The 52,485-nt window shown below is 59.9% G+C and carries 39 protein-coding genes; 24 read left to right on the top strand and 15 right to left on the bottom strand.

Annotated features, from left to right (window positions below; all coding sequences use genetic code 11):
* Window positions 1-279 precede the first annotated feature (279 nt).
* Window positions 280-2,172: a penicillin-binding protein 2 gene (mrdA, locus tag V6F91_RS27030; RefSeq protein ID WP_332769887.1), complete on the top strand. Its 1,893-nt coding sequence runs from the start codon at window positions 280-282 to the stop codon at window positions 2,170-2,172.
* A 100-nt stretch (window positions 2,173-2,272) separates the two neighbouring features.
* Here the strand turns inward: mrdA and V6F91_RS27025 are convergent, their stop codons facing one another.
* Window positions 2,273-2,677: a lysozyme inhibitor LprI family protein gene (locus tag V6F91_RS27025; RefSeq protein WP_332769886.1), complete on the bottom strand. Its 405-nt coding sequence runs from the start codon at window positions 2,675-2,677 to the stop codon at window positions 2,273-2,275.
* A 58-nt stretch (window positions 2,678-2,735) separates the two neighbouring features.
* A complete protein-coding gene (locus tag V6F91_RS27020) occupies window positions 2,736-3,656 on the bottom strand; it encodes an ADP-ribosylglycohydrolase family protein (RefSeq protein WP_332769884.1) in 921 nt (306 codons plus the stop codon).
* A 194-nt stretch (window positions 3,657-3,850) separates the two neighbouring features.
* Between V6F91_RS27020 and V6F91_RS27015 the strand changes: the two genes are divergently transcribed.
* Window positions 3,851-4,339 (top strand): SRPBCC family protein, encoded by a 489-nt coding sequence (locus V6F91_RS27015; protein ID WP_332769882.1) that lies wholly within the window; start codon window positions 3,851-3,853, stop codon window positions 4,337-4,339.
* A 287-nt stretch (window positions 4,340-4,626) separates the two neighbouring features.
* Here V6F91_RS27015 and acnA read toward each other — a convergent pair whose 3' ends face one another.
* On the bottom strand, window positions 4,627-7,368 hold the full coding sequence (acnA, locus tag V6F91_RS27010) for an aconitate hydratase AcnA (RefSeq protein ID WP_332769880.1): 2,742 nt from the start codon (window positions 7,366-7,368) through the stop codon (window positions 4,627-4,629).
* 222 nt (window positions 7,369-7,590) lie between these two features.
* Here acnA and rlmM point away from each other — a divergent pair, with 222 nt between their 5' ends.
* Together rlmM and tusA are read left to right on the top strand one after the other, a co-directional pair.
* Window positions 7,591-8,664 carry a 23S rRNA (cytidine(2498)-2'-O)-methyltransferase RlmM gene (gene rlmM, locus V6F91_RS27005; RefSeq protein ID WP_332769878.1) on the top strand — a complete coding sequence of 358 codons (1,074 nt, stop codon included), beginning with the start codon at window positions 7,591-7,593 and terminating at the stop codon, window positions 8,662-8,664.
* 186 nt (window positions 8,665-8,850) lie between these two features.
* Window positions 8,851-9,102, top strand: a complete 252-nt coding sequence (gene tusA, locus V6F91_RS27000; protein WP_332769876.1) for a sulfurtransferase TusA — start codon at window positions 8,851-8,853, stop codon at window positions 9,100-9,102.
* A gap of 76 nt (window positions 9,103-9,178) precedes the next feature.
* Here the strand turns inward: tusA and V6F91_RS26995 are convergent, their stop codons facing one another.
* On the bottom strand, window positions 9,179-10,588 hold the full coding sequence (locus V6F91_RS26995) for an MATE family efflux transporter (protein WP_332769874.1): 1,410 nt from the start codon (window positions 10,586-10,588) through the stop codon (window positions 9,179-9,181).
* A 158-nt stretch (window positions 10,589-10,746) separates the two neighbouring features.
* Here V6F91_RS26995 and pdxB point away from each other — a divergent pair, with 158 nt between their 5' ends.
* Window positions 10,747-11,889, top strand: coding sequence for a 4-phosphoerythronate dehydrogenase PdxB (pdxB, locus tag V6F91_RS26990; RefSeq protein ID WP_332769872.1), 1,143 nt, complete (start codon window positions 10,747-10,749; stop codon window positions 11,887-11,889).
* A 90-nt stretch (window positions 11,890-11,979) separates the two neighbouring features.
* Here the strand turns inward: pdxB and V6F91_RS26985 are convergent, their stop codons facing one another.
* Window positions 11,980-12,159 (bottom strand): PA1571 family protein, encoded by a 180-nt coding sequence (locus V6F91_RS26985; RefSeq protein ID WP_332769870.1) that lies wholly within the window; start codon window positions 12,157-12,159, stop codon window positions 11,980-11,982.
* A gap of 259 nt (window positions 12,160-12,418) precedes the next feature.
* On the opposite strand from V6F91_RS26985, the gene V6F91_RS26980 reads away from it, so the two are divergent.
* Window positions 12,419-14,212 (top strand): ABC transporter transmembrane domain-containing protein, encoded by a 1,794-nt coding sequence (locus V6F91_RS26980; protein ID WP_332769868.1) that lies wholly within the window; start codon window positions 12,419-12,421, stop codon window positions 14,210-14,212.
* A gap of 82 nt (window positions 14,213-14,294) precedes the next feature.
* Here V6F91_RS26980 and V6F91_RS26975 read toward each other — a convergent pair whose 3' ends face one another.
* Window positions 14,295-16,223, bottom strand: a complete 1,929-nt coding sequence (locus V6F91_RS26975; RefSeq protein WP_332769866.1) for a transglycosylase SLT domain-containing protein — start codon at window positions 16,221-16,223, stop codon at window positions 14,295-14,297.
* 214 nt (window positions 16,224-16,437) lie between these two features.
* Between V6F91_RS26975 and V6F91_RS26970 the strand changes: the two genes are divergently transcribed.
* The gene (locus V6F91_RS26970; RefSeq protein ID WP_208940392.1) at window positions 16,438-18,360 is read left to right on the top strand and encodes an ATP-binding cassette domain-containing protein; all 1,923 of its coding nucleotides are present in this window, start codon (window positions 16,438-16,440) and stop codon (window positions 18,358-18,360) included.
* Between the two features lie 86 nt (window positions 18,361-18,446).
* On the opposite strand, the gene V6F91_RS26965 is transcribed toward V6F91_RS26970, so the two are convergent.
* Window positions 18,447-18,884, bottom strand: coding sequence for a universal stress protein (locus V6F91_RS26965; RefSeq protein ID WP_093099866.1), 438 nt, complete (start codon window positions 18,882-18,884; stop codon window positions 18,447-18,449).
* 102 nt (window positions 18,885-18,986) lie between these two features.
* Between V6F91_RS26965 and V6F91_RS26960 the strand changes: the two genes are divergently transcribed.
* The 7 genes from V6F91_RS26960 to V6F91_RS26930 all read left to right on the top strand — a co-directional run bounded on the left by V6F91_RS26960 (window position 18,987) and on the right by V6F91_RS26930 (window position 27,391).
* Window positions 18,987-19,424 (top strand): hypothetical protein, encoded by a 438-nt coding sequence (locus V6F91_RS26960; RefSeq protein ID WP_332769862.1) that lies wholly within the window; start codon window positions 18,987-18,989, stop codon window positions 19,422-19,424.
* A 527-nt stretch (window positions 19,425-19,951) separates the two neighbouring features.
* Window positions 19,952-22,099, top strand: coding sequence for a fatty acid oxidation complex subunit alpha FadB (gene fadB, locus V6F91_RS26955; protein ID WP_332769860.1), 2,148 nt, complete (start codon window positions 19,952-19,954; stop codon window positions 22,097-22,099).
* A gap of 29 nt (window positions 22,100-22,128) precedes the next feature.
* The gene (fadA, locus tag V6F91_RS26950) at window positions 22,129-23,304 is read left to right on the top strand and encodes an acetyl-CoA C-acyltransferase FadA (RefSeq protein ID WP_007910465.1); all 1,176 of its coding nucleotides are present in this window, start codon (window positions 22,129-22,131) and stop codon (window positions 23,302-23,304) included.
* A 93-nt stretch (window positions 23,305-23,397) separates the two neighbouring features.
* On the top strand, window positions 23,398-23,634 hold the full coding sequence (locus tag V6F91_RS26945; protein ID WP_093099868.1) for a DUF1653 domain-containing protein: 237 nt from the start codon (window positions 23,398-23,400) through the stop codon (window positions 23,632-23,634).
* Window positions 23,635-23,748: 114 nt separating this feature from the next.
* A complete protein-coding gene (topA, locus tag V6F91_RS26940; RefSeq protein WP_332769856.1) occupies window positions 23,749-26,382 on the top strand; it encodes a type I DNA topoisomerase in 2,634 nt (877 codons plus the stop codon).
* Window positions 26,383-26,526: 144 nt separating this feature from the next.
* Window positions 26,527-27,051: a DUF6586 family protein gene (locus tag V6F91_RS26935; RefSeq protein WP_332769854.1), complete on the top strand. Its 525-nt coding sequence runs from the start codon at window positions 26,527-26,529 to the stop codon at window positions 27,049-27,051.
* A gap of 106 nt (window positions 27,052-27,157) precedes the next feature.
* Window positions 27,158-27,391, top strand: a complete 234-nt coding sequence (locus tag V6F91_RS26930) for a hypothetical protein (protein WP_003226592.1) — start codon at window positions 27,158-27,160, stop codon at window positions 27,389-27,391.
* A 97-nt stretch (window positions 27,392-27,488) separates the two neighbouring features.
* Here V6F91_RS26930 and sulA read toward each other — a convergent pair whose 3' ends face one another.
* Window positions 27,489-27,962, bottom strand: coding sequence for an SOS-induced cell division inhibitor SulA (sulA, locus tag V6F91_RS26925; RefSeq protein WP_332769852.1), 474 nt, complete (start codon window positions 27,960-27,962; stop codon window positions 27,489-27,491).
* An 11-nt stretch (window positions 27,963-27,973) separates the two neighbouring features.
* Window positions 27,974-28,582 carry a transcriptional repressor LexA gene (lexA, locus tag V6F91_RS26920; RefSeq protein WP_090284744.1) on the bottom strand — a complete coding sequence of 203 codons (609 nt, stop codon included), beginning with the start codon at window positions 28,580-28,582 and terminating at the stop codon, window positions 27,974-27,976.
* Between the two features lie 229 nt (window positions 28,583-28,811).
* Between lexA and V6F91_RS26915 the strand changes: the two genes are divergently transcribed.
* From V6F91_RS26915 to V6F91_RS26900, 4 genes are all read left to right on the top strand, one after another.
* Window positions 28,812-29,519, top strand: coding sequence for a TetR/AcrR family transcriptional regulator (locus V6F91_RS26915; RefSeq protein WP_007910473.1), 708 nt, complete (start codon window positions 28,812-28,814; stop codon window positions 29,517-29,519).
* Between the two features lie 158 nt (window positions 29,520-29,677).
* Window positions 29,678-30,688: a beta-N-acetylhexosaminidase gene (gene nagZ / locus V6F91_RS26910; protein ID WP_332769848.1), complete on the top strand. Its 1,011-nt coding sequence runs from the start codon at window positions 29,678-29,680 to the stop codon at window positions 30,686-30,688.
* An 11-nt stretch (window positions 30,689-30,699) separates the two neighbouring features.
* A complete protein-coding gene (locus V6F91_RS26905; protein ID WP_332769846.1) occupies window positions 30,700-31,437 on the top strand; it encodes an S-methyl-5'-thioinosine phosphorylase in 738 nt (245 codons plus the stop codon).
* A 9-nt stretch (window positions 31,438-31,446) separates the two neighbouring features.
* Window positions 31,447-34,737, top strand: a complete 3,291-nt coding sequence (locus V6F91_RS26900) for an SNF2-related protein (RefSeq protein ID WP_332769844.1) — start codon at window positions 31,447-31,449, stop codon at window positions 34,735-34,737.
* Window positions 34,738-34,866: 129 nt separating this feature from the next.
* On the opposite strand, the gene V6F91_RS26895 is transcribed toward V6F91_RS26900, so the two are convergent.
* From V6F91_RS26895 to mfd, 3 genes are read right to left on the bottom strand one after another with little or no spacing between them, the layout of a single operon-like run.
* Window positions 34,867-37,557, bottom strand: a complete 2,691-nt coding sequence (locus tag V6F91_RS26895) for a DEAD/DEAH box helicase (RefSeq protein ID WP_332769842.1) — start codon at window positions 37,555-37,557, stop codon at window positions 34,867-34,869.
* A gap of 11 nt (window positions 37,558-37,568) precedes the next feature.
* The gene (locus tag V6F91_RS26890; RefSeq protein WP_332769840.1) at window positions 37,569-38,135 is read right to left on the bottom strand and encodes a CsiV family protein; all 567 of its coding nucleotides are present in this window, start codon (window positions 38,133-38,135) and stop codon (window positions 37,569-37,571) included.
* Window positions 38,136-38,144: 9 nt separating this feature from the next.
* Window positions 38,145-41,594 (bottom strand): transcription-repair coupling factor, encoded by a 3,450-nt coding sequence (gene mfd / locus V6F91_RS26885; protein ID WP_332769837.1) that lies wholly within the window; start codon window positions 41,592-41,594, stop codon window positions 38,145-38,147.
* Between the two features lie 354 nt (window positions 41,595-41,948).
* Between mfd and V6F91_RS26880 the strand changes: the two genes are divergently transcribed.
* The gene (locus V6F91_RS26880) at window positions 41,949-43,412 is read left to right on the top strand and encodes a glyceraldehyde-3-phosphate dehydrogenase (RefSeq protein ID WP_332769835.1); all 1,464 of its coding nucleotides are present in this window, start codon (window positions 41,949-41,951) and stop codon (window positions 43,410-43,412) included.
* A 168-nt stretch (window positions 43,413-43,580) separates the two neighbouring features.
* On the opposite strand, the gene V6F91_RS26875 is transcribed toward V6F91_RS26880, so the two are convergent.
* The gene (locus V6F91_RS26875; RefSeq protein WP_332769833.1) at window positions 43,581-44,882 is read right to left on the bottom strand and encodes an MFS transporter; all 1,302 of its coding nucleotides are present in this window, start codon (window positions 44,880-44,882) and stop codon (window positions 43,581-43,583) included.
* 75 nt (window positions 44,883-44,957) lie between these two features.
* Here V6F91_RS26875 and V6F91_RS26870 point away from each other — a divergent pair, with 75 nt between their 5' ends.
* Together V6F91_RS26870 and sthA are read left to right on the top strand one after the other, a co-directional pair.
* A complete protein-coding gene (locus V6F91_RS26870; protein ID WP_332769831.1) occupies window positions 44,958-46,004 on the top strand; it encodes an FAD:protein FMN transferase in 1,047 nt (348 codons plus the stop codon).
* Window positions 46,005-46,205: 201 nt separating this feature from the next.
* Complete coding sequence (sthA, locus tag V6F91_RS26865) at window positions 46,206-47,600, top strand: Si-specific NAD(P)(+) transhydrogenase (RefSeq protein ID WP_090284726.1); 1,395 nt, start codon at window positions 46,206-46,208, stop codon at window positions 47,598-47,600.
* Between the two features lie 42 nt (window positions 47,601-47,642).
* Here sthA and V6F91_RS26860 read toward each other — a convergent pair whose 3' ends face one another.
* Both V6F91_RS26860 and V6F91_RS26855 read right to left on the bottom strand, forming a co-directional pair.
* Window positions 47,643-48,365 carry a glycerophosphodiester phosphodiesterase gene (locus tag V6F91_RS26860; RefSeq protein WP_332769828.1) on the bottom strand — a complete coding sequence of 241 codons (723 nt, stop codon included), beginning with the start codon at window positions 48,363-48,365 and terminating at the stop codon, window positions 47,643-47,645.
* 14 nt (window positions 48,366-48,379) lie between these two features.
* Complete coding sequence (locus V6F91_RS26855) at window positions 48,380-48,961, bottom strand: PilZ domain-containing protein (protein ID WP_332769826.1); 582 nt, start codon at window positions 48,959-48,961, stop codon at window positions 48,380-48,382.
* Window positions 48,962-49,055: 94 nt separating this feature from the next.
* On the opposite strand from V6F91_RS26855, the gene V6F91_RS26850 reads away from it, so the two are divergent.
* The 3 genes from V6F91_RS26850 (at window position 49,056) to V6F91_RS26840 (ending at window position 52,303) form a co-directional block, all read left to right on the top strand.
* Window positions 49,056-50,306 (top strand): lipoprotein-releasing ABC transporter permease subunit, encoded by a 1,251-nt coding sequence (locus tag V6F91_RS26850; RefSeq protein WP_258448542.1) that lies wholly within the window; start codon window positions 49,056-49,058, stop codon window positions 50,304-50,306.
* Window positions 50,299-50,997, top strand: a complete 699-nt coding sequence (gene lolD, locus V6F91_RS26845; protein ID WP_093099885.1) for a lipoprotein-releasing ABC transporter ATP-binding protein LolD — start codon at window positions 50,299-50,301, stop codon at window positions 50,995-50,997. Before V6F91_RS26850 ends, lolD begins: the two co-directional genes overlap by 8 nt.
* A 61-nt stretch (window positions 50,998-51,058) precedes the next feature.
* Window positions 51,059-52,303, top strand: a complete 1,245-nt coding sequence (locus tag V6F91_RS26840; RefSeq protein ID WP_332769821.1) for a lipoprotein-releasing ABC transporter permease subunit — start codon at window positions 51,059-51,061, stop codon at window positions 52,301-52,303.
* Window positions 52,304-52,485: the final 182 nt, after the last annotated feature.

Genomic DNA, 52,485 nt, shown 5'->3' with positions numbered 1-52,485 from the left:
AGTGAAACGATGCATCGCCGATGGTAGTGTGGGGTTTCCCCATGTGAGAGTAGGTCATCGTCAAGATTAAATTCCGAAACCCCAATTGCGAAAGCAGTTGGGGTTTTGTTTTGCCTGCGAGAAAGTTTCGCCGTTGCATCGATCCGCTCCAACCACCGTTATTAAATAAAACCTCCTGAAGAGATAGGGCATTTTTTGGTATGGTGCAGCTCGTTTTTTACGGACTGATGCCATGCCCATGGATCGGCAATCATTCATGTTAAAGAGTTGCTGTAGAAAATGCCTGAAGCCATTCCGATCAAGGACCACGAAAAAGAGACGCGTCTGGTCAACAAACGGTTGATTGCCTGCGCCTTGTTCGTCTTTGCCATCAGTTGCGCCTTGGTCGTGCGCCTGTACATCCTGCAAGTAGTGGAGTTCGACTACCACTCGACCATCTCTGAAAACAACCGAGTCCACGTCTTGCCAATCCCACCGACGCGCGGCCTGATCTACGACCGCAACGGCGTGGTGCTTGCCGATAACCGTCCCAGCTTCAACCTGACGATCACCCGTGAACGCGCCAGCGACGTCGATCAAGAGCTGGACGAGGTCATCAACCTCCTGCAATTGCCCGCGGAGGATCGTGCGGTTTTCGACAAAGCGATGAAGCAGTCCCGTCACCCCTTTACCCCGGTGACACTATTTTACGAGCTGACCGAAGAGCAAATCGCCGTATTGGCCGTCAACGAGTTTCGTCTGCCAGGCATTGATGTCGAGCCGCAATTTGTTCGCGACTATCCGCTCGGGGCGCATTTTGCCCATTCGATCGGCTATGTCGGCCGGATCAACGAAAAAGAAGCCAAAACGCTGGATTCGGTCGAGTACCGCGGCACTCAATCCATCGGTAAGACCGGCATCGAGCGATTCTACGAAGCGCAGTTACATGGGCATGTCGGTTACGAGGAAGTGGAAACTAACGCTCAGGGCCGGGTACTTCGGGTACTTAAGCACACCGATCCGGTGCCGGGTAAAAACATCGTGCTCAGCCTCGACGTCAAACTGCAGGAAGCGGCAGAGGCCGCGCTGGGTGATCGCCGCGGCTCAGTGGTAGCGCTCGATCCTTCGACCGGTGAAGTATTGGCCATGGTCAGTAATCCGAGCTTCGACCCGAACCTGTTCGTCACCGGCATCAGCTCCAAAGAATACTCGGCGCTGCGCGACTCAATCGACCGACCGCTATTCAACCGGGTATTGCGCGGGCTTTACGCGCCGGGATCGACGATCAAGCCGGAAGTGGCCATTGCTGGCCTCGACGCCGGTGTCGTGACCCCGCAGACCCGCGTCTTCGACCCCGGTTACTACCAACTCCCCGATTTCGATCACAAATATCGTAACTGGAACCACAGCGGCGACGGCTGGGTGGACATGGACGCCGCGATCATGCGCTCCAACGATACTTACTTCTATGATCTGGCCCACAAGCTCGGCATCGATCGTCTGCACGATTACATGGCGATGTTCGGTCTTGGCGAGAAAGTCTCGCTGGACATGTTTGAAGAGTCACCTGGCCTCATGCCATCGCAAGCGTGGAAGCGCGCCACCCGGCGCCAGGCCTGGTTCCCGGGGGAAACCGTGATTCTCGGCATCGGTCAGGGCTACATGCAGGTAACGCCGCTGCAACTGGCTCAGGCCACGGCATTGATCGCCAATAAAGGGGTGTGGAACCGTCCGCATCTGGCCAAGACGGTCGATGGCGTCGCGCCGGTTGATGAGCATCCGATGCCGAATATCCTGCTCAAGGACCCGCGCGATTGGGAGCAGGTCAACCACGGTATGCAAATGGTGATGCACGATGCCCGAGGCATCGCCCGCGCGGCTGCGGCAGGCGCGCAATACCGCATCGCTGGCAAGAGTGGTACGGCGCAAGTCGTGGCGATCAAGCAGGGCGAGCGATACAACCGCGAGAAAACCCTTGAGCGCCATCGTGACAACGCGTTGTTTGTCGGTTTCGCCCCTGCGGAGCATCCGAAGATCGCCATTTCGGTAATGATCGAAAACGGCGAGGCCGGCGGTCGTGTTGCCGGTCCCGTGGTGCGGCAGATCATGGACGCCTGGCTGCTCGATCAGGACGGTCATCTCAAGCCGCAGTACGCAGCGCCAAGCAAGGCACCGGGAGATCCGCACGTTTGATCGTTCAGTGGTCGGTATCTGGCTGACAGCTTCGCGGGCAGGCTCGCTCCCACAGTGCAAGCATTTCAACTGGGGAGCGGGTCTGTGGTTCAGAGCTGTGTCAGGCGCCCGGTACCGGACAGCTCATGTCACCTTCTTCGCACTTCAGATACTGCTTCAGCGCTTCAACCCGCGTTTTCGTCATGCTGGTCATGCAGTTGCTGTAAATCAAAGGATAGACGCTCCCTCCTGCGACGCCCGATGCGGAGAACTTGCACTCGGTATCGCGAAACCCGATCCACGCCCGCTGCGCACTGACCAGCAGTTTTTTGCCATCAGCATTGTCCTTCAAACGTGCGGTGATCTGCTGATACACCGTGTTCAGTTCCTTGTCCGCCGCTTTTAAATCCTGCCCGGCGCACTGATTCATCGTCGCCTGGTCGCTGGCATTTGCGCAGTCAACGGCGGCATCGACGAGCGGGGAGAAAAGAAACGGCGACAGGATCAAAAGCAGACGTGGGAACATGGTCAAATCTCGCTGTAGCGAACGTCAAGTGGCAAGCAGTGTAGCGGTTGCGCCGCGTTTATTCAGTCGGATGCATTCGGGAAGCTGCGAGCAAACGGTCGGCTATAACCGCAATCTCTGCACCGTCGTGCAATGTAGCGAGCCAATGCGCAGGAATGCCCTGTACGCCGTAATGGGCGCCGGCCAACTGACCGGTGATTGCCGCAGTGGTATCGGCATCATCGCCCAGGTTGGCCGCTTGCAGTATCGCCGCTGCGAAGCTGTCCGTACGCTGAAAGCACCACAGCGCCGCTTCCAAAGACTGCACGCTGTAGCCGCTGCCTGTGATATCCGCCTCGGACAAACTGAGGTAATCGCCACGGGCAATGGCCGCTACCTTGGGCTGCGAGAAGCTGGCGGATGACAGCCGGCGCAGCTCTGCTTTGCTTGCGCCTGCAAGTGCGTTAGCGATCAGGCCGGCCAACAGTTGGCAGCACTCGACGGCTTCCGGGGCGGCGTGGGTCGTTCGTGAACTGTCAGCAGCAAATGTTTGTATCTGCTGGACATCGGGAAAATAGAACAGCACCACCGGAGCCAGGCGCATCAGCGAACCGTTACCAGCGCTGTATGGGTCGGTCGAGCCGGCAAAGGGGTCGGCGGTTTGCTGATACTTTGCCAGCGCCTGGCTGACGGTCGTGCCGATATCGAAACACTCACCGGTTGAGCTGAGATAACCCCATTGCCACCAATTGAGGTAACGGCCCATCTGATCAACCGCGTCGAATCCATTTTTGATCAGCAGGCTTTCCGCCAGACACAACGCCATCGAGGTGTCATCGGTCCATTGCCCGGGTTCGAGGTGGAAGGGGCCACCACCGACCATGTCGGTCAACGGTTGGAATGATCCCCGTGGTTTGAACTCAACCGTAGTACCGACGGCGTCGCCGCACGCCAGACCGAGCAGGGCGCCGCGATAACGATCGGCAAGGGATGGCAGCATGACGCAATCCTTTTTCATTCATGTCGCTGGCAAAGGTACCAGCTTCGCTGCGAAACGGGCTCGGCATCCATCGTGTCACCGGCAAAAAAACGCAGCAGGATGTTTCCTTTTACAAATGACTTGCACCGCTTTGATACAACTTCACATTGGACATGTGGTCATACAAGCCTAGTGTTCAGAACAGGAGGTGACGTATGAAGCCAGTACCCAATAGTTTCGAACGCAAAATCACGCTCAAGGCGCCGCGTTCGCATGTCTGGCGTGCCTTGGTCGACGCCGAGGCGTTTGGCCAGTGGTTTGGCGTGGCGCTGGAGGGCCGTCGGTTCATCGCCGGAGAATGGACGCAAGGGCAGGTCACTTATCCGGGTTATGAACATGTTTTATGGAATGTGCTGATCGAGCGGGTCGAGCCGCAGCAGTTGTTTTCGTTTCGCTGGCATCCGTATGCGGTCAATCCGAAGATCGACTACTCCCAAGAGCCGACGACGCTGGTGAAATTCGAGCTGGCCGATTTCGAACAGGGCACGCTGCTGAAGGTTTCCGAATCCGGATTTGCCCATATTCCCGATATTCGCCAGAAAGAGGCGTACTATATGGACAGTCGTGGCTGGGAAGAGCAACTGAGCAGACTTGAGCATTTCCTCGCTGAAAGCGCCAAGGCCCGTGAAAGCGGTGGTGCCTGACACAACTAGGGGTTTTCGGAAGGGCTTCTATGGCGAATGTCTTACACGCTCTGGTAGCTTTTACGACTATTACCGATTGGATCCACTGAGTAATCTACACACATCAACTGAGACACAGGGAGTGTTTCAGGATCAAGGACGATCGACCATTGCAAGGATCGCTGCCGACAGGGAGTCGATAATGGTCTTGGGAAAAACCCGCTTCGGCGGGTTTTTTTTCGCCTGCAAAAAAGTGTCACGCTCAAAGGGGAAACACCGCCAAATGGCGGTGTTTCTGTTTCAGCAGATTACGAAGCTATCAACTGTCGCAATACGTAATGCAGGATCCCGCCAGCCTTGAAGTATTCCACCTCATTCAAGGTGTCGATGCGGCACAGCACCTCAATCTTGTCGAGGCGCCCATCCTCATGAGTGATCACCAGCGGCAGATTCATCCGTGGCGTCAGCTCGACACCGGTGAGTCCCTGGATTTCAAAGGTTTCCTTGCCGGTCAGATTGAGGCTCTTGCGATTCTGATCTAGCTTGAATTGCAACGGCAGCACGCCCATGCCCACCAGGTTGGAGCGGTGGATGCGCTCGAAGCTTTCCGCAATCACCGCTTTGACGCCGAGCAGGTTGGTGCCTTTGGCCGCCCAGTCGCGACTGGAACCGGTGCCGTACTCCTGACCGGCAATCACCACCAGCGGCGTACCCGACGCCTGGTATTTCATGGCCGCGTCGTAGATCGCCAGTTTCTCACCGGTCGGGATGTAGATGGTGTTGCCGCCTTCCTCGCCGCCAAGCATTTCGTTGCGGATACGGATGTTGGCAAACGTGCCGCGCATCATCACTTCGTGGTTGCCGCGCCGCGAGCCGTAGGAGTTGAAGTCACGCGGCTCCACGCCTTTCTCGCGCAGGTAACGTCCGGCAGGGCTGTCAGTCTTGATGTTGCCGGCGGGGGAGATGTGGTCGGTGGTCACCGAATCGCCGAGCAGTGCCAATACGCGCGCACCTTTGATGTCCTCTATCTGCGGCAGCGGCCCGGAGATATCGTCGAAGAACGGCGGATGTTGAATGTAGGTCGAGTCGTCCTGCCACACGTACGTCGCCGCTTGCGGTACTTCGATGGCTTGCCACTGCTCGTCGCCGGCGAACACCTCGGCATATTCCTTGTGAAACATGGCGGTGTTGACCTGATTCACCGCGTCGGCGATTTCCTGGCTGCTCGGCCAGATATCGCGCAAATACACCGGATTGCCCTGTTGGTCTTCGCCCAGTGGCTCGCTGCTGATGTCGCTGCGCACGCTGCCAGCCAGTGCATAGGCGACGACCAGCGGCGGCGAGGCCAGCCAGTTGGTTTTCACCAGCGGATGCACGCGCCCTTCGAAGTTGCGGTTGCCGGACAATACCGAGGCTACGCTGAGATCGGCTTTCTGGATGGCTTTCTCGATCGGCTCCGGCAGTGGCCCGGAGTTGCCGATGCAGGTGGTGCAGCCGTAGCCGACCAGGGAAAACCCGAGCTGATCAAGGTATTGCGTCAAACCAGCGGCCTTGTAGTAGTCGGTGACCACTTTCGAACCCGGCGCCAGCGAACTTTTCACCCATGGCTTGCGAGTCAGGCCTTTCTCCACCGCTTTTTTTGCCAGCAACCCGGCAGCCATCATCACGCTCGGGTTGGAGGTGTTGGTGCACGAAGTGATCGCTGCGATGACCACTGCGCCATTTTTCAGCCGATAGGTGTGGCCCTCATATTCGTAATCCGCTTCACCGACCAGATCGGCATTGCCCACCGCAACACCACCGCCACCCTCGCTCTCCAGGCGACCTTCTTCCTTGCTGGTGGGCTTGAACTGCAAATCGAGAAAATCGCTGAACGCCTGCGCGACATTCGGTAGCGACACGCGGTCCTGCGGACGTTTCGGGCCGGCGAGACTGGCTTCGACGCTGCCCATGTCCAGCGCCAGGCTATCAGTGAACAGCGGTTCCTGACCGGGCAGACGCCACAGGCCCTGCGCCTTGGTGTACGCCTCGACCAGTTTGACCACGGCCGGTGGCCGCCCGGACAGGCGCAGATAGTCCAGTGTGACCTCGTCGACCGGGAAGAATCCGCACGTCGCCCCATATTCCGGGGCCATGTTGGCGATGGTCGCGCGGTCGGCCAGCGGCAGGTCGGCGAGGCCATCACCGTAAAATTCAACAAATTTGCCCACCACGCCTTTCTTGCGCAGCATCTGCGTGACCGTCAGCACCAGGTCAGTGGCGGTGATGCCTTCCTTGAGCCTGCCGGTCAGTTTGAAACCGATCACTTCCGGAATCAGCATTGACACCGGTTGCCCGAGCATTGCCGCTTCCGCTTCGATCCCGCCAACGCCCCAGCCGAGTACGCCGAGGCCGTTGATCATGGTGGTGTGCGAATCAGTGCCGACCAACGTATCGGGGAAGGCATAGGTGCGCCCGTCTTCGTCCTTGGTCCACACCGTACGCCCGAGGTATTCGAGGTTGACCTGGTGACAGATCCCGGTCCCTGGCGGCACCACGCTGAAATTATCGAAAGCGCTCTGGCCCCAGCGCAGAAAGGCATAGCGCTCGCCGTTGCGCTGCATTTCGATATCGACGTTCTGTTCGAACGCGCTGGCCGAGGCGAATTTGTCGACCATCACCGAGTGGTCGATCACCAGATCCACCGGCGACAACGGATTGATCCGCTGCGGATCGCCGCCGGCCTTGGCCATCGCCGCGCGCATGGCGGCGAGGTCGACCACAGCGGGTACGCCAGTAAAATCCTGCATCAGGACGCGGGCCGGGCGGTACTGGATTTCGCGGTCTGAGCGGCGCTCCTTGAGCCATGCGGCGATGGCCTTGAGGTCGGCGCCGGTGACGGTTTTTTCGTCTTCCCAGCGCAGCAGGTTTTCCAGCAGCACCTTCAGCGACATCGGCAGCTTGTCGAGGTCGCCCAAGCTCTTGGCGGCGTCCGGCAGGCTGAAGTAGTGGTAGGTCTGGTCATCGATTTCTAGGGTTTTGAGCGTTTTCAGGCTATCGAGGGACGGCATTACGATCACTCCTTTAAGTCCGCACGGCTACGGACTGAGGAAACGGACAGAGCATTAAACCTAGCCCTGTTTTGAATAGCTGGCTATTAACTGGACTGTGTCGCAAGAAGCAAGGTTCCAACATCGGCTATCATGCGCCGGTTTTCGTGACAGGCTTTGCTGTGAAGCAAGGCTTGAGCAGCGCGCAGGGGACCAATCCTTGTCCTTTGCCCAGGAGTAACAATGAACACCCTATTCATGCATTGCCGGCCAGGCTTCGAAGGCGAAGTCTGTTCGGAGATTTCCGACCTCGCCGCCCAACTGAACGTGGCCGGTTACGCCAAGGCTAAAGCGGCCACGGCGTACGCCGAGTTTGTCTGTACCGAAGAAGACGGCGCCGAGCGCCTGATGCGCGGCCAGCGTTTCGCCGAGCTGATTTTCCCGCGGCAATGGGCGCGCGGCTTTTTCATCGATCTGCCGGAAACCGACCGCATCAGCGTAATCCTCGCGCACATGGCCGACTTCCCGGTCTGTGGCAGCCTGTGGCTGGAAGTGGTCGACACCAACGATGGCAAGGAACTGTCTAACTTCTGCAAGAAGTTCGAAGGCCCTCTGCGCAAAGCCCTGACTGCCGCCGGCAAACTGGTGGACGACGCGAGCAAGCCGCGCCTGCTGCTGACCTTCAAAAGTGGTCGCGAGGTGTTTCTGGGCATGGCCGACGCTGGTAACTCGGCGATGTGGCCGATGGGCATTCCCCGGTTGAAATTCCCCCGCGAAGCACCGAGCCGTTCGACGCTGAAACTGGAAGAAGCGTGGCACCATTTCATTCCACGTGATCAATGGGAAGATCGTCTGCACAGCGACATGACCGGCGTCGACCTCGGCGCTGCGCCCGGCGGCTGGACCTGGCAACTGGTCAATCGCGGCATGCTGGTAACCGCTATCGATAATGGCCCGATGGCCGAGAGCCTGATGGACACGGGGCTGGTTCAGCACCTGATGGCTGACGGCTTTACCTTCAAGCCCAAGCAACCGGTGGACTGGATGGTCTGCGACATCGTCGAAAAGCCGGCGCGTAACGCGGCGATGCTCGAAGAGTGGATCGGCGAGGGCCATTGCCGCGAGGCGGTAGTCAACCTGAAGCTGCCGATGAAACAGCGTTATGCCGAAGTGAAGCGTTTGCTTGAACGCATCGCTGATGGCTTCAAGGCGCGCGGGATCAAAGTCGATATTGGCTGCAAACAGCTGTATCACGACCGCGAAGAAGTGACCTGCCATTTGCGCCGGCATGATACGAAGAAAGCCAGATCGCGCTGATACAACACGAAACCCTGTGGGAGCGAGCTTGCTCGCGAAGGCAATCTGTCAGTCAACACATCAACGGCTGACTGACCCAGCGCTTTCGCGAGCAGGCGCGCTCCCACAGGCGTGTGCGGCGTAACACCACAGGTGGCCGAATACTCGGCAATGCGCGACAATGCCGGTCAGTTTCAGGAGTGAACCATGAGTGAAATGATCGATACCCCGGTCGACGGCACCCTCGACGCCACCGGCCTCAATTGCCCAGAGCCGGTGATGATGCTGCATCAGCACATCCGTGACCTGGTGCCTGGCGGCCTGCTCAAGGTCATCGCCACCGATCCGTCGACCCAGCGCGACATCCCCAAATTCTGCGTGTTCCTCGACCATGAACTGGTCAGCCAGCACGAAGAGGCGGGTACTTACCTGTACTGGATTCGCAAGAAGCTGGCCTGAGTCCGAGGCCAACGCCAAAAATAAATGTGGGAGCCAGCAGTCTGGCTCCCACATTTTTTCTCGCGGTAGAAAATGCTCAGCCAGCCGAGCGACTGATACGAATGCGTTTGCGCGCGCTGCGGGTCAGGCGGATCGACAGCATCAGTGCCGCACAGCTCAAGCCGACAATCAGACCCTGCCACAGACCGCTCGGGCCGCGTGGTTCGCCGAGCCAGTCGGTCAGGCCGAGGGCATAACCCACCGGCAAGCCGATGCCCCAATAGGCGAACAGGGTCAGAATCATCGTCACCCGCGTGTCCTGATAACCGCGCAAGGCGCCGGCGGCAGTGACCTGGATCGCGTCAGAGAACTGGAACAGCGCCGAATAGACGATCAGCATCGCAGCAATGTGGATCACCGTCGGGTCAGCGGTATAGATCGCCGCAATCGGCTCACGCAGCGCCAGCATCATGCTCGCCGACAGACACGCATAAGCCAGCGCCGTGGCCATGCCGACACCCGCAGCAAAACGCGCCTCACGCGGCTCCTCACGGCCCAGCGCCTGACCAACGCGCACGGTGACGGCCATGCCCAGGGAGTAGGGGATCATGAACACCAGCGAACTGACGTTGAGGGCAATCTGATGCCCGGCGACCACCGTGGCGCCGAGGCTGCCGATCAGCAGGGCGATCACCGCAAAAATGCTCGACTCGGCAAACACCGCAATACCGATTGGCAGACCAATCGCCAGCAGACGCTTGATCACTGCCCACTGTGGCCAGTCGAAACGGCTGAACAGCTCGCTTGAACGATACGCCGGAGCCCAGCGTTCATAGCCGGCCAGGCCGAGCGCCATCACCCACATCACAATCGCCGTGGCCCAACCACAGCCGACGCCGCCCATGGCCGGCACGCCGAAATGGCCATAAATGAAGATGTAGTTCAGCGGAATATTCAGCGCCAGCCCGCACAGGCCCAGCACCATCGCCGGCCGCGTGCGGCCCAGACCATCGCTGAAACAGCGCAGCACATGGTAGAAAGCCACCGCTGGCAGCCCGCTGGCGATGCCGTGCAGATACTGCATGCACGGGCCGATCAGTTCTGGATCGACGTGCATCAGGTGGAGCACGGGCTCGGCGGCGAGCAGCATCGCCGTTGCGATCAGGCCGACCACCAACGCCAGCCACAGGGCCTGACGCACAATCGGGCCGATCTCGCTGTGCGTGCCGGCGCCAAAGCGCTGGGCGACTTTCGGCGTGGTCGCCAGCAGCGTGCCGGTCATCAGCAGAAACACCGGCACCCAGATCGAATTGCCCAACGCCACTGCCGCCAGGTCTTTCGGCCCGACACGCCCGGCCATCACCGCATCGACAAAGCCCATGGCGGTGGTCGCCAGTTGCGCAATGATGATTGGCAAGGCCAGGGCGAGCAGGGTTTTCAGCTCCAGGCGAATCCGCGCGGGGCGAGAAAGGCAAACGGCGACAGGTTGATCAGTAACGGAATTCACAGGCAAAACGTCCACAGGTGTTGATGCGCAAGGCGCCGCATTCTACGCCGCTGACGTTGCAGTCAGGAAAAATCCTCGTTGTGGATTTGTAAGCGCAATGGCTGCTGGCCCGGGAAGCGATCTGCACCTAAACTGCCGATCCGCCCAAGGAGCCCGCCATGCTGATTGTTGCCGACGAAAATATCCCGCTGCTCGATGCCTTTTTTGCCGGGTTCGGCGAGATCCGCCGAGTCCCGGGGCGTGCGATCGACCGTGCGACGGTTGAGCAGGCCGACGTACTGCTCGTACGCTCGGTGACCCCGGTCAACCGTGCGTTGCTGGAGGGCAGCAAAGTGCGCTTTGTCGGCACTTGCACGATTGGCACTGATCATCTGGATCTGGAGTACTTCGATCAGGCCGGCATTGCCTGGTCTAGCGCGCCGGGCTGCAACGCCCGTGGCGTGGTCGATTATGTGCTGGGCAGCCTGATGACTCTTGCCGAAATCGAAGGTGTCGATCTGGCTCGGCGCACCTACGGTGTCGTCGGTGCCGGCGAAGTCGGTGGGCGCTTGATCAGCGTGCTCAAAGGCCTTGGTTGGGATGTGAAAGTCTGCGACCCGCCACGTCAGGCTGCCGAAGGCGGCGATTATGTAAGCCTGGAGCAGATCATCGAGCAGTGCGATGTGATCAGCCTGCACACACCGCTGACACGTAGCGGTGAAGGCGCAACCTGGCATCTGCTTGATGAGCAACGTTTGCGCCAGCTCAGGCCCGGCGCATGGCTGATCAACGCCGCACGCGGCCCGGTGGTGGATAACGCCGCGCTGCGTCAGGTGCTGCTGGAGCGTGAAGACCTGCAGGCGGTGCTCGATGTCTGGGAAGCCGAGCCCGAAGTCGATGTTGCCTTGGCTGAGCTCTGCGTGCTGGCAACCCCGCATATTGCGGGTTACAGCCTCGATGGCAAGCAGCGCGGCACGGCGCAGATCTATCAGGCGTATTGCGCCTTCATCGGCCAGCCGGCGAGCATTCAGCTCGCTGAGCTGTTGCCGGCGCCGTGGTTGGCGCAAGTCTCGCTGCACGCCGACAGCGACCCGGCGTGGGCGCTGGCGATGTTGTGCCGGGGCGTGTACGACCCGCGCCGCGACGATGCGGATTTCCGCCGCAGCCTGGTAGGCAATGTCGCTGAGCAGCGTGCGGCGTTTGATGTGCTGCGCAAGCAATATCCAGTGCGGCGCGAGATTGAAGGTTTGCAGGTACGGATTGAAGGGGAGGCGCCGGCATTGGCGCAAATCGTCGCGGCGCTGGGGGCTGTGGCAGTCTAGAAAACCGAGGCGACGAACGCGACCCCGATCCTGAATTGCAGCCATAAAAAACCCGGCAAACAGGGCCGGGTCAGGAATACGGTGGCTATATCATTTTTGTTTGGCAGGCTTGACCAATCGCTTGTCCAGTTCGCGGCACGCATCCTGGATCATATCTTCAGTGATCGGTACTTCACGCCCGTCCTTATCGATAATCGAGCAACCCAGAGCTTGGCCGGGTTTGGTGCGAATCACTTCAATCTTGTCTTCGCTGCTGTGTTGCAAGGACATGGCCTGTCTCCTCATCAGGTTGTGTGCCTAGATTAAAACCGCCGCGTGACCAGGCTGTGACAACTCCCTGTGGTCGGTCGGCGAACGGCATCTTTACTCAAACAGAAATGGCCGCTCGTCTCAACCGCAACCTTAGACCAATCGTTTCTAGCATCCTGAGATCACGGGCATATTTAACCTGACTCATTGTGATTTACAGAGTTCCACCCCATTTGAGTCAACAGGCAGGCCCTATTCATCCAGCGCAGACGTGAACTCCATGATTTCGATGCTCTCTTCCCGGCACCGGCGCGCTTTGCGTCTGACCAGTCATTTTCTCCTGCCGTATCGCTGGCACGCCTTTGGCGCGCTGCTCGCACTGATCGTCACCGCCGGCATTACCTTGTCGATGGGGCAGGGCATCAAACTACTGGTGGACCAAGGTTTCATGACCCGCTCGCCGCATCTGCTCAACCAGTCCATCGGAATTTTCATGCTGCTGGTGCTGGGGCTGGCGGCGGGCACGTTCGCGCGTTTCTATCTGGTGTCGTGGATTGGCGAGCGCGTGGTCGCCGACATTCGCCGCCAGGTGTTCAACCATCTGGTGTATCTGCATCCGGGCTTTTATGAGCACAACCGCAGCTCGGAAATCCAGTCGCGCCTGACCGCCGATACCACGCTGCTGCAATCGGTGATCGGCTCTTCGCTGTCACTGTTTCTGCGCAACCTGCTGATGGTAATCGGCGGCGTTGTGCTGCTGTTCATTACCAACCCCAAGCTCACCAGCATCGTGGTGATCGCACTGCCGCTGGTGATCGCGCCGATTCTGCTGTTCGGTCGACGCGTGCGCAATCTGTCGCGCCTGAGCCAGGACCGGATCGCCGACATTGGCAGCTACGTTTCGGAAACCCTCGGGCAGATCAAAACCGTGCAGGCCTATAACCATCAAGTTCAGGACGAGCAGCGCTTTGCCTCGACGGTCGAGCAGGCGTTCGATACCGCGCGCAAACGGATTTTTCAGCGCGCGTGGCTGATCACGCTGGTGATCGTGCTGGTGCTTGGCGCGGTGGCGGTGATGTTGTGGGTGGGCGGCATGGACGTCATGGCCGGGCGGATTTCCGCAGGCGAACTGGCAGCGTTCGTTTTCTACAGCCTGATCGTCGGCAGCGCATTCGGCACCCTGAGCGAAGTCATCGGCGAACTGCAGCGCGCGGCGGGTGCAGCTGAACGCATCGCAGAACTGCTGCGCTCGGAGAACATCATCCAGCCACCCACGACCGGGCTGGTGACTTTGCCGGCGCGGGTCAGCGGTGAGCTGGAACTCAAGGATGTGCGCTTTTCCTACCCATCGCGTCCAGAAAGCTATGCGGTCGACGGCTTGAATCTGACCGTGAAAGCGGGCGAAACCCTCGCCCTGGTTGGCCCATCCGGTGCGGGCAAGTCCACGGTGTATGACTTGTTGCTGCGTTTCTACGATCCGCTGGCGGGGCAAATCCTGCTCGATGGCGTGCCGCTGACAAGCCTTGATCCGCTGGATCTGCGCCGTTGCTTTGCCCTCGTCTCGCAAACGCCTGCGTTGTTCTTCGGCACTGTTGAGGAGAACATTCGCTACGGTTGCCCGACAGCGACGCTGGAGCAGGTCAAGGAAGCCGCCCGCATCGCCCATGCCCACGACTTTATCGAGCAGATGCCTGAAGGCTACCAGACGCACCTGGGCGATGGCGGCCTCGGCCTCTCCGGCGGCCAGCGCCAGCGTCTGGCCATCGCCCGGGCGTTGCTGGTCGACGCGCCGATCCTGTTGCTGGACGAAGCCACCAGCGCCCTCGACGCGCAGAGCGAGCACCTGATCCAGCAAGCCCTGCCCAGCCTGATGCACAACCGCACCACGCTGGTGATCGCCCATCGTCTGGCCACGGTCAAGAATGCCGACCGGATTGCCGTAATGGATCAGGGCAGGCTTGTGGCGATAGGTACGCATCAGGAACTGATTGCCAGTAATGCGCTGTATGCGCGGTTGGCGGCGTTGCAGTTCAATGATGGTCGGTCTGTTTCAACCGATGAAGCACCGACCTAGTAACCGACCCAGTAACCGACCCATAAAAAATGCCCGTATCTAACGATACGGGCATTTTTTATGGGTCGGCGTCAGCTCTCTCTCACTGATCGTCGAAATATCGCTCATGCCAATCCACCAGCGGTTGTGGCGAGTTGAGCTTCTGGCCGTAGATCACCGAGTACGACAGCACGTTCTGCACGTACTGGCGGGTTTCGTCGAACGGGATGCTTTCCACCCAGACGTCGAAACTCAGGTGATCGGCGCCGCGCAGCCATTGGCGCACGCGGCCCGGGCCGGCGTTGTAGGCGGCGGAGGCGAGGACGCGGTTGCCGTTGAACTGGCTGTGCACCTGGCTCAGGTAAGCAGCGCCGAGCTGGATGTTTTTGTCCGGGTCGAGCACCTGCTGCGGCGAGGCCAGCGGGATGCTGAACTTGCGCGCGGTTTCCTTGGCCGTGCCGGGCATCAATTGCATCAGGCCGCTGGCGCCGACGCCGGAGCGGGCGTCATCCATGAAAGCGCTTTCCTGGCGAGTGATGGCGAACACCCAGCTTGAGTGCAGGCCACGCACCTTGGCTTCGCGCACCAGCGTGTCGCGGTGGGCCATCGGGAAGCGAATATCGAGATCGTCCCAATACTGCGCCTGGCTGATGGTGCGGATGGCCGGGAAATACCACTTCAGGTCATAGGCGAGTTTGGCCTGGGCGACCATTTCGTCACGGTTGAAATGGCGGCTGACGTGATACCACTCGCGGCGACCGTCGACGATCTGCCCGCGAGCGTGAAATTCCAGCGCGCGACGCACGCCCGGCGTGTTGCGCACCTTGTTGATCAAGGCCTGGCTGAGCACCAGCGGCTTGTTGTTCAGCGAGTACGGCGATTGCGAGCGATCGGCGGCGAGGAAGCCATAGAAGTCACGCTCGCGCGCGAGGTTTTTGTACAGCGTCTGGGCTTGCGGATTCTGCGGCTGGGCCAGTTCAAGGCTGCGCGCCTGCCAGTAGCGCCAGCGGTTGGTGGTGGCCAGATCCTGCGGCAGACGTTTGGTCAGTTCATAAGCGTCATCCCAGCGGGCCAGACGCAGCAGCAGGCGCAAGCGCCATTCGGAAACGGTGTTGTCGCGCAGCTCCGGATCGTATTTGGTCATCACGTCGAGGGCGCGGCTGTCGAAACGGCGGGCCAGGGTCAGGCCGATTTCGCGGGCGATCGCGACTTTTTCATCACGGGAGAAATGCATGCTGCTGGCGTAACCGTCGAGCAGGGCCATGGCCTTGTCCGGGTCCTGACGGGCGAGGCGGCGCAGGCCAAGGCTGACCACGTCGGACATCGGTTCATCCGCCGGGGTGAAGCGCGACGGCTGATTGAGCAGCTCGGGTTTTTGCGCAACATCGACCAGCAAACGACCGCGAGGGGCGAGGGTGGTCAAGCCGTTGATCAGGCTGTTCGCCAGCGGATAGTTACGGGCCTGCGCCGCGAGTTTGGTGCGTTCCCAGCGTTTCTGTTCGGTGAGCTGGCCGTCAGCCGCCCAGATGCCGAACAGCGCGTCACACGCTGCCGGTTGCGACTTGCCGGTCAGCCAGAGTTTTTCCGCGTTGGCGTAACCCTCGGCTTTCTTGTCGTGGCTGATCTGGTATTGCGCATTGAGGCAGTCGAGTTCGGTGAAGTTGAGCTTCGGGTCGTAATACCTGACGAAGGTTGCCCAGTCGCCGCGGTCGGCGAGCCAGCGCAACCAGCGCAATTTCATCCAGTTGGCCTGAGGCAGATCACCGTGCTCGGCGAGAAACTTCTCGATCTCGGCATTGCTCGCCGATTTCAGGCGCGCGGTCAGTTCGTCGTAGGCCAGATACGGTTCCAGCGGATAGTCAGCCAGCGCCTGGCTGTAACGCAAATACGGGCCGGTATCGCCCTTGGCCAGCGCGCGCTTGGCTTCATCGTAATACTGGCGTTGGGTGGACAGATCCACCGCCTGGGCGGATTGAGCGGCAGCGGCGGTGAAAAACAAACAGGACAAAACACTGAAAAGGCGACTGCGCATGAGACATCCGGGCAGAGAAATCATGACAAGTGCCGACCTCGATCAGCACTGAATTGTCTGTAGCTTAGCCTTTTGCCAGCAAGCGGCGAAAGCTTTGCCGGCCTCGCAGCACAAGTTCGCAACAAATGTTGTGCAGAGTGCTTCCACAGACAAATTGCCGGCCTGCGCGAGCGCTGATTCAGGTAGAATGCGCGCCCGGTTTTTGGAGAAGCTCATGACCCTGCTCAAATTCAGCGATGTGTCCCTTGCGTTCGGCGCTATGCCGTTGTTGGACAAGGTGTCCTGGCAGATCGCCCGTGGTGAGCGGGTGTGCATCATCGGCCGCAACGGCACTGGCAAGTCCAGCATGATGAAACTGGTCAAGGGCGACCAGAAGCCCGATGACGGCTCGGTGTGGCGTGCCCCCGGTCTGAAAATCGGCGAATTGCCGCAGGAATTGCCGGTGGCCGACGAGCGGACTGTGTTCGACGTGGTCGCCGAAGGCCTCGATGGCGTCGGCGCATTGCTCGCCGAATATCATCACTTGAGTCAGAACATCGTCACCGACGCCGATCTGGACAAGCTCATGCATGTTCAACACGACCTCGAAGCCCGCGACGGCTGGCGCTTGCAGACTTTGGTCGACAGCACCCTCAGCCGTCTGCAACTGCCGGCCGACAAGACCCTCGCCGAGTTGTCCGGCGGCTGGCGTCGTCGCGTGCTGCTGGCACAGGCGCTGGTGTCCGAGCCGGATCTGCTGCTGCTCGACGAACCGACCAACCACCTGGATATCGGTGCGATTGCCTGGCTCGAAGAAGCGCTGAAGGATTTCCAGGGCGCCGTGCTGTTCATCACGCACGACCGTTCCTTCCTGCAAAACCTCGCCACGCGCATTCTCGAACTGGACCGCGGCGGCCTGATCGACTGGAACGGCGACTACGCCAGTTTCCTCGTGCACAAAGAAGCTGCACTGGCGGCTGAAGAGACCGCCAACGCGCTGTTCGACAAGCGTCTGGCTCAGGAAGAAGTGTGGATCCGTCAGGGCATCAAGGCCCGTCGCACCCGTAACGAAGGCCGTGTTCGTGCGCTGAAAGCCTTGCGTGTGGAGCGCAGCGAACGTCGCGAGCGTACCGGCAAAGCCAACATTCAGCTGGAAACCGCCGACAAGTCCGGCAAGCAGGTGATGGTGCTCGAGAATGTGAGTTTTGCTCACCCGGGCGGGCCGTTCCTGATCAAGGATTTCTCGATGGTATTGCAGCGTGGCGACCGTATCGGTCTGCTCGGCGCCAACGGTACCGGCAAGACTACCCTGCTGAAATTGATGCTCAGCGGTCTGCAACCGACCAGCGGCAAAGTCGAAGAGGGCACACGCATCGATGTGGCCTATTTCGACCAGTTGCGCCATCAGCTGGATCTGGAAAAAACCGTGATCGACAACGTCGCCGAAGGCCGTGACTTCATCGATATCGACGGCCAGAGCCGGCATGTCCTGAGTTACCTTGGTGACTTCCTGTTCAGCCCGCAGCGTGCGCGCACGCCGGTCAAGGCGTTGTCGGGTGGTGAGCGTGCGCGTCTGTTGCTGGCCAAGCTGTTCAGCAAACCGGCGAACCTGCTGGTGCTCGACGAACCGACCAACGACCTCGACGTCGAAACCCTGGAACTGCTCGAAGAAGTGCTGCTGACCTTCAACGGCACGGTCCTGATGGTCAGCCACGACCGGGCATTTCTCGACAACGTGGTCACCAGCACCCTGGTCTTCGAAGGTGAAGGCAAGGTGCGTGAATACGTCGGTGGCTATCAGGACTGGATCCGTCAGGGTGGCTCGCCACGTCTGTTGGGCGTGACCGAAAGCAAATCGGGCAAGGCTGACCTGAACTCGGCGGTGGTCACCGCTGAGCCGGCACCGGTGGCGGCGCCCGCCGCTGCGGCTCCAGCGGCGAAGAAGAAGCTCAGCTACAAGCTGCAACGTGAGCTGGAAGCCTTGCCGGGCGACATCGACGCCAAGGAACAGCAGATCGCGGCTGTCGAAGCAGAAATGGCCGAGGCCGGTTTCTATCAGCGTCCGCCGGCAGAGACGGCCAAGGTCATCGCTTCGCTGGAGCAGTTGCAGGCCGAGCTGGATGCGCTGGTAGAGCGTTGGGCCGAGCTGGATGCCTGATTGATCCGGATGTAAAAAAAGCCCGGCGCTCAGTGATGAGCGCCGGGCTTTTCATATCAGGGGCCGCTCCTGATCAAATGTGGGTTTTAGCGTTTGACCAAGTGCACCGCCAGCACATCGCACGGCGCGCCGTGCAGTACGTCGTTGGCGGTCGAACCAAGCAACAGCGCCAGACCGTGGCGGCCATGACTGCCCACCACGATCAGATCGCAGGTTTGTTCCTTGGCGAAGTGATGGATTTCCTGGCGTGGCTGGCCGTAGGTCAAATGGCAGTTGGCGCCTTCAAGCTCGGTGTACTTGAGCTTCAAACGCTCGAGGCGCTCCTTGGCTTGATCGAACTGCTGTTGTTGCAGTTGTGACAGATCCATCGGCACGTCGCCGCCGAACGCCATGGCCATCGGTTCGACGATATGCACCAGCGACAGTTTGGCGCCATTGCTGACCGAAAGCTCACGGGCGCGGTGGATCACAGGGTCGCACTCTTCGGTCAGGTCTACGGCGACCAGGATGTGGTGGTAGGGCATGAGGTGCTCTCCTGAGGTTTCAATAGTGGTAAGTATGGCTGGTTTCGAGCGCAATGGTTCCAAAGTGACACAAGGCGCTCACCGAGAATGGGGAATAGAGATATGACGGTCTGGTTGGTGGTGTCAATCCTGCTGGTGGTTTTAAGTCCGCTGGCCTGGCTGCGGCCTTCGCGCGCACAAAGCGGGCGTATCGCATTGCGCGCGGAGGCGCGGCGCATTGGTCTGGCCATGCAACTGGCACCGCAGGAATGGCCGCACTGGTTGACGCAGCAACCGCCGAACCCGTGTGCGCAATACTATCGGCCGCGCAGAAGTAATCACTCGGCCTGCTGGACGTACTGGCAGAAATCGCCGGGGGTGTGGGTTAACCAGTGGCAGGAAGTTTGCGAGGATCGTGGTCTGCTCAATCATTTCGAAAAATTGCCGGGCAATGTTTTCAAGGTCGACGCCGACAAGCAGATGATTGCGCTGTATTGGGGCGAGAAGGGTGACGCTGCGGTTTTGCAGAATATCGACGCAACACTGAAAGCGCTGGCATGACCTGCGGACTTTTCGCACTGCAACGGTGCGAAGCGTCCGGCAGACGCGCATAAAAAAGCCCGACATGATTCATCGGGCGGGGTGGCCAGGCAGGCCGGAAATCTTTTTGCTGCTGACTCGATTTGAAAACGACAGCGCATTTCCCTGTAGTCCCCACCAGCGTAGCCCCTTAAATAGACGCTGCGACGAATTAGGGCGACTTTTCTAATTATTGATTCTATGAATGCCTGGACATGCAGAGGCGTGTGGCGTGGCTTCGTCCTACAGAAATGACCGCAAAGTCGCATTTCAACCGGTATTTTGGGCGATTGACAATTGCTGGAAATTCCGAGAAGGTGACGTACCCAAATCAAACGGGCGTATGAATTGAGCGTTTGTCTTGCAGACTGCTCCTACAGAATCCCGACTATCGCGTTGGCGGGTGTGCCGGGTGGATTGGCGTTAGCATTGACGAAAAAGCGTCCTGCCGAGCCATTCGCCTGCGTCCGACGTGTACTGTTCAGCTTCCATATCGTGGAGATCAGTTGATGATTTACGAAGGTAAAGCCATCACGGTTAAAGCTCTTGAAAGTGGCATCGTCGACTTGAAATTCGACCTCAAGGGTGAGTCCGTCAACAAGTTCAACCGTCTAACCCTGAATGAATTGCGTCAGGCCGTAGACACCATCAAGGCAGATGCTTCGATCAAGGGCGTGATCGTCAGCAGCGGCAAGGACGTGTTCATCGTCGGCGCCGACATCACCGAATTTGTCGACAACTTCAAGCTGCCGGATGCCGAGCTGGTTGCTGGCAATCTCGAAGCCAACAAGATCTTCAGCGATTTCGAAGACCTCAACGTGCCAACCGTAGCGGCCATCAACGGCATCGCCCTCGGCGGCGGGCTGGAAATGTGCCTGGCGGCTGACTATCGCGTCATGTCGACCAAAGCCAAGATCGGCCTGCCGGAAGTCAAACTGGGCATCTACCCAGGCTTCGGCGGTACCGTGCGTCTGCCGCGCCTGATCGGTGTCGACAACGCGATCGAGTGGATTGCCGCTGGCAAGGAAAACCGCCCTGAAGACGCCCTGAAAGTTAGCGCCGTCGACGCCGTGGTTGCCCCAGAGAAGCTGCAGGAAGCAGCCCTTGAGCTGATCAAGCGCGCCATCTCCGGCGAGTTCGATTTCAAGGCCAAACGTCAGCCTAAACTTGAAAAACTCAAGTTGAACGCCATTGAACAAATGATGGCTTTCGAAACGGCCAAGGGTTTCGTGGCCGGTCAGGCTGGCCCGAACTACCCGGCGCCGGTCGAAGCGATCAAGACTATCCAGAAAGCCGCGAATTTCGGTCGTGACAAGGCGCTGGAAGTCGAAGCCGCCGGTTTCGTCAAACTGGCCAAGACCTCTGCCGCGCAGAGCTTGATCGGTCTGTTCCTGAACGATCAGGAACTGAAGAAAAAGGCCAAGGCCTACGACGAAATCGCCAAAGACGTGAAGCAGGCTGCCGTACTCGGCGCCGGCATCATGGGTGGCGGTATCGCCTATCAGTCGGCGTCCAAAGGCACGCCGATCCTGATGAAGGACATCAACGAGCACGGTATCGAGCAGGGCCTGGCCGAAGCCGCCAAGCTGCTGGTTGGCCGCGTTGACAAAGGTCGCATGACCGCCGCGAAAATGGCTGAAGTGCTCAACGGCATTCGTCCGACCCTTTCCTACGGCGACTTCGGCCACGTCGATCTGGTTGTCGAAGCAGTCGTCGAGAACCCGAAGGTCAAGCAAGCTGTACTGGCAGAAGTTGAAGGTCAGGTCAAAGAGGACACCATCCTCGCGTCCAACACCTCGACCATTTCCATCAGCCTGCTGGCGAAAGCCCTCAAGCGTCCGGAAAACTTCGTCGGCATGCACTTCTTCAACCCGGTGCACATGATGCCGCTGGTGGAAGTGATCCGTGGCGAGAAGTCGAGTGAGCTGGCTGTTGCCACCACCGTTGCCTACGCCAAGAAAATGGGCAAGAACCCGATCGTCGTCAACGACTGCCCGGGCTTCCTGGTCAACCGTGTCCTGTTCCCGTACTTCGGCGGGTTCGCCAAGCTGGTCAGCGCCGGTGTCGACTTTGTCCGCATCGACAAGGTCATGGAAAAATTCGGCTGGCCAATGGGCCCGGCGTACCTGATGGACGTGGTCGGCATCGACACCGGCCACCATGGTCGTGACGTGATGGCAGAAGGTTTCCCGGACCGCATGAAGGATGACCGTCGCTCGGCCATCGACGTGCTGTACGAAGCCAAACGCCTGGGTCAGAAGAACGGCAAGGGTTTCTATGCCTACGAGGCCGACAAGAAAGGCAAGCAGAAGAAAGTCGCCGATCCTTCGGTACTCGAAGTGCTCAAGCCGATCGTTTACGAGCAGCGCGAAGTCACCGACGAAGACATCATCAACTGGATGATGATCCCGCTGTGCCTGGAAACCGTACGTTGCCTGGAAGACGGCATCGTTGAAACCGCCGCCGAAGCCGACATGGGTCTGGTCTACGGTATCGGTTTCCCTCCATTCCGTGGCGGTGCGCTGCGCTACATCGATTCGATCGGTGTCGCCGAGTTCGTTGCCCTGGCTGACCAGTACGCTGATTTGGGCGCGCTGTACCACCCGACCGCGAAGCTGCGCGAAATGGCCAAGAATGGCCAGAGCTTCTTCGGTTAAGCGCCCCCAACTAGAGTGAGAGTGAACTTATGAGCTTGAATCCTAGAGACGTCGTGATTGTCGACTTCGGTCGTACTCCGATGGGCCGCTCCAAGGGCGGCATGCACCGCAACACCCGCGCCGAAGACATGTCGGCGCACCTGATCAGCAAATTGCTGGAACGCAACGCCAAAGTCGATCCGGCGGAAGTCGAGGACGTGATCTGGGGCTGCGTCAACCAGACCCTGGAGCAGGGCTGGAACATTGCGCGCATGGCGTCGCTGATGACCCAGATTCCGCACACCTCGGCCGGCCAGACCGTCAGCCGTCTGTGTGGCTCTTCGATGAGTGCGCTGCACACCGCCGCGCAAGCGATCATGACCGGTAACGGTGACGTGTTCGTGGTCGGTGGCGTCGAGCACATGGGCCACGTGAGCATGATGCACGGTGTCGATCCGAACCCGCACATGTCGCTGTACGCGGCGAAAGCCTCGGGCATGATGGGTCTGACGGCTGAAATGCTCGGCAAAATGCACGGCATCACTCGCGAACAGCAGGACGCCTTCGGCGTGCGTTCCCACCAGTTGGCCCACAAGGCAACCGTGGAAGGCAAGTTCAAAGACGAAATCATCCCGATGCAAGGCTACGACGAGAACGGTTTCCTGAAACTGTTCGACTACGACGAAACCATTCGTCCGGAAACCACCCTGGAAAGTCTGGCGGCGCTCAAGCCGGCCTTCAATCCTAAGGGCGGCACCGTGACTGCCGGTACTTCGTCGCAGATCACTGACGGTGCTTCGTGCATGATCGTGATGTCGGCGCAGCGTGCCCAGGACCTCGGCATCCAGCCAATGGCGGTGATCCGTTCGATGGCAGTGGCGGGTGTGGACCCGGCAATCATGGGCTATGGTCCTGTGCCGGCGACACAAAAAGCCCTGAAGCGTGCGGGCCTTGGCATCAACGATATCGACTTCTTCGAGCTCAACGAAGCTTTCGCTGCACAGGCTCTGCCAGTGCTGAAAGATCTGAAAGTACTCGACAAGATGAACGAGAAGGTTAACCTGCACGGCGGCGCGATCGCCCTGGGTCACCCGTTCGGTTGCTCCGGTGCACGTATTTCCGGCACCCTGCTGAACGTGATGAAGCAGAATAGCGGCACCTTCGGGGTGGCGACTATGTGCATTGGTCTCGGCCAAGGCATCTCCACCGTCTTCGAACGCGTTTAAGCGTCTCGTCGATGGAAGCCGGGGCCCAGTGCCCCGGTTTTTGTTTTTGGATTTTTTATTTTATTTTGAAAAAATTTCAGTGAGGGCCGAAGCATGCCGATACAACCTGGGCTCTACCAACATTACAAAGGTCCGCAGTACCGTGTGTTCAGTGTTGCGCGGCACTCCGAGACCGAAGAAGAAGTGGTCTTCTACCAAGCCCTGTATGGCGATTACGGCTTTTGGGTGCGCCCGCTGAGCATGTTTCTCGAGTCGGTCGAGGTTGACGGCGAGCAGGTGCCACGCTTTGCTTTGGTGCAGGTCGAACCGAGCGTTTTTGACAAGGCGTGAAGCGAGGGCGCAGACAACCCTGTGCTTGACCTCACCTTGTATCAACTATATATAGCGGTGCCGCGTCAGGCGCCAACCGCCTTTCACTTCTAGAATTCAGGAATTTTCTGATCCATGGGCAAATCGCTGGTCATTGTGGAATCCCCGGCTAAGGCCAAGACCATCAACAAGTATCTGGGTAACCAATACGTGGTGAAGTCGAGTATCGGCCATATCCGAGACCTGCCCACCAGCGGTTCGGCTAGCGCCAGCAAAGAGCCAGCCGCCAAGCGTGGCAAGGCTGCCGCGGGTGAAGCTCCGGTACTCACGCCCAAAGAGAAAGCGCGCAAGCAGCTGGTCTCGCGTATGGGTGTCGATCCCGATCATGGCTGGAAGGCCCAGTACGAGATCCTTCCGGGTAAAGAGAAGGTCATCGAAGAGCTGCGCCGGCTCGCCAAGGATGCTGACACCATCTATCTCGCAACCGACTTGGATCGCGAGGGGGAAGCCATTGCCTGGCACCTGCGCGAAGCCATCGGTGGTGATGACAGCCGTTACAAGCGCGTAGTGTTCAACGAAATTACCAAGAAGGCCATTCAGGAGGCTTTCTCCGAACCGGGCGAGCTGGACATCGATCGGGTCAACGCGCAGCAGGCGCGCCGCTTCCTTGACCGCGTCGTCGGCTACATGGTCTCGCCACTGCTCTGGGCGAAAATCGCCCGTGGCCTGTCCGCCGGCCGAGTGCAATCGGTTGCGGTAAAACTGGTGGTCGAGCGCGAACGGGAAATCCGTGCGTTCAACCCGGAAGAGTACTGGGAAGTGCATGCCGATCTCGGCACCGCCAAAGGCTCGACCGTGCGCTTTGAAGTGGCTCGCGAGAAGGGCGAAGCCTTCAAGCCGCTCAACGAAGCCCAGGCCATGGCTGCGCTGGAAAAGCTCAAGGCGTCCAGCTACAGCATCGTCAAGCGTGAAGACAAGCCGACCAGCAGCAAGCCGTCGGCCCCCTTCATCACGTCCACGTTGCAACAGGCTGCGAGCAACCGCCTGGGCTTCGGCGTGAAGAAAACCATGATGATGGCCCAGCGTCTGTACGAAGCCGGCTACATCACTTACATGCGTACCGACTCGACCAACCTCTCGACTGATGCTGTGGCGATGGCGCGTACTTATATCGAGGAAGAGTTCGGCAAGAAGTACCTGCCGGAAACGCCGAATGTCTACAGCAGCAAGGAAGGCGCGCAAGAGGCTCACGAAGCGATTCGTCCGTCTGACGCCAACACCATTCCGAGCAAGCTGGCGGGCATGGAGCGCGATGCCGAGCGCCTCTACGAGTTGATCTGGCGCCAGTTCCTCGCTTGCCAGATGCTGCCGGCGCAATACCTGTCGACCACTGTCAGCGTTGGTGCTGGCGATTTCGAGCTGCGTGCCAAGGGTCGCATCCTCAAGTTCGACGGCTACACCCGCGTCATGCCGCAAATCGCCAAGCCTGGGGACGACGACGTTCTGCCCGACATGGCGCAGGGCGACGTGATGAAGCTGATCAAGCTCGATCCGTCGCAACACTTTACCAAGCCGCCGGCACGTTATTCGGAAGCCAGTCTGGTCAAGGAAATGGAAAAACGTGGCATCGGTCGTCCTTCGACTTATGCGGCGATCATTTCGACCATTCAGGATCGCGGTTACGTGACCCTGCACAACCGTCGCTTCTATTCGGAAAAGATGGGCGACATCGTTACCGAGCGTCTGTCCGAAAGCTTCTCGAACCTGATGGACTACGGCTTCACCGCCGGCATGGAAGAGAACCTCGATGACGTGGCTCAGGGCGAGCGCGACTGGAAAAGCGTGCTGGACGAGTTCTACGGCGACTTTAAAAAGAAACTCGAAGTAGCCGAAAACCCGGACAACGGCATGCGTGCCAACCAGCCAGTCATGACCGACATTCCGTGCACCACTTGCGGCCGTCCGATGCAGATCCGTACCGCGTCGACCGGTGTTTTCCTTGGTTGCTCGGGCTACAGTCTGCCGCCGAAAGAGCGTTGCAAGGCCACCGTCAATCTGGTGCCTGGCGACGAGATCGCTGCGGACGACGAAGGTGAGTCGGAATCGCTGGTCCTGCGCGGCAAGCATCGCTGCCCGATCTGCAGCACGGCGATGGATGCCTACCTGCTCGACGAGAAGCGCAAGCTGCACATCTGCGGTAACAACCCGGATTGTGCCGGCTACGAAATCGAAGAAGGCAGCTACCGGATCAAGGGCTACGAAGGTCCGAGCCTGGAATGCGACAAGTGCGGCAGCGAGATGCAGCTCAAGACCGGCCGTTTCGGCAAGTTCTTCGGTTGCACCAACCCGACTTGCAAGAACACCCGCAAACTGCTGAAAAGCGGTGATGCGGCGCCACCGAAGATGGACCCGGTGAAGATGCCTGAGCTGAAATGCGAAAAGGTCAACGACACCTACATCCTGCGTGACGGCGCATCCGGTCTGTTCCTGGCGGCCAGTCAGTTCCCGAAAAACCGCGAGACCCGTGCTCCGCTGGTGATCGAGATTCTGCCGCACAAGGACGAGATCGATCCGAAGTACCACTTCCTCTGCGACGCACCACAGAAGGATCCTGATGGTCTGCCAGCGGTGATCCGCTACAGCCGCAAGACCAAGGAGCAATATGTGCAGACCGAAGTCGACGGCAAGCCGACCGGTTGGAAAGCGTATTACGACGGTGGCAAGTGGACGGTGGAAGACAAGCGCAGCGCGAAGGCCAAGGCTGAGTAAGCGTTAGTCCGGCACTGAAAAGGCCGCATGTGAACCCTCGGGTTTTCATGCGGCCTTTTTGTTTTGTGCTTGCGGTCGGATCGGCTGATCCATGACACTGTCCGGCCCGTGTGAAGCAATTATTTCGTCGTGGAGACTGCCGTCATGGCTCACGAACTCTATACCCGTACTAACCAGAAAATCTATTTCGCCGGCCTGTCGCTGGAAGCCCTGGCTCGCGCCGAGGAAGGACGGGCAATGAATTCGCTGGCGCTGATTCAGGCCGGGCGTGAATCAACGCTCTTTCACCTCTACGGTGCCTTGCTGGGGCTTTGCCATGAGATCGCCGGTTTTTATCGCCTGCCGCAGGCGAGTGCGCCGCGCGCAGAAATGTTGCTGACCCGTGAAGTGCTAGAGTCGATTGCAATTCCGGAGCTGGCGGAAATGGTCGAGCTGGCGGGTAATCCGGAAACCTGGCTGGCAAAATTGCTGGCAGCGCATTCGGCGTTGTTTCAGCCACCGCGAGTGCCGCACAAACCTAAGGGCGACGTAACGCAGCCGTTGATCCAGGCGATCAATCTGGATGAAGAGCAGGCGCCGGAGGAGTTGAGTCGTGAGGAGCTGGAGAGCTGGCGGCAGAATCTGAAAGGCCTGGCCATTCGTTTTCGCGAAGGCCTGAATGAATGCTGAGGGCGATTGACGCGGTGGCAATCTGAAACATGCTACTGGTCAAGATCCTGAGCGAAGCCCGAATGATGTCTATATAATGCCTGCCTTTCGTGGAGAACAGACTTTTATGCCAACGTCCTTTCTAGAAATTGTCGAGTTACCAGACGGCCGAATCGAACTGCGCAGAGCTGAGGACGAAGGTTCTTTGGTGACACTGGATTTCTCCGAGGATGCCAAAGCGTTCCTGCAGGGTCAGCATGTCGAAATCGCCAAGGCGATGTTGAGCGTTGGCGTGCAAATGGCCGGCCGCATGGTCGAAGGCGAGTTTGATAAGGAAGAAGGGCCGCGGGTTCTTCATTAATCCTGGCCTGTTTTCATCATCAGACATTACCGCTTCAGATCGGCTTCTCTGTCCATGGAGAAGCCCTGCGCTTCATACAGCGCGAGTTACATAGCCATCAACCCAATCGAATATTCAAACTTTGCGCATCGCCTGTACGGGCGGCGCTGATCAGTTGCTGGCGCAAGCTGGCGTTCAGCGGATTGAGCCAGGTCACTACAGTGTGACTGCGGCCCAGTCGCAACGCTTCGCACGCCAGTTGTTGAGCGCTTTGCGCACCCCGCGGTTGCAGCAGCAGAATGCGTTCACGGTTCAGGCCGGCGTCCCGCAGCCAGGTTTGGGTCAGGCTGGCGGGTGGTGCGATCAGTGTCAGCCAGCGCGCATCCTGATCCTCGCTGAGTTCGCGAAGGATCGGGGCAAGAAGATTCAGACAGTTCCCGGCAGCACCGCGCAGTGACAGCTCACTGAACACTTCCGGTTCGGCAGCCCATGGGCGCTCGACCACGTCTTTCAGAATCGGCGCCAACGGTTGCGCCAGAAACGCTTCGAACAAAGGCAGTTGTGTTTGCTGAGGGGTATGTGGGAACTGCATAAAGCCTCCTATTAGCGGCGGATGACGCCGACACTCAAGCCTTCGATCACCAGTTCCTGATCTTTCAGGTCGACTTCGATAGGGGCGAACTCGGGGTTCTCGGCAATCAGCCAGACCTTGCTGCCTTCACGCTTGAAGCGTTTGACCGTGACTTCATCGCCGATACGGGCGACGACGACTTGACCGTTGCGTGCTTCGCGCGTGGTGTGGACTGCCAGCAGGTCACCGTCGAAAATGCCGATGTCCTTCATGCTCATGCCGTGGACGCGTAACAGGTAGTCGGCGCGGGGATGGAAGAAGGCCGGATTGATGTTGCAGGATTCTTCGATGTGCTGCTGGGCGAGGATTGGCGCACCGGCGGCGACCCGGCCAATGATCGGCAGCGTGGAGTCGTCGGGTTTGGCCTCGAAGCCGGGAATGCGAATTCCGCGAGAAGCGCCGGGCGTCATCTCGATGGCGCCTTTGCGGGCCAGCGCCTTGAGGTGTTCTTCAGCGGCATTGGGCGATTTGAAGCCCAGCTCCTGAGCGATTTCCGCGCGGGTTGGCGGATAGCCGTTGTCTTCTAGGCAGCGTTTGATAAAGGCCAGAATCTCGGCTTGGCGTGGCGTCAGCTTTAGCATAATGATCGCTCTGTCTTTTTATACAGTGACTGGGATTATATACAGTGAAGCGAGCTTGGCAATCGCCGTTTTTCGGCACGCCGCCAGACGGTCGGCAGGCGCGCTTTTTAAAGCGCCGAACTTGTGTGGTTAAATAGCTGACCGACCATTCCCAAAACGAACCGGCAGGCTTGACATTGCATAGGCTGAAACGTATGTTTCAAACAAGTGTTTGTCAGGCGGAGTAGCCATGGCCCAGTCGGAAACCGTTGAACGCATTCTTGATGCTGCCGAACAGTTGTTCGCGGAAAAAGGTTTCGCGGAAACTTCATTGCGTTTGATTACCAGCAAGGCCGGCGTCAACCTGGCAGCGGTGAACTATCACTTCGGCTCGAAGAAAGCGCTGATTCAAGCGGTGTTCTCGCGTTTCCTCGGGCCGTTCTGCATCAGCCTCGACAAAGAGCTTGAGCGACGCCAGGCCAAACCTGAAAACAAGCCGACCCTCGAAGAACTGCTGGAAATTCTCGTCGAGCAGGCGCTGGTGGTTCAACCGCGCAGCGGCAACGACCTGTCGATCTTCATGCGTTTGCTCGGCCTCGCTTTCAGTCAGAGCCAGGGCCACTTGCGCCGTTATCTGGAAGACATGTACGGCAAGGTATTCCGTCGCTACATGTTGCTGGTCAACGAAGCGGCGCCGCGTATTCCACCGATCGAGCTGTTCTGGCGCGTGCATTTCATGCTCGGCGCCGCCGCGTTCAGCATGTCCGGCATCAAGGCCTTGCGTGCGATCGCCGAGACTGATTTCGGCGTCAATACCTCGATCGAGCAAGTGATGCGTCTGATGGTGCCATTCCTCGCCGCCGGGATGCGCGCTGAAACCGGCGTCACGGATGCTGCCATGGCCACCGCACAATTGCGTCCACGCAGCAAATCGACACCGGTCGCCGCCAAGGTTTGACCGCACACGGGTGGGCGCGGCAGCGGGGATCCGCTAAGCTAGCCGCCCATGCCGATTCTCGTTCTGAACCCGATCAACAGAAAAGTCACTGACCTGCCGAGCGCTGCTCACGGCAGCAACTGGCTGTTGATCGGGTTTTCTGCTTTCAAGGAATTTCTATGACTGCTGGCCTGCAAGGCTCGTTGATGGTGGACGTCGCCGGTACCTGGCTGACGGCCGAAGATCGCCAATTGTTGCGCCAGCCCGAAGTGGGCGGCCTGATCATCTTTGCCCGCAACATCGAGCATCCACGACAAGTGCGCGAGCTCAGCGGGGCGATCCGCGCGGTGCGCCCGGATCTGCTGCTGGCGGTGGATCAGGAAGGCGGCCGGGTGCAGCGTCTGCGTCAGGGCTTTGTGCGTCTGCCGGCGATGCGCGCCATCGCCGACAACCCGAACGCCGAATACCTGGCCGAGCAGTGCGGCTGGATCATGGCCACCGAAGTGCTGGCGGTCGGTCTCGACCTGAGCTTCGCCCCGGTGCTCGATCTGGACTATCAGCGCAGTGCCGTGGTCGGTACCCGTTCGTTCGAAGGCGACCCGGAGCGCGCCGCCTTGCTCGCTGGAGCATTCATTCGCGGCATGAACAGCGCCGGCATGGCCGCCACTGGCAAGCATTTCCCCGGCCACGGTTGGGCCGAGGCGGATTCGCATGTGGCGATCCCGAACGACGAGCGCAGCCTCGAAGAGATACGCGCCAACGATCTGGTGCCCTTCGCCAGGCTCAGCAAGCAGCTGGCCGCAGTGATGCCGGCTCACGTCATCTATCCGCAAGTCGATGCGCAGCCGGCCGGTTTCTCTCGCCGCTGGCTGCAGGACATCCTGCGCGGCGAATTGCAGTTTGACGGGGTGATTTTCAGCGACGACCTGTCGATGGCCGGCGCCCACGTGGTCGGCGACGCCGCCAGTCGCATTGAGGCCGCACTCACTGCCGGTTGCGACATGGGCCTGGTGTGCAACGATCGCGCCGCCGCCGAACTCGCGCTCAGCGCCGCGCAGCGCATGAAGGTCAAGCCGTCCGGGCGTATCGCGCGCATGCGTGGTCAGGCCTTCGCCAGCACAGATTATCGTCAGGATCCGCGTTGGCTCACCGCCATCGGCGCGCTCAAAGACGCTCAACTGATCGATTAAGGATTTTCGCTATGACCGTTTACGCAATCATCGGTGGCACCGGGCTGACCCAGCTCGAAGGCTTGAGCATTCGCCAGTCGCTGGCGGTGGACACGCCTTATGGCGCGCCCTCGGCCGAGGTGCAGATTGGCGAGTACGCCGGCAGGGAAGTGCTGTTTCTCGCTCGTCACGGCCATCCGCATCGCTTCCCGCCACACAAAGTCAACTACCGAGCCAACCTTTGGGCGTTGAAGCAGGCCGGCGCCGAAGCAATCATCGCGGTGAACGCGGTGGGTGGGATTCATCCGGCGATGGGCACCGGGCATTTCTGCGTGCCGCACCAGATCGTCGACTACACCAGCGGCCGCGAGCACACCTTTTTCGCCGATGACCTGGAACACGTCACGCACATCGATTTCAGCTTTCCCTACAGCGAAGCGCTGCGCCAGCGTTTGATCGGCGCCGTGGCTGCCGAAGGCTGCGAGTACAGCGACCAGGGCGTTTACGCCTGCACCCAGGGCCCGCGTCTGGAAACGGTCGCCGAGATCGTGCGCCTGGAGCGTGACGGCTGCGACATCGTCGGTATGACCGGCATGCCGGAAGCCGCGCTTGCCCGTGAGCTGGACCTGGATTACGCCTGTCTGGCATTGGTGGTGAACCCGGCGGCGGGCAAGACGACCGAAGTGATCACCATGGCCGAAATCGAGCAGGCGCTGCACGCTGGCATGGGCAAGGTCAAATCGACGTTGGCGCGGGTGTTGGCCGGCTAAGGACTGTTCATGAGCGCGCTTATCGAGGAAATCCTTTCGCTGCCGTGGACCGACGCGTTCACGAGCAACGCGCTGGCCAAGGCTCGCGCTTATGCGCTCGAGGATCGCGTCGAGATCCTCGAAGTCAATGACAGGCAAATCACCGCATTCTGCGTCGGGTCCAATCAGACGGCCTATGAGCAAACCCTGTCCATAGCCAGGTACCGAGACGGGGGCGGGCTGCTTTGCTATTGCTCGTGTCCGGTCGGCTTCGACTGCAAGCATTGTGCGGCGGTGCTTTATTGTCTGGATATGAATGTCAGCGAAGTCTCCGGGCAGGAGGCCTCGGTTGAGCTCGGTCGCTCACTCGAGCATTGGCTGTCCACCATTCCCGCGACCGACCAGCCTGCCGAGGAAACTTCGCAAGCGGCGAGCACGCGGCTGTTTTATCAACTGAAGGCTTCACCGGTTGCCGGCAAGTGGCAGCTGGATATATTCAAGGTTTATCAGCTCAAGAGCGGTGAGCTGCGCGACGTCAAACCGTTGTACTCGCTGTCGGACCTGCTGATGCGCCAGCCCGGTTACCTGACCGAGCAGGATCTGCGCATTGCCCGTCTGCTGGTGGCAATGCACTCCCATCACGCCTATTACAGCGGTTATCCGCTGGAGGGCAGCAGCGGTGCCGAACTGCTGGAAATGCTTTTGCGCACGTCCCGGCTGTTCCTCGACTTTCAAACCTTGCAGCCGCTGACGGCGGGCGCCAGCCGCAATGCGCAATTTGCCTGGGCTGAGCAGGCTGACGGCAGTTATCGCCCGCAATGGACAAGCGCTGAGGCGCCGGTGGAAACCGTGCTCGCACTGGAGCCTCTTTATTATCTGGATCGCGAGCAGCGCCAGATCGGTGTGTTAGTCAATGATCTTGATGAGAAGCTGGCCTGCCACCTCGCCCTGGCACCGGAAATTCCGGCGCACCAGGCGCTGCAGTTCAGCCATCGCATGAGCGCGGCCACTCAAGTGGCACCGCCGAAAAAGCTGACGGAAAGGATCGTTGAGGATGTGGCTCCCCAAGGCTATTTGCTCCTGGCGAGCGGCAAACGCTACACGCGCTGGGAATACGAGCCAGAGCACCGTGCCGCGTTGCTGTTCACCTACGATGGCCATCCGGCGCAGGATCGTAACCAGGAAGTCATGATCCTGTCGGGCGCCGAAACCCAGCGGATTCAACGCCAACCGGCTGCCGAAAAAGCCTTGCGTCAACAACTGCAAAAACACGGCTTCAAGAAAGCCTCGCGCAAAAGCAGCATCGATCTTCCAGGTGAGATGTTCACGCTGCCCGATGATTCTGCGTGGCTGACCTTTGCCCAGCAGGGTATCCCGGTCTTGCGCGAGGCTGGCTGGGAGGTCGATGTCAGCAGCAATTTCCATTTCAACGTGGAGCCGGTCGAAGACTGGTACGCCGAGATCGAAGAGGATACCGGTCGGCAGTGGTTCGATTTGCAGCTGGGCATCGTCGTTAATGGCGAGCGCCACAGCCTGTTGCCGATTCTTCTGCATCTGCTGCGTAGCCAGCCACAGTTGCTTGATCCTGTTTCCCTGGCAGAGCGCGGTGACGATGAGCTGTTGTTGGTTGAGTTGAGGGGCGGGCTGATTGGTGCTGCCGACGGTGGCAAAGTCGCACTGCCTTACGGCCGGGTCAAACCGCTGATGGCCACGCTGAGTGAGTTGTATCTCGGCGGCCGCCGCGTTGAAAGCTTGCGTTTGAGCGCTCCGGATGCGGCACGTCTGACGCTGCTCGACGGGGTGCCTCTGACCTGGCAGGGCGGCGAACGCCTGCGCAGTTTTGCCAGGCGTATACGCGAATCGACTTACACCCCGGTCACAGCACCTGCCGGCCTCAACGCGCAGTTGCGCCCGTATCAACTCGAAGGCCTGAACTGGATGCAGACCCTGCGCGAGCTGGGGGTGGGCGGCATTCTCGGCGATGATATGGGACTGGGCAAAACCCTGCAGACCCTGGCACACCTGCTGACGGAAAAACAGGCCGGGCGTCTCGATCGTCCGGCGTTGGCGGTGATGCCCACCAGCCTGATTCCCAACTGGCTGGACGAGGCGCAGCGCTTCACCCCGCAACTCAAGGTGCTGGCGCTGCACGGATCGGCCCGGCAGAAGGATTTCGCCAGCCTGACCGAATACGATCTGGTGCTGACCACCTATGCGTTGCTGCCACGGGATCTGGAAGTGCTGCAGTCGCAGCCGTGGAGCGTGTTGATTCTCGACGAAGCGCAGAACATAAAGAACCCGGTAAGCAAGGCCGCCCAGGCTGCCCGCGATTTGCAGGCCGGTCAGCGCCTGTGCCTGAGTGGCACGCCGCTGGAAAACCACTTGGGCGAGCTGTGGTCGCAGTTCCACTTCCTGATGCCGGGTTGGCTGGGCGACAGCAAAACCTTCAATCGCGACTACCGTACGCCGATCGAAAAACACGGCAATGCCGGGCGCATGCAGCACCTGACCGCGCGGATAAAACCGTTCCTGCTGCGCCGCAAGAAAGATCAGGTGGCCACCGAGTTGCCGCCGAAAACCGAAATCGTGCATTGGGTCGAACTCAGCGATGGTCAGCGCGATGTCTATGAAACCGTGCGCGTGGCCATGGACAAAAAGGTCCGCGACGAAATCGCCCGCAGCGGCGTCGCGCGCAGCCAGATCATCATTCTCGATGCCTTGCTCAAGCTGCGTCAGGTCTGCTGCGACCTGCGGCTGATCAACACGCCGCTGTCGGCCAAGGCGCTGCGTTCCGGCAGCGGCAAGTTGATCAGTTTGATGGAAATGCTCGAAGAGCTGCTTGGCGAAGGGCGGCGGATTCTGCTGTTCTCGCAATTCACCTCGATGCTCGCATTGATCGAGCAAGAGTTGCAGCAGCGCGGGATCGGCTATTCGCTGCTGACCGGCGACACTACCGATCGACGCACGCCGGTGAAGGATTTTCAGGGTGGCAAGGTGCCGCTGTTTTTGATCAGCCTCAAGGCCGGCGGCACTGGTTTGAACCTGACCGCCGCCGACACGGTGATTCACTTCGATCCGTGGTGGAACCCGGCGGTGGAAAATCAGGCCACCGATCGGGCCTATCGCATCGGGCAGAACAACCCGGTGTTCGTCTACAAGCTGATTGCCCGGGGCACGGTGGAAGAAAAAATCCAGGCGTTGCAGCAAGAGAAGGCTGCGCTGGCCGGGGCGGTGCTGGAAGGCGGTACGACGGGTGGTTTCAAATTGGAGCAGGGCGATATCGAGGCGCTGTTTGCGCCGTTGCCTGTTTCCAGGGATTGAGGTTCAGGGTTTGAACCGAGTCGGGACCCTTCGCGAGCAGGCTCGCTCCCACACTGAATCCAGATTCACTGGAGATCCAATGTGGGAGCGAGCCTGCTCGCGAAAGGAATCTAGCCAGCGACGCAAATCTCAGCGCTTGTCGATCTTGTCCGGCAACGGCGCAAACAACGCTTCAATATCATCGCTCTGCAATTTCCAGTCCCCGGCCTTGCGCCCATCCAGCACTCCCGCGGCGAGGTCGGACTTTTCCTTCTGCAGGTGCTGAATTTTCTCTTCCACGGTGCCGCGGGCAATCATCTTGTACACGAAGACCGGTTTTTCCTGGCCGATCCGGTACGCCCGGTCTGTCGCCTGATTCTCGGTCGCCGGGTTCCACCACGGGTCGTAGTGAATCACCGTGTCCGCCTCGGTCAGGTTCAAACCCACACCGCCGGCCTTCAGACTGATCAGAAAGATCTGACGCTTGCCGCTCTGAAATTCCTTCACCGGTGTGCGCCGATCACGGGTCTGGCCGGTCAGCAGTGCGTAGGCGATCTTGCGTTTTTTCAGTTCGTCTTCGATCAGCGCGAGCATCGAGGTGAATTGGGAAAACAGCAAAATCCGCCGACCTTCCTCAAACAACTCTTCGAGCATTTCCATCAAGCTGTCGAGCTTGCCCGAGGTGCTGCCGCGGGCGGGCAGGGTGGCGTCGTTGACCAGGCGCAGATCGCAGCAGACCTGACGCAGCTTGAGCAGTGCTTCAAGAATGATGATCTGGCTGCGCGCCACGCCTTTGCGAGTGATCTCGTCGCGGACTTTCTTGTCCATGGCCAGGCGCATGGTTTCGTAGACGTCGCGTTGCGCTTCGTTGAGATCGACCCAGTGGATGATCTCGGTTTTCGGCGGCAACTCGGTCGCCACCTGCTCTTTGGTGCGGCGCAGCAGAAACGGTTTGATTCGACCGTTGAGGTGCTGAAGTCTGACTTCACTGCCGCGCTTTTCAATCGGCACGCGGTAATCGGCGTTGAAGCTTTTCACGTCACCGAGCCAGCCCGGCAGCAGAAAGTGGAACAGCGACCACAGTTCACCCAGGTGGTTTTCCAGCGGCGTGCCGCTCAGGCACAGGCGTTGGCGCGCGTTCAATTCGCGGGCGGCTTGTGCCGCTTTGCTGTTGGGATTCTTGATGTACTGCGCTTCATCCAGCACCAAGACGTGCAGCGGCTGTTTCGCCAGACGTTCGACGTCCTTGGGCAGCAGCGCGTAGGTGGTCAGGATCAGGTCGAAATCCGCGAGCTGATCAAAGTGCTTTTTGCGAGTGGCGCCATACAGCGCGACCACTTTCAATTGCGGCGTGAAGTGCGCAGCTTCGTCGAGCCAGTTGGGGATCAGGCTGGTCGGCATCACCACCATGCACGGCCGATCAAGGCGTCCGGCGTTTTTCTCGCTGAGAATATGCGCCAGGGTCTGTAGGGTTTTGCCCAGCCCCATGTCATCCGCGAGAATCCCGCCGACTTCCAGTTGCCGCAGCGATTGCATCCAGCTCAAGCCTTCGAGCTGATAGGGGCGCAAGGTCGCATTAAGACCCTCTGGCGCTTCAGCACTGAAGTCGCGGATGTCGCGCAAGCGCTGGGCGAACGTGCGGATCTGCTCGCCGCCTTCCCATAGCAGCGGGATGCCCTCCAGCGAATTGAGGCGCGTGGCATCGGCCTTGCTCAGACGCAGGGTGGTTTCACCGGGCTCCTGCAAATAGAACTCGCCCAGCGTCATCAACACCGGTTTCAAACGGCCGAGCGGCAGCGCCACCTGCAGTGGCCCGTGCTCGCTGTTGCGCTGCGGAATGTTGACCAGAATCAGCTCGTCATCGCGACGGCGGGCCAGGCGTTCCGGGTTGAGGATTTCTGCGTGCGAGCGCATCAGGTTGAGCAGGATCGGCAGCAGACTCAGGCGTTCGCCGTTGACGATGATGCCCAGTTCCAGATCGAACCAGTCACGCTCCGGCGCCTGTTCGACGGTGGCGTACCAGTCATCCACGGCGGTCAGGTCGAAGCCGAATTCTTCATCGATCTGAAGTTCCCAGCCCTGACTGCGCAACTTCGGCAGGTCATTGAGCGTGAAGGTCAGCCAGGCGCTGTCGTTGACCATTTCGTACAGTTCGCCGGCGCTTTCCGGCAGGGCTTTGCTCTGGCGGGTGGCGATGCGAAAGCCGAGAATGCGCAACTGCTCGCGGTAGGACTGCTCGACGTCGGGGTGGCGTTTGACGCGCAGGGTCTGGGTGTCCTGACGAATCAGGATGTCGCTGTTTTTCTGTCCGCTGACGTACTCGTCCAGATAACTGAACGACAGCGCCGCACGGTGCTGGATATAGCGCTGCATGCGCCCGTTGCGTGGTTCGAAGGCGCTGAACTCGACGCTGGCCAGCCACAGGCGGGGCAACGGTTGCACATTATCGACCAGCACTTGTGGCGGCGCTTTCGGGCCGCGGTTTTCCAGCACTGCCTGAAGTTTTTCCAGCAACTCGGCGTCTTTGGCGGCAGCGGGGTAATCGAGGGTTTCCTGGACTTTCAGCAGCACCGCCGCACAGTGTTTGCAGTTGTTGCGAACAGGACAGGTGCAACCGGCGTCGACCAGCAATAAGGTGCCTTTGGCCGACTCGCGCAGGTGAATGGTCTGACGATAGACACTGCCGCCAGAGCCTTCGCAACTGGCGGTGATGGTCGCATCGCCGACCTGAGCGATGCGCACGCGGTTTTCCAGGGCATAGCGGCGGCCGCGCTCAAGGCTCTGTTCCTTGAACCGGCTGACCCAAGAGGGTGCCAACGGTTTGCTCAGGGGCGGTGACATAGGGACTTCGATCAGTCCGGTACGACTTCAGGCGCTTCCCGTGGCGCAGGTGCGGTCAGGGAAGTGATCTTGATCAGCAGGGCCAGGTGGCCATTGTCGAGGTAATTGAGCTGGCCATTCTTGGTGTGGCTGTCCTGTTTCAGGCGCTCACTGGCGGTGACCAGGCCATTGGCGTCGATCTGATTGACCCAGAAATCGGCGCTCACATCGGTGAAGCGGCCGAGTTTCATTTCCAGCGTACCCTCGATCGGGAACTGCCCGAATTGCTCCTGACCGTCGCTGACTGCAACTTTGGCCGGCGTTTCGCCCAGGGTCTGCTGCCAGGCTTTGTGCAGCAATACGCTGTAGTCACCGCTGGCACCGAGTTTGCTGACCACGTCGTTCAGCGCTGGCGTGCGTTGGCTGTCATCGCTCAAGCGCTGCGCGCCGGCGGCCCAGTCTTCCGGCGCGGCGCGGCTGACGATGGCGGGTACTGCATTCTGGCGCACCAGAATCATTTCGACCTGATAGGTATCGTCGGCAAATGCCGAAGGTGCTACCAAAGCGAGTAGCAAAGTCAGCGAGCGAAACAGGCGCATTGGGCGTCCTTAAACAGTTTTCGGGAGGAGGCGCTCAAACAGCGCCTCTACAGTATTAAAGCGCTCTTCCGGGCGTTCCATCGGTACCTGGAACTTGAACATCGTGGCGCCTTCGAATTTGTAGCGTTTTGGTTGCGTCTGGATCAGCTTGATCAGGGTCATCGGGTCCACTGGCGTCTGTGCCTCGAACTCGATACGCCCGCCTTGCGGGCCGCCGTCGACTTTCTTGATGCCGAGCTTTTCCGCCTGCAGTTTCAGTGCGGTGATACGCACCAGATTCTTGGTCGGCTCCGGTAGCAGGCCGAAACGGTCGATCATCTCGACCTGCAGATCTTTCAGGCCTTCTTCGTCGGTGGCCGAGGCGATGCGTTTATACAGAATCAGACGAGCGTGTACATCCGGCAGATAGTCTTCCGGAATTAGCGCCGGCACCCGCAGATTGACCTCTGGGCCGCCACCCAGCGGTTGATCGAGGTTGGGCTGCTCGCCCTTGCGGATCGATTTCACCGCGCGCTCGAGCATTTCCATGTACAGCGTAAAACCCACGGCCTGAATCTGCCCGCTCTGGCCATCGCCGAGCAACTCACCTGCGCCACGGATTTCCAGGTCGTTGGTCGCCAGCACAAAACCGGCGCCGAGGTCCTGGGTATTGGCGATCGCTTCCAGACGCTTTTCCGCGTCCGAAGTGATTTGCTGGCGCGGCGGCGTCAGCAGGTAGGCGTAAGCCTGGTGGTGACTGCGGCCGACGCGACCACGCAATTGATGCAGTTGCGCCAGGCCGAACTTGTCGGCGCGCTCGATGATGATGGTGTTGGCGCTCGGTACGTCGATACCGGTCTCGATGATGGTCGAAGCGATCAGCACGTTGAAACGCTTGTGATAGAAGTCGCTCATCACCTGTTCGAGTTCGCGCTCGCGCATCTGCCCGTGACCGATACCGATACGAGCTTCCGGCACCAGTTCGGCGAGGTCGGCGGCGCATTTCTCGATGGTCTTCACATCGTTGTGCAGGTAGTAAACCTGACCGCCACGCAGCAGTTCACGCAGCAGGGCTTCCTTGACCGTGCTCTTGTTCTGCTCCATGACGAAGGTGCGCACCGACAGGCGTCGCGCTGGCGGCGTGGCGATGATCGACAGGTCGCGCATGCCCGACACCGCCATGTTCAGCGTGCGCGGAATCGGCGTTGCGGTCAGGGTCAGGATGTCGACTTCGCTGCGCAGGGCCTTGAGCTGTTCTTTCTGGCGCACCCCGAAACGGTGTTCTTCGTCGATGATCACCAGCCCAAGGTTCTTGATCTTCACATCGTCGGACAGCAGCTTGTGCGTGCCGATGACGATGTCGATCTTGCCTTCGGCCAGATCAGCGATCGCCGCGTTGACTTCCTTGGCCGACTTGAAGCGGCTCATCACTTCCACGGTCACCGGCCAGTCGGCAAAACGGTCGCGGAAGCTGTTGTAGTGCTGCTGGGCGAGGAGGGTGGTCGGCACTAGAATCGCCACCTGCCGACCGCCGTGCACGGCAATGAACGCTGCGCGCATCGCCACTTCGGTCTTGCCGAAGCCGACGTCGCCGCAGACCAGGCGGTCCATCGGTTTCGGCGCGAGCATGTCTTCGCGCACCGCTTCGATGGTCGATTGCTGATCGGGGGTTTCTTCGAACGGGAAGCCAGCACTGAACGTCGCGTAATCGGCTTTCGGGTCGGCGAACGCGTAGCCTTCACGGGCGGCGCGACGGGCATAGATGTCGAGCAGTTCGGCGGCGACGTCGCGTACTTGTTCGGCGGCTTTGCGCTTGGCTTTCTGCCAGGTTTCCGAGCCGAGGCGATGCAGCGGTGCCAGCGAGTCGTCGCTGCCGGTATAACGTGCGATCAGGTGCAGGTTGGCCACCGGCACGTAGAGCTTGGCGTTCTCGGCGTATTCCAGGGTGAGGAATTCGGCGGCCTGATTGTCGATTTCCAGAATCGTCAGGCCCAGGTAGCGGCCGACACCGTGGTCGATGTGCACCACCGGCGCGCCTTCACGCAGTTCGGTGAGGTTCTTGATCACCGCGTCATTGCTGACGTCGCTGCGTTTTTCTCGACGGCGGCGCTGCATGACGCGCTGACCGAACAGCGGACTTTCCGCAACCAGCGCCAGCGCCGGATCGTCGAGCGCCATACCTTCATCCAGTGGCGCGATGGTGATTGCCAGACGATCTTTGCTTGCAACGAAGTCCGGCCAGCTGTCGACGGTTTTCGGTCGCAGCTTCAGGCGCTCGAGCAACTCCAGCAACACTTCGCGACGACCGGCGGATTCGGCGGTGAACAGCACCCGACCGGGGAACTCATCAAGGAACGCGGCGAGAGCGGCCAGCGGTTGTGTGGCTTTGGCTTCGATCGCCAGATCCGGCAGCGCGTGCGCCGGGAAACGTTCGCGGCCGACCCCGGTTTCCACATCCTGCTGGCTGGCCACCACGCGCGGCCAGGTCTTCAGGCGAGCGAAACAGTCTTCGACCGGCAGGAACAATTCGGCCGGTGGCAATAAAGGACGCGAAGGATCGACGCGGCGTTCTTCATAACGATTGCGCACGTCGTTCCAGAAATTCTCCGCCGCTTGCTCGATACCCGGCAGCGAAAACACCTGAGTGTCCTGCGGCAGGTAATCGAACAGCGTCGAGGTTTCGTCGAAAAACAGCGGCAGGTAGTACTCGATACCGGCCGGTGTGATGCCGCTGCTGAGGTCCTGAAAGATCGGGCAGCGGCGAAAATCGACGTCAAAGCGCTCACGGAAACGCGCCTTGAAGCGAGTAACCGCATCTTTTTGCAGCGGGAATTCCCGCGCCGGCAGCAGCTTGACCGACTCGACCTTGTCGATCGAACGCTGGGTTTCCGGATCGAAGGTGCGCAGGGTTTCGATTTCGTCGTCGAACAGATCGATGCGATAGGGCAGTTTGCTGCCCATCGGGAACAGATCGATCAGTGCGCCACGCACGGTGAATTCGCCGTGCTCATAAACCGTGTCGACGTAGCGATAGCCGCTGGCTTCAAGCCGCGCGCGCATCTGCTCGACGTCGAGCTTCTGGCCGATATCCAGCACCAGACTGCTGCCGAGCAGGAAGCGGGTCGGCGCCAGTCTATGCAAGGCCGTGGTGATCGGCACCACCAGCACGCCATGCGCCAGTTCCGGCAGCCGGTACAAGCTGGCGATACGCTGGGAAATGATGTCCTGGTGCGGCGAGAACAGGTCGTAGGGCAGGGTTTCCCAGTCGGGGAAATGCAGAACGGGCAAATCCGGGGCGAAGAAACTCAGCTCCTGTTCCAGCCGTTCAGCACTCTGGCTGTCGGCGGTCAGTAGCAGGGTGAAGCGCTTGGCAGCGCTGGCAGCCTCGGCAATCGCCAGACTGAGGGCAGCACCGGGCAGATTGCCCCAGTGCTGTTTGCCTGCCTCGGCAGGGAGTAGCGGTAGACGCAGAACAGGCACGGAAGGTTGAGCTCCAGGCTTTGCGACAAAGTCGGTAATTGTAGCGGCGTCGGGTGCTGGCTGTCAGTTGCAGACTGCGTCTATCTTCGCTGTTTTGACGAAATGTAGTGGTAACCATAAAAACGAGCAGTTTTTAGAGGGTTATGTAGTGCGGAAACCGGGTGCTGTTACGGAGGGTTACAGACATCGTCTAACACTCGTCGAAAAATTGACTGCGCTGCAGGCCGCGGTTTTACTGGGCTGGCGCGGGGCGTAATTTTTTTGAACGGAAATTTGTTACCGATTGCACGACCAGCGCGCATTGCTACGGCAGGTTGTCGGCGGCATAATGTAGCCCCTTTTTTCTGCCCCTACATGTGGAAGGTTACCGTGACTCAGAAGCCCGACCAGTGTCTTGGTGAATGGATCGACCGTGAAGCACTCGCAGAAGCGATGATTCCGCTTATCGGTCAGCTCTACCGCAATAACAACGTGGTGAGCTCGATCTATGGCCGCAGTCTGATCAACCAGTCTGTCATCGCGATTCTCAAAGCTCACCGCTTTGCTCGCCACCGTTCTTCCGACGACAGCGAACTCTCCGTCCACGAAACATTCCCGCTGCTCAAAGCCATGAGCGAGCTCAAGCTCGGCGCGGCTTCGGTGGATCTGGGCAAGCTGGCGTTCAAATTCCGTAACGAAGGCAATGGCCGCAGCGCCGAGCAGTTCGTTCGCGAAGAAATGGCTGACGTGGTTGGTCAGCAGAACGCTTCCGCACGTAAAGGCACCGACGTTGTGCTGTACGGCTTCGGTCGTATCGGCCGCCTGCTGGCGCGCATCCTGATCGAAAAAACCGGTGGTGGCGACGGCCTGCGTCTGCGCGCCATCGTCGTGCGCAAAGGCGCCGAAAACGACCTGACCAAACGCGCCAGCCTGCTGCGTCGCGATTCGGTACACGGTTCGTTCAACGGCACCATTACCATCGACGAAGAAAACAACACCATCACCGCCAACGGTAACCTGATCCAGGTGATCTACGCGAAGAACCCGACCGAGGTGGATTACACCCAGTACGGCATCAAAGACGCGCTGCTGGTGGACAACACCGGTGTATGGCGTGACGCCGATGGCCTCGGTCAGCACCTGGCCTGCCCGGGTATCGACCGCGTTGTTCTGACTGCGCCTGGCAAGGGCAAGCTGAAGAACATCGTTCACGGCATCAACCACGGTGAAATCACCGCTGACGACAGGATCGTGTCTGCGGCTTCCTGCACCACCAACGCCATCGTGCCGGTGCTCAAAGCTGTAAATGACAAGTTCGGCATCATCAACGGTCACGTCGAAACCGTTCACTCGTACACCAACGACCAGAACCTGATCGACAACTTCCACAAGGGCGATCGCCGTGGCCGCAGCGCCGCGCTGAACATGGTGATCACCGAGACCGGTGCAGCCACCGCTGCTGCCAAGGCCCTGCCTGAGCTGGCCGGCAAGCTGACCGGTAACGCGATCCGTGTCCCGACGCCAAACGTGTCGATGGCCATTCTCAACCTCAACCTTGAGAAAGCCGCCACCCGTGAAGAGATGAACGAGTACCTGCGCTACATGGCGCTGCACTCCGAGCTGCACAAGCAGATCGACTTCGTCAATTCGCAGGAAGTGGTGTCCACCGACTTTGTTGGCTCGCGCCACGCCGGTGTGGTCGACGCCGAAGCGACCATCGTTCAGGACAACCGCGTTGTGCTGTACGTCTGGTACGACAACGAATTCGGCTACAGCTGCCAGGTGGTTCGCGTGATGGAAGACATGGCTGATGTAAATCCGCCAGCGTTCCCGCGCTAAGCGATAGCTGCACATGAAAACGCCCCGACTTTGGTCGGGGCGTTTTTGTTTGTGTGCCTTAAGATGTGTGTTGTTGGTGCAGGCCCCTTCGCGAGCAGGCTCGCTCCCACAGGAAATTACTGAGCGACACGGATCCAGTGTGGGAGCGAGCCTGCTCGCGATGGCGTCCTATTGAGCGCCGCCGACTACCGCTGCTTGCGCGGTTCGCAGTTCATGCTTGTTGCCACGAAACAACACCAGTGTCGCAATCAACCCCAACACCGCCGCGCCGCTGAGCCAGATCCCCGGAGCAGCCTTGTTGTCCAGCACATGAATCAGATAAGTACACGCCGCTGGGGTGAAGCCGCCGAACGTCGCGGTCGCCAGGCTGTAGGCCAGCGAAAAGCCAGTGGTGCGCACTTCAACCGGCATGATTTCGGTCAGCGCCACGACCATCGCGCCGTTGTACGAACCGTAGAGGAACGACAGCCACAATTCGACGATCAGCAAATGGCTGAAACTCGGATTCGCCACCAGCCACGACAGCGCCGGGTACGCGGTCAGAATTGCCAGAAGGGTCGCCGCGAGCAGCAGCGGCTTGCGCCCGATCCGGTCGGACACCGAACCCATTACCGGCAGCCAGAAGAAGTTCGACAGGCCGATGCACACCGTCACCAGCAGCGCATCGAGATCGGACAGGTGTAGTTCAGCCTTGCCGAAGGTCGGGGTGTAGGCGGTGATCAGGTAGAAAGACACTGTGGTCATCACCACCAGCGCCATGCCGGCGATGACGATGCCAAAGTTCTGACCGATCGAGCGGACAATTTCGCGCAGGGTAGGGCGGTGTTTTCTAGCCTGGAACTCGGGTGTTTCCTCCAGCGAACGGCGAATGACGAAGATCACTGGCACAATCATGCAGCCGATCAGGAACGGCACGCGCCAGCCCCAGTCACCCATCTGCTCCGGGCTCAGCCAGTGGTTGAGGCCGACGCCGAGCAGTCCGGCGAAGACCACCGCCGCTTGCTGGCTGGCAGACTGCCAACTGACGAAAAAACCTTTGCGCCCCGGCGTGGAAATTTCCGCCAGATACACCGAAACACCGCCCAGCTCGACGCCCGCCGAGAAGCCTTGTAGCAAACGGCCGAACAGCACCAGCAGCGGCGCGGCAACGCCGAGCGTCGCATAGCCCGGCACGCAGGCGATCAGCACCGTACCGGCGGCCATCATTGCCAGAGTAATGATCAGGCCTTTGCGCCGACCGTGACGGTCGATATAGGCGCCGAGGAAAATTGCCCCGAGCGGGCGCATCAGGAAACCGGCGCCGAAGGTCGCCAGCGATAGCATCAGCGACGCGAAGGCGCTGTCGGTGGGAAAGAACGTCTTGGCGATGGCCGTGGCGTAAAAGCCGTAGACCATGAAGTCGAACATTTCGAGGAAGTTGCCGCTGACAACGCGAAAGATCGCTTTGCCGGTGCCCGGGGTGGTGGACATGGTCGGTTACTCACTGTTTCAATTTTATAAAAAGGCTTGCCGCCCGGCGGGAGCGCGCGGGCGCTGTAGTTCATAATGGCCGCCATGGTTTTGCGCAGAGATGAAGATTTGTTAACTGGACGCTGGGCGGGGCTTGTGATTTTAGTGGCGGTGTTGGTCGGCTGCGGCAATGGCGACACCCTGGAGGTGGTCGGCGGCGCAACCATGGGCAGCACGTGGTCGGTCAAATACGTGCGCCACGCTGGGCTTGCCGATCCCGCGCAGGTTCGCCGCGAAGTGGAGGCCATCCTCGGCGAAGTCGACCGTCAGCTGTCCACTTATCGCGTTGATTCGGACATCGAGCGTTTCAACGTTTTGCCGGCCGACAGTTGTCAGTCCATGCCGGCACCGCTGCTCGAATTGATCCGCGTCGGCGAAAAACTGTCGATAGAAAGCGAAGGGTCCTACGACCTCACCGTCGAGCCACTGTTGAATCTGTGGGGCTTCGGTCCGCAAGGCCGGGAGGAAAAAATTCCTTCCAGCGCTGCGGTCGCGGAGGTGATGCAGCGAGTCGGCCACCAACATCTGCGCATCGACGGCGAGCGGTTGTGCAAAGACTCGCCCGTCGAAGTCGACTTCAACAGCCTCGCCGCCGGTTACGCGGTTGATATCATCGCTGCCAGGCTGCAAGCGCTGGGCATCGACAATTACCTGGCCGAAGCCACGGGCGAGTTGAAGGCGCAGGGCAGCAAACCCGACGGTTCATCCTGGCGCATTGCGCTGGAAGCACCACGCGATGATCAGCAGGTCGCTGAGCGCGTCATTGATATCGACGGTTATGCTGTCTCCACCTCCGGCGACTACCGTAACTATTTTCTGCAAGGCGGCCGGCGCTATTCCCACACGTTCGATGCCCGCAGCGGTGCGCCTGTCCTGCACGACCTGGCGTCCGTCACGGTGATTCATCCTTCAGCGTTGATGGCCGATGGACTATCGACGCTGTTGCTGATTCTCGGCCCGCAAAGGGCGAGGGACTATGCCCAAACGCATGACATTGCTGCATTCTTTGTCGAGCGTGCCGATACAGGTTTTGTCATCCGCAGCAGTCCGGCATTCGAGCGGCTGGTTGGCGCAAAAAACTGACCGAAGACAACACGAAAGCTGGCGTTGTAGTGCAGGCAAAAGTAGCCTACGACGCGACCAAGGGTTAATGTGCGCGGCGTTGACGCTTCTATAGACTGTGTCCGGGTTCTGTACTGGCCCCCAATTGTTCCTTCGCGCCGCCGTTCGGCGTGATTTAGCCGCCGGTGCTGCTGGCACCGCGGCCTGTTCTGAGGAGTACGCATGGCTGTCTACAACTACGACGTGGTGGTACTGGGTTCCGGCCCGGCGGGAGAAGGCGCGGCAATGAACGCCGCCAAAGCGGGGCGCAAGGTCGCGATGGTCGACAGCCGTCGCCAGGTCGGCGGCAACTGCACCCACCTCGGCACCATCCCGTCCAAGGCACTGCGTCACTCGGTGCGGCAGATCATGCAGTTCAACACCAACCCGATGTTCCGCGCGATCGGCGAGCCACGCTGGTTCTCCTTCCCGGACGTGTTGAAAAGCGCCGAAAAAGTCATTTCCAAGCAAGTCGCTTCGCGCACCGGCTACTACGCCCGCAACCGCGTCGACGTGTTTTTCGGCACCGGCAGCTTCGCCGACGAGCAGACCATCGAAGTGGTCTGCGGCAATGGCGTCGTGGAAAAACTGGTGGCCAAGCACATCATCATCGCTACCGGTTCACGTCCTTATCGCCCAGCGGACATCGATTTCCACCACCCGCGTATCTACGATAGCGACACCATCCTCAGCCTCGGCCACACGCCGCGCAAACTGATCGTTTACGGCGCTGGCGTGATTGGCTGCGAATACGCTTCGATCTTCAGCGGTCTGGGTGTGCTGGTTGAGCTGGTTGATAACCGTGGGCAATTGCTGAGCTTCCTCGACTCGGAAATCTCCCAGGCGTTGAGCTACCACTTCAGCAACAACAACATCACCGTGCGCCACAACGAGGATTACGATCGCGTTGAAGGCGTCGACAACGGGGTGATCCTGCACCTCAAGTCCGGCAAGAAGATCAAGGCTGACGCCTTGCTCTGGTGCAACGGCCGTACCGGCAACACCGACCAGTTGGGGCTGGAAAACATCGGCGTCAAGGTCAACAGCCGTGGCCAGATCGAAGTCGACCAGAACTACCGAACCTGTGTAGAGAACATCTACGGTGCCGGCGACGTGATCGGCTGGCCGAGCCTGGCCAGTGCCGCTCACGACCAGGGCCGTTCGGCGGCGGGCAGCATCGTCGACAACGGCAGCTGGCGCTTCGTCAATGACGTGCCGACCGGCATCTACACCATCCCGGAGATCAGCTCGATCGGCAAGAACGAGCAGGAGCTGACCCAGGCGAAAGTGCCGTACGAAGTCGGCAAGGCGTTCTTCAAGAGCATGGCGCGGGCGCAGATCGCCGGCGAGCCGCAAGGCATGCTGAAGATCCTCTTCCACCGCGAAACCCTGGAAGTGCTGGGCGTGCACTGCTTCGGTTATCAGGCCTCAGAGATCGTCCACATTGGTCAGGCGATCATGAACCAGCCGGGCGAACTGAACACGCTGAAGTATTTCGTCAACACGACGTTCAACTACCCGACCATGGCCGAAGCCTATCGGGTAGCCGCGTACGACGGCCTCAACCGGCTTTTTTGACGGGCTCCGGCCGGTGGCCTGAGCCGGCCGGGGAGACCGATTTCAGCAATTCTCAAGGGTGGCAGTGGCCAAACCGGGAAAGTCTGTAATCAGGCTGTCAACGCCGAAGTCGGCGAGTCTGCGCATCAGCGCAGGCTCGTTGACGGTCCACACCGACACATGCAGCCCCTGACGCTGCGCCTTCTGCAGGCGTTCCGGCGTACACAGTGTCCAGTTCAGCGCGAGAATGTCGCAGCCATAGCTCGCCGCGACCTTCAACGGGTCGAGCCAGGCGTATTCGGCGACCAGTCCACGCGACACATCCGGCACCAGATCCAGCGCCGCTTTCAGCACTTCCCGCGAACTCGAGGTGATCGTCACCTTGTCCAGCAGGCCATGCCTTTGAGCCATTTCGCGAATCGCCAGCACGGTGGTTGCCGCGCGGGTGCGTGAAGCGCTTTTGACTTCCAGCTGCCAATGCTCGAAATCACACTTTTCGAACAGCTCTTCCAGCGTCGGAATCGGGCACGGTTTGACCCAGCCCGGCCCGCCCTTGCGCGCGTCGTAGGTGACCAGCTCGGCAGCGGTGTGCTCGACCACCTTGCCGCGCCGGTCGGTGGTGCGCTTGAGCGTCGGGTCATGGATGACCATCAACTCGCCGTCCTTGGACAAGTGCAGGTCCAGTTCGCAGCGGCGCACGCCATGCGCAAGACAGGCCTGAAAACTGCTCAGGGTGTTTTCCGGTGCTTCGCCCTTGGCGCCGCGGTGGCCGTAGATAAGGGTCACGTTTCTTCCTTAAGTTAAATGCCTGATTCGTTCTGTTCACGGGCCAGGCGTCGTTCCTGGGCCTGCTTTTGCAAGATGTAGCGGGCCAGCAATTGGCGCTGGGCGTCGGTCAAGTGTTCGAACTCGGTGCCGACGTCGTAGCCACCACCCTTGGGATCACAGTGAGTGACCCGGGCGCGCAGCAGCAGGCCCAGGGCCTGTGGCATCAGCACCAGCTTCACCGACAGGTGCGCGCCGGTGGCGATAGGCGTGGGATATTGAAAGTCGATCCCGCCTTCGGAGATGATCACCGGTTGCGGCTCGCCGATGTGGCCGAGCACGGTCAGGGCGACCACCTGGCTGAGCAGGTCGATGCGTTTGTTCTGTGATTTGAGGAACGCAGCGATGGCGCGGTCGCGCTCGCTGATCTGGCGCAACAGGTGCTGCGACTCGAATTCGCTCAGGTGCAGTTCGCTGAGCAGGTTGAAGAGTGGGGAAGCATCCTGCAACACTTCCTCGCCTGCGGCTTCAGGAGCGGACAGGGGCCGAATTTCCAGTGCGATCATGTCCTCGATACGGTAGTATTCGCGGCGATCTTCTTCATCTAATGTCGACATGGCGAACCCATGGTAGCGGCGGTGGTCTGAGTGTAAAGCTGGTTATCGACCCCCGCCACAAGGACGTTCCTTTTCCCTCCGAACAAGCCCCGACATGTTCAGACCTCTCTTCGTATTTATCGGCACGCGTTATACCCGTGCAAAGCGTCGCAATCATTTTGTGTCCTTCATTTCCCTGACTTCGATGATCGGGCTCGCCCTTGGCGTGGTCGTGATGATCGTCGTGCTGTCGGTGATGAACGGCTTCGACCATGAGATGCGCACGCGCGTGCTGGGCATGGTGCCCCACGCCACCCTGGAAACCGGCGAGCCGATCAACGACTGGCAGAGCCTCGCGGCCAAGGTGAAACAGAATCGGCAGGTGGCGGCAGTAGCGCCGTTCACCCAGATGCAGGGCCTGCTGACCAATAACGGTCAGGTCTCCAAAGTGCTGCTCAACGCCATCGATCCTGCGCTCGAACGCAACGTGTCGATCATCGATAACTTCATGAAGCAAGGCAAACTCGACGACCTGACGCCCGGTAGCTTCGGCATCGTCATCGGCGACAAGGCCGCAACCAAGCTGGGCGTCGGCATCGGTGACAAGGTCACCTTCGTCGCGCCGGAAGTCAGCGTGACCCCGGCCGGGATGTTCCCACGCATGAAGCGCTTCACGGTGGTCGGTATTTTCCACGTCGGCGCCGGCGAGCTCGACGGTTATCTGGGCGTGACCAACCTGCAGGATCTGGCGAAGATGCATCGCTGGAAAGCCGATCAGGTGCAGGGCCTGCGCCTGAAGTTCGACGACCTGTTCCAGGCGCCGCGCGAGGCGTGGAACATTGCCCAGCAGCTCGGCGAAGACCGTTACTACGCCCGCGACTGGACCCGCACCCACGGCAATCTGTATCAGGCGATCCGCATGGAAAAAGCCATGATCGGTCTGCTGTTGCTGCTGATCGTTGCCGTCGCCGCGTTCAACATCATTTCCACGCTGGTGATGGTGGTCAACGACAAGAAGGGCGACATCGCCATCCTGCGCACATTGGGCGCGACACCGGGCACGATCATGCGCACGTTCATGGTGCAGGGCACGGTGATCGGCGTGGTCGGCACCGCAATCGGCGCGGTGGTCGGGATTTTCGCCGCGCTCAACGTCAGCGCGGCCATCGCCGCACTGGAAGGCCTGATCGGCCACAAATTCCTTAATGCTGACGTGTATTTCATCGATTATCTTCCTTCGCAGGTGCAGAGCCAGGACGTGGTCATGGTCTGCGCTGCTGCGTTGGTCCTGAGTTTCCTCGCCACCCTGTATCCCGCCTGGCGTGCCGCGCGCACCCAGCCGGCGGAGGCGTTACGTTATGAGTGAGTCGGGCATGAGTGAACAAGCAATTCTGAGCTGCCGCAACCTGGGCAAGTCCTATGAAGAAGGCCCGGAGTCGGTACAAGTGCTGGCCGGCCTGCAACTGGAGTTGCATCCGGGCGAGCGGGTGGCGATCGTCGGCAAGTCGGGTTCGGGCAAAAGTACTTTGCTCAACCTGCTCGGCGGCCTCGATACACCGACCCAGGGCAGCGTCTGGCTCGACGGCGAAGAGCTTTCGGCCCTGAGCGAGAAGAAGCGCGGCCTGCTGCGCAACCGCGCGCTCGGCTTTGTTTACCAGTTCCACCATTTGCTGCCGGAATTCACCGCGCTGGAAAACGTCTGCATGCCGCTGTTGATCGGCAAGACGGCGATTCCCGAAGCGCGTCAGCGTGCCACTGCCTTGCTGGAACGCGTCGGCCTCGGCCATCGCCTCGAACACAAGCCTTCGGAGCTGTCCGGCGGCGAACGCCAGCGTGTGGCCATCGCTCGGGCGCTGGTGAACAATCCTGGTCTGGTGATGCTCGACGAGCCGACCGGCAACCTCGATCTGCACACGGCCGAAGGTATTCAGGATTTGATGCTCGAACTGAGCACTTCGATGCGCACGGCGTTTCTGGTGGTGACTCACGACATGAATCTGGCCCGCCAGATGGATCGCGTCCTGCAGTTGCAGGAAGGCTGCCTCACGCCTATCTGACTGGTCGAAACCCGATGCCTGAGGGCGTCGGGTCTTTTATTTTTATACGGTGCCCCTGCGAATGTTCAGACCGTTATCGATCTTTATCGGCACGCGCTATACCCGCGCCAAGCGCCGCAATCGCTTTGTTTCGTTCATTTCGATGACTTCGATGATCGGCCTCGCTCTCGGCGTGCTGGCGATGATCGTGGTGCTGTCGGTGATGAACGGCTTCCAGCGCGAGATGAGCTCGCGCATCCTCGGCATGGTGCCGCACGCGACCATCGTCGGCGTCAAACCGATCGACGATTGGCAGCCGGTTGCCGCCGCCGCAATGAAAAACCCTGAAGTGACCGCCGCTGTGCCATTCACTGAAATGGAAGGCATGCTGTCCTACAAGGGTTCGATGCAGCCGATCCAGATCAGCGGCGTCGACCCGGCACAGGAAGGCAAGGTCTCGATCGTCGCCCAGCACATTGTGCAAGGCCGTCTCGATGCGTTGAAACCTGGCGAGTTCGGCGTGGTGATCGGTGAAATCACGGCGCGGCGTTTCCGCCTGAATGTCGGCGATAAAATCACTCTGATCGTCCCGGAAGTCAGCACCGCACCCGGCGGCATCACCCCGCGCATGCAGCGCTTGAACGTGGTCGGCGTGTTCAAGGTCGGCGCCGAGCTGGATGGCTCGATGGGTCTGATTCACGTCGCCGATGCCGCAACCATGCAGCACTGGCAGCCGAATCAGGTGCAGAGCGTGCGGCTGGCGGTCAAGGATCTTTATGCTGCGCCGAAGGTCTCCTCGGACATCGCCGCTGGCCTGGGCGCCGAGTTCAAGGCTGACGACTGGACCCACACCCAGGGCAGCCTGTTCAGCGCGATGAAAATGGAAAAAACCATGATCGGCCTGCTGTTGCTGATGATCGTCGCGGTGGCGGCATTCAACATCATCGCCACGCTGATCATGGTGGTGAACGACAAGGGCGCGGACATCGCCATTCTGCGCACCATCGGTGCTACGCCACGGCAGATCATGGCGATCTTCATGGTTCAGGGCACGGTGATCGGTATTGTCGGCACCATTATTGGCGGCGTGCTGGGCGTTATCGCCGCGCTGAACGTCAGCGAAATGGTCGGCTGGGTCGAGCGCGTCAGCGGGCAGCACATCTTCAGTCCGGACGTGTATTTCGTCAGCAACCTGCCTTCGGAATTGCAGGGCGGTGATGTGCTGTTGATCTGCTCGGCGGGCTTTGTTCTGAGCTTCCTGGCGACGGTGTACCCGGCGTGGCGGGCGGCGAAGATCGAGCCGGCTCACGCCCTGCGATATTCGTAACCGCTAGACCGCTTTCGCGAGCAGGCTCGCTCCCACAGGGGAAACGCATTTCAACTGTGGGAGATTCTATGGTTCATGCCTAGCCCCTAAACGCCTTTGGGTGAGTATTCGCTCTGGTTTTTCAACAGAGCAAATACCACCCGTGCAAGCTTGCGGGCTAGTGCGACCAGTGCTTGGGTAGT

The sequence above is a fragment of the Pseudomonas koreensis genome (assembly GCF_036668835.1).
In the GTDB taxonomy this organism is placed as follows: domain Bacteria; phylum Pseudomonadota; class Gammaproteobacteria; order Pseudomonadales; family Pseudomonadaceae; genus Aquipseudomonas; species Aquipseudomonas koreensis_I.
This window is presented reverse-complemented; position numbering and strand designations above follow the sequence as displayed.

Excerpts from the sequence above, each read along its gene's own strand:
- V6F91_RS27025 (WP_332769886.1), bottom strand. The coding sequence starts at position 2,677 with ATGTTCCCACGTCTGCTTTTGATCCTGTCGCCGTTTCTTTTCTCCCCG.
- V6F91_RS26905 (WP_332769846.1), top strand. The coding sequence starts at position 30,700 with ATGACCGTTTACGCAATCATCGGTGGCACCGGGCTGACCCAGCTCGAA.
- V6F91_RS26900 (WP_332769844.1), top strand. The coding sequence starts at position 31,447 with ATGAGCGCGCTTATCGAGGAAATCCTTTCGCTGCCGTGGACCGACGCG.
- V6F91_RS26890 (WP_332769840.1), bottom strand. The coding sequence starts at position 38,135 with ATGCGCCTGTTTCGCTCGCTGACTTTGCTACTCGCTTTGGTAGCACCT.
- V6F91_RS26880 (WP_332769835.1), top strand. The coding sequence starts at position 41,949 with ATGTGGAAGGTTACCGTGACTCAGAAGCCCGACCAGTGTCTTGGTGAA.
- rlmM (WP_332769878.1), top strand. The coding sequence starts at position 7,591 with ATGAACACCCTATTCATGCATTGCCGGCCAGGCTTCGAAGGCGAAGTC.
- V6F91_RS26975 (WP_332769866.1), bottom strand. The coding sequence starts at position 16,223 with ATGCGCAGTCGCCTTTTCAGTGTTTTGTCCTGTTTGTTTTTCACCGCC.
- V6F91_RS26850 (WP_258448542.1), top strand. The coding sequence starts at position 49,056 with ATGTTCAGACCTCTCTTCGTATTTATCGGCACGCGTTATACCCGTGCA.
- lexA (WP_090284744.1), bottom strand. The coding sequence starts at position 28,582 with ATGCTAAAGCTGACGCCACGCCAAGCCGAGATTCTGGCCTTTATCAAA.
- V6F91_RS27015 (WP_332769882.1), top strand. The coding sequence starts at position 3,851 with ATGAAGCCAGTACCCAATAGTTTCGAACGCAAAATCACGCTCAAGGCG.
- V6F91_RS26945 (WP_093099868.1), top strand. The coding sequence starts at position 23,398 with ATGCCGATACAACCTGGGCTCTACCAACATTACAAAGGTCCGCAGTAC.
- V6F91_RS26895 (WP_332769842.1), bottom strand. The coding sequence starts at position 37,557 with ATGTCACCGCCCCTGAGCAAACCGTTGGCACCCTCTTGGGTCAGCCGG.
- fadA (WP_007910465.1), top strand. The coding sequence starts at position 22,129 with ATGAGCTTGAATCCTAGAGACGTCGTGATTGTCGACTTCGGTCGTACT.
- V6F91_RS26875 (WP_332769833.1), bottom strand. The coding sequence starts at position 44,882 with ATGTCCACCACCCCGGGCACCGGCAAAGCGATCTTTCGCGTTGTCAGC.
- mrdA (WP_332769887.1), top strand. The coding sequence starts at position 280 with ATGCCTGAAGCCATTCCGATCAAGGACCACGAAAAAGAGACGCGTCTG.
- V6F91_RS26935 (WP_332769854.1), top strand. The coding sequence starts at position 26,527 with ATGGCTCACGAACTCTATACCCGTACTAACCAGAAAATCTATTTCGCC.
- pdxB (WP_332769872.1), top strand. The coding sequence starts at position 10,747 with ATGCTGATTGTTGCCGACGAAAATATCCCGCTGCTCGATGCCTTTTTT.
- sulA (WP_332769852.1), bottom strand. The coding sequence starts at position 27,962 with ATGCAGTTCCCACATACCCCTCAGCAAACACAACTGCCTTTGTTCGAA.
- V6F91_RS26960 (WP_332769862.1), top strand. The coding sequence starts at position 18,987 with ATGACGGTCTGGTTGGTGGTGTCAATCCTGCTGGTGGTTTTAAGTCCG.
- V6F91_RS27020 (WP_332769884.1), bottom strand. The coding sequence starts at position 3,656 with ATGCTGCCATCCCTTGCCGATCGTTATCGCGGCGCCCTGCTCGGTCTG.
- V6F91_RS26915 (WP_007910473.1), top strand. The coding sequence starts at position 28,812 with ATGGCCCAGTCGGAAACCGTTGAACGCATTCTTGATGCTGCCGAACAG.
- V6F91_RS26930 (WP_003226592.1), top strand. The coding sequence starts at position 27,158 with ATGCCAACGTCCTTTCTAGAAATTGTCGAGTTACCAGACGGCCGAATC.
- nagZ (WP_332769848.1), top strand. The coding sequence starts at position 29,678 with ATGACTGCTGGCCTGCAAGGCTCGTTGATGGTGGACGTCGCCGGTACC.
- acnA (WP_332769880.1), bottom strand. The coding sequence starts at position 7,368 with ATGCCGTCCCTCGATAGCCTGAAAACGCTCAAAACCCTAGAAATCGAT.
- V6F91_RS26855 (WP_332769826.1), bottom strand. The coding sequence starts at position 48,961 with ATGTCGACATTAGATGAAGAAGATCGCCGCGAATACTACCGTATCGAG.
- V6F91_RS26985 (WP_332769870.1), bottom strand. The coding sequence starts at position 12,159 with ATGTCCTTGCAACACAGCAGCGAAGACAAGATTGAAGTGATTCGCACC.
- V6F91_RS26840 (WP_332769821.1), top strand. The coding sequence starts at position 51,059 with ATGTTCAGACCGTTATCGATCTTTATCGGCACGCGCTATACCCGCGCC.
- V6F91_RS26970 (WP_208940392.1), top strand. The coding sequence starts at position 16,438 with ATGACCCTGCTCAAATTCAGCGATGTGTCCCTTGCGTTCGGCGCTATG.
- V6F91_RS26965 (WP_093099866.1), bottom strand. The coding sequence starts at position 18,884 with ATGCCCTACCACCACATCCTGGTCGCCGTAGACCTGACCGAAGAGTGC.
- tusA (WP_332769876.1), top strand. The coding sequence starts at position 8,851 with ATGAGTGAAATGATCGATACCCCGGTCGACGGCACCCTCGACGCCACC.
- V6F91_RS26870 (WP_332769831.1), top strand. The coding sequence starts at position 44,958 with ATGGCCGCCATGGTTTTGCGCAGAGATGAAGATTTGTTAACTGGACGC.
- lolD (WP_093099885.1), top strand. The coding sequence starts at position 50,299 with ATGAGTGAGTCGGGCATGAGTGAACAAGCAATTCTGAGCTGCCGCAAC.
- V6F91_RS26980 (WP_332769868.1), top strand. The coding sequence starts at position 12,419 with ATGATTTCGATGCTCTCTTCCCGGCACCGGCGCGCTTTGCGTCTGACC.
- sthA (WP_090284726.1), top strand. The coding sequence starts at position 46,206 with ATGGCTGTCTACAACTACGACGTGGTGGTACTGGGTTCCGGCCCGGCG.
- topA (WP_332769856.1), top strand. The coding sequence starts at position 23,749 with ATGGGCAAATCGCTGGTCATTGTGGAATCCCCGGCTAAGGCCAAGACC.
- fadB (WP_332769860.1), top strand. The coding sequence starts at position 19,952 with ATGATTTACGAAGGTAAAGCCATCACGGTTAAAGCTCTTGAAAGTGGC.